General features: G+C 72.1%; 44 protein-coding genes (2 of these 44 running past the window's edge). 19 read left to right on the top strand and 25 right to left on the bottom strand.

What is annotated here, in order from left to right; all coding sequences use genetic code 11:
- Positions 1-798, top strand: the 3' portion of a protein-coding gene (locus V6R91_RS04980; protein ID WP_336394475.1) for a LacI family DNA-binding transcriptional regulator. The gene continues 210 nt to the left of window position 1, outside the view; only the last 798 of its 1,008 coding nucleotides appear in the window; the start codon falls outside the window, past its left edge; its stop codon occupies positions 796-798.
- Between the two features lie 10 nt (positions 799-808).
- Here the strand turns inward: V6R91_RS04980 and V6R91_RS04985 are convergent, their stop codons facing one another.
- Entirely contained in the window at positions 809-3,664 is a 2,856-nt protein-coding gene (locus V6R91_RS04985; RefSeq protein WP_336394476.1) for an FAD-binding and (Fe-S)-binding domain-containing protein, read from the bottom strand.
- 62 nt (positions 3,665-3,726) lie between these two features.
- Here V6R91_RS04985 and V6R91_RS04990 point away from each other — a divergent pair, with 62 nt between their 5' ends.
- On the top strand, positions 3,727-6,882 hold the full coding sequence (locus tag V6R91_RS04990; RefSeq protein WP_336394477.1) for a glycoside hydrolase family 2 TIM barrel-domain containing protein: 3,156 nt from the start codon (positions 3,727-3,729) through the stop codon (positions 6,880-6,882).
- Positions 6,883-6,942: 60 nt separating this feature from the next.
- Here the strand turns inward: V6R91_RS04990 and V6R91_RS04995 are convergent, their stop codons facing one another.
- From V6R91_RS04995 to V6R91_RS05010, 4 genes are all read right to left on the bottom strand, one after another.
- A complete protein-coding gene (locus tag V6R91_RS04995; protein ID WP_336394478.1) occupies positions 6,943-9,243 on the bottom strand; it encodes a transglycosylase domain-containing protein in 2,301 nt (766 codons plus the stop codon).
- Positions 9,244-9,404: 161 nt separating this feature from the next.
- Positions 9,405-10,667 (bottom strand): four-carbon acid sugar kinase family protein, encoded by a 1,263-nt coding sequence (locus tag V6R91_RS05000; RefSeq protein ID WP_336394479.1) that lies wholly within the window; start codon positions 10,665-10,667, stop codon positions 9,405-9,407.
- The gene (locus V6R91_RS05005; RefSeq protein ID WP_336394480.1) at positions 10,660-11,931 is read right to left on the bottom strand and encodes a RuBisCO large subunit C-terminal-like domain-containing protein; all 1,272 of its coding nucleotides are present in this window, start codon (positions 11,929-11,931) and stop codon (positions 10,660-10,662) included. Before V6R91_RS05005 ends, V6R91_RS05000 begins: the two co-directional genes overlap by 8 nt.
- Positions 11,932-11,936: 5 nt before the next feature.
- Positions 11,937-13,928, bottom strand: coding sequence for a glycoside hydrolase family 127 protein (locus V6R91_RS05010; protein ID WP_336394481.1), 1,992 nt, complete (start codon positions 13,926-13,928; stop codon positions 11,937-11,939).
- Between the two features lie 244 nt (positions 13,929-14,172).
- Between V6R91_RS05010 and V6R91_RS05015 the strand changes: the two genes are divergently transcribed.
- The 4 genes from V6R91_RS05015 to V6R91_RS05030 all read left to right on the top strand — a co-directional run bounded on the left by V6R91_RS05015 (position 14,173) and on the right by V6R91_RS05030 (position 18,059).
- Complete coding sequence (locus tag V6R91_RS05015) at positions 14,173-15,516, top strand: ABC transporter substrate-binding protein (protein ID WP_336394482.1); 1,344 nt, start codon at positions 14,173-14,175, stop codon at positions 15,514-15,516.
- A 65-nt stretch (positions 15,517-15,581) separates the two neighbouring features.
- Complete coding sequence (locus V6R91_RS05020) at positions 15,582-16,463, top strand: carbohydrate ABC transporter permease (RefSeq protein WP_336394483.1); 882 nt, start codon at positions 15,582-15,584, stop codon at positions 16,461-16,463.
- Between the two features lies 1 nt (position 16,464).
- On the top strand, positions 16,465-17,379 hold the full coding sequence (locus tag V6R91_RS05025; protein WP_336394484.1) for a carbohydrate ABC transporter permease: 915 nt from the start codon (positions 16,465-16,467) through the stop codon (positions 17,377-17,379).
- Positions 17,380-17,399: 20 nt separating this feature from the next.
- Positions 17,400-18,059 carry an aspartate/glutamate racemase family protein gene (locus V6R91_RS05030; RefSeq protein ID WP_336394485.1) on the top strand — a complete coding sequence of 220 codons (660 nt, stop codon included), beginning with the start codon at positions 17,400-17,402 and terminating at the stop codon, positions 18,057-18,059.
- Between the two features lie 179 nt (positions 18,060-18,238).
- Here the strand turns inward: V6R91_RS05030 and V6R91_RS05035 are convergent, their stop codons facing one another.
- On the bottom strand, positions 18,239-19,219 hold the full coding sequence (locus tag V6R91_RS05035) for a sugar-binding transcriptional regulator (protein ID WP_336394486.1): 981 nt from the start codon (positions 19,217-19,219) through the stop codon (positions 18,239-18,241).
- Positions 19,220-19,339: 120 nt separating this feature from the next.
- The gene (locus tag V6R91_RS05040; RefSeq protein ID WP_336394487.1) at positions 19,340-21,934 is read right to left on the bottom strand and encodes a family 78 glycoside hydrolase catalytic domain; all 2,595 of its coding nucleotides are present in this window, start codon (positions 21,932-21,934) and stop codon (positions 19,340-19,342) included.
- Between the two features lie 117 nt (positions 21,935-22,051).
- Here V6R91_RS05040 and V6R91_RS05045 point away from each other — a divergent pair, with 117 nt between their 5' ends.
- The 4 genes from V6R91_RS05045 to V6R91_RS05060 are packed head-to-tail and all read left to right on the top strand — an operon-like array spanning position 22,052 to position 27,644.
- Positions 22,052-22,882: an NAD-dependent epimerase/dehydratase family protein gene (locus tag V6R91_RS05045; protein WP_336394488.1), complete on the top strand. Its 831-nt coding sequence runs from the start codon at positions 22,052-22,054 to the stop codon at positions 22,880-22,882.
- 1 nt (position 22,883) lies between these two features.
- Entirely contained in the window at positions 22,884-23,912 is a 1,029-nt protein-coding gene (locus V6R91_RS05050) for a LacI family DNA-binding transcriptional regulator (protein WP_336394489.1), read from the top strand.
- 39 nt (positions 23,913-23,951) lie between these two features.
- A complete protein-coding gene (locus V6R91_RS05055) occupies positions 23,952-25,469 on the top strand; it encodes an apiosidase-like domain-containing protein (RefSeq protein WP_336394490.1) in 1,518 nt (505 codons plus the stop codon).
- Positions 25,470-25,472: 3 nt separating this feature from the next.
- Positions 25,473-27,644 (top strand): beta-galactosidase, encoded by a 2,172-nt coding sequence (locus V6R91_RS05060; RefSeq protein WP_336394491.1) that lies wholly within the window; start codon positions 25,473-25,475, stop codon positions 27,642-27,644.
- 25 nt (positions 27,645-27,669) lie between these two features.
- Here the strand turns inward: V6R91_RS05060 and V6R91_RS05065 are convergent, their stop codons facing one another.
- Entirely contained in the window at positions 27,670-28,539 is an 870-nt protein-coding gene (locus V6R91_RS05065; protein ID WP_336394492.1) for a helix-turn-helix transcriptional regulator, read from the bottom strand.
- Between V6R91_RS05065 and V6R91_RS05070 the strand changes: the two genes are divergently transcribed.
- From V6R91_RS05070 to V6R91_RS05080, 3 genes are read left to right on the top strand one after another with little or no spacing between them, the layout of a single operon-like run.
- Positions 28,538-28,810: a ferredoxin gene (locus V6R91_RS05070; protein ID WP_336394493.1), complete on the top strand. Its 273-nt coding sequence runs from the start codon at positions 28,538-28,540 to the stop codon at positions 28,808-28,810. The genes V6R91_RS05065 and V6R91_RS05070 overlap by 2 nt on opposite strands.
- On the top strand, positions 28,807-29,937 hold the full coding sequence (locus V6R91_RS05075) for an NAD(P)/FAD-dependent oxidoreductase (RefSeq protein ID WP_336394494.1): 1,131 nt from the start codon (positions 28,807-28,809) through the stop codon (positions 29,935-29,937). Before V6R91_RS05070 ends, V6R91_RS05075 begins: the two co-directional genes overlap by 4 nt.
- Entirely contained in the window at positions 29,934-31,118 is a 1,185-nt protein-coding gene (locus tag V6R91_RS05080; protein WP_336394495.1) for a cytochrome P450, read from the top strand. Before V6R91_RS05075 ends, V6R91_RS05080 begins: the two co-directional genes overlap by 4 nt.
- A 57-nt stretch (positions 31,119-31,175) precedes the next feature.
- Here the strand turns inward: V6R91_RS05080 and V6R91_RS05085 are convergent, their stop codons facing one another.
- The 10 genes from V6R91_RS05085 to V6R91_RS05130 all read right to left on the bottom strand — a co-directional run bounded on the left by V6R91_RS05085 (position 31,176) and on the right by V6R91_RS05130 (position 43,016).
- Positions 31,176-32,993, bottom strand: coding sequence for a hypothetical protein (locus tag V6R91_RS05085; RefSeq protein WP_336394496.1), 1,818 nt, complete (start codon positions 32,991-32,993; stop codon positions 31,176-31,178).
- 35 nt (positions 32,994-33,028) lie between these two features.
- Positions 33,029-33,784, bottom strand: a complete 756-nt coding sequence (locus tag V6R91_RS05090; protein ID WP_336394497.1) for an SDR family NAD(P)-dependent oxidoreductase — start codon at positions 33,782-33,784, stop codon at positions 33,029-33,031.
- A 1-nt stretch (position 33,785) separates the two neighbouring features.
- Positions 33,786-34,664, bottom strand: a complete 879-nt coding sequence (locus V6R91_RS05095; protein ID WP_336394498.1) for a phosphogluconate dehydrogenase C-terminal domain-containing protein — start codon at positions 34,662-34,664, stop codon at positions 33,786-33,788.
- Complete coding sequence (locus V6R91_RS05100) at positions 34,661-35,455, bottom strand: sugar phosphate isomerase/epimerase family protein (RefSeq protein ID WP_336394499.1); 795 nt, start codon at positions 35,453-35,455, stop codon at positions 34,661-34,663. The genes V6R91_RS05095 and V6R91_RS05100 overlap by 4 nt, the downstream gene beginning before the upstream one ends.
- Positions 35,452-36,234, bottom strand: a complete 783-nt coding sequence (locus tag V6R91_RS05105) for a triose-phosphate isomerase family protein (RefSeq protein WP_336394500.1) — start codon at positions 36,232-36,234, stop codon at positions 35,452-35,454. Before V6R91_RS05105 ends, V6R91_RS05100 begins: the two co-directional genes overlap by 4 nt.
- Positions 36,234-36,704: a ribose-5-phosphate isomerase gene (locus V6R91_RS05110; RefSeq protein ID WP_336394501.1), complete on the bottom strand. Its 471-nt coding sequence runs from the start codon at positions 36,702-36,704 to the stop codon at positions 36,234-36,236. The genes V6R91_RS05105 and V6R91_RS05110 overlap by 1 nt, the downstream gene beginning before the upstream one ends.
- Positions 36,697-38,442 carry a dihydroxyacetone kinase family protein gene (locus tag V6R91_RS05115; RefSeq protein WP_336394502.1) on the bottom strand — a complete coding sequence of 582 codons (1,746 nt, stop codon included), beginning with the start codon at positions 38,440-38,442 and terminating at the stop codon, positions 36,697-36,699. Before V6R91_RS05115 ends, V6R91_RS05110 begins: the two co-directional genes overlap by 8 nt.
- Positions 38,439-39,851: an MFS transporter gene (locus V6R91_RS05120; RefSeq protein ID WP_336394503.1), complete on the bottom strand. Its 1,413-nt coding sequence runs from the start codon at positions 39,849-39,851 to the stop codon at positions 38,439-38,441. The genes V6R91_RS05115 and V6R91_RS05120 overlap by 4 nt, the downstream gene beginning before the upstream one ends.
- Positions 39,852-39,941: 90 nt before the next feature.
- Positions 39,942-41,624 carry a hypothetical protein gene (locus tag V6R91_RS05125; RefSeq protein ID WP_336394504.1) on the bottom strand — a complete coding sequence of 561 codons (1,683 nt, stop codon included), beginning with the start codon at positions 41,622-41,624 and terminating at the stop codon, positions 39,942-39,944.
- A gap of 75 nt (positions 41,625-41,699) precedes the next feature.
- Positions 41,700-43,016 (bottom strand): ABC transporter substrate-binding protein, encoded by a 1,317-nt coding sequence (locus V6R91_RS05130; protein ID WP_336394505.1) that lies wholly within the window; start codon positions 43,014-43,016, stop codon positions 41,700-41,702.
- Positions 43,017-43,162: 146 nt separating this feature from the next.
- Here V6R91_RS05130 and V6R91_RS05135 point away from each other — a divergent pair, with 146 nt between their 5' ends.
- The 6 genes from V6R91_RS05135 (at position 43,163) to V6R91_RS05160 (ending at position 48,336) form a co-directional block, all read left to right on the top strand.
- The gene (locus V6R91_RS05135) at positions 43,163-43,900 is read left to right on the top strand and encodes a FadR/GntR family transcriptional regulator (protein WP_336394506.1); all 738 of its coding nucleotides are present in this window, start codon (positions 43,163-43,165) and stop codon (positions 43,898-43,900) included.
- Between the two features lie 77 nt (positions 43,901-43,977).
- Positions 43,978-44,949: a formylglycine-generating enzyme family protein gene (locus V6R91_RS05140; RefSeq protein WP_336394507.1), complete on the top strand. Its 972-nt coding sequence runs from the start codon at positions 43,978-43,980 to the stop codon at positions 44,947-44,949.
- Entirely contained in the window at positions 44,946-45,311 is a 366-nt protein-coding gene (locus V6R91_RS05145) for a YidH family protein (protein ID WP_336394508.1), read from the top strand. The genes V6R91_RS05140 and V6R91_RS05145 overlap by 4 nt, the downstream gene beginning before the upstream one ends.
- On the top strand, positions 45,308-45,661 hold the full coding sequence (locus V6R91_RS05150) for a DUF202 domain-containing protein (protein ID WP_336394509.1): 354 nt from the start codon (positions 45,308-45,310) through the stop codon (positions 45,659-45,661). The genes V6R91_RS05145 and V6R91_RS05150 overlap by 4 nt, the downstream gene beginning before the upstream one ends.
- 123 nt (positions 45,662-45,784) lie before the next feature.
- Positions 45,785-46,849, top strand: coding sequence for a nucleoside hydrolase (locus tag V6R91_RS05155; RefSeq protein WP_336394510.1), 1,065 nt, complete (start codon positions 45,785-45,787; stop codon positions 46,847-46,849).
- The gene (locus V6R91_RS05160; RefSeq protein ID WP_336394511.1) at positions 46,846-48,336 is read left to right on the top strand and encodes a DUF1593 domain-containing protein; all 1,491 of its coding nucleotides are present in this window, start codon (positions 46,846-46,848) and stop codon (positions 48,334-48,336) included. Before V6R91_RS05155 ends, V6R91_RS05160 begins: the two co-directional genes overlap by 4 nt.
- Before the next feature lie 23 nt (positions 48,337-48,359).
- Here V6R91_RS05160 and V6R91_RS05165 read toward each other — a convergent pair whose 3' ends face one another.
- From V6R91_RS05165 to V6R91_RS05195, 7 genes are all read right to left on the bottom strand, one after another.
- The gene (locus V6R91_RS05165; RefSeq protein WP_336394512.1) at positions 48,360-49,913 is read right to left on the bottom strand and encodes a glycoside hydrolase family 43 protein; all 1,554 of its coding nucleotides are present in this window, start codon (positions 49,911-49,913) and stop codon (positions 48,360-48,362) included.
- A gap of 22 nt (positions 49,914-49,935) precedes the next feature.
- Positions 49,936-51,072, bottom strand: coding sequence for a serine hydrolase domain-containing protein (locus V6R91_RS05170; RefSeq protein WP_336394513.1), 1,137 nt, complete (start codon positions 51,070-51,072; stop codon positions 49,936-49,938).
- Entirely contained in the window at positions 51,069-53,504 is a 2,436-nt protein-coding gene (locus tag V6R91_RS05175) for a beta-glucosidase (RefSeq protein ID WP_336394514.1), read from the bottom strand. Before V6R91_RS05175 ends, V6R91_RS05170 begins: the two co-directional genes overlap by 4 nt.
- Before the next feature lie 89 nt (positions 53,505-53,593).
- On the bottom strand, positions 53,594-54,469 hold the full coding sequence (locus V6R91_RS05180; protein WP_336394515.1) for an ATP-binding cassette domain-containing protein: 876 nt from the start codon (positions 54,467-54,469) through the stop codon (positions 53,594-53,596).
- The gene (locus V6R91_RS05185; protein ID WP_336394516.1) at positions 54,466-56,328 is read right to left on the bottom strand and encodes a dipeptide/oligopeptide/nickel ABC transporter permease/ATP-binding protein; all 1,863 of its coding nucleotides are present in this window, start codon (positions 56,326-56,328) and stop codon (positions 54,466-54,468) included. Before V6R91_RS05185 ends, V6R91_RS05180 begins: the two co-directional genes overlap by 4 nt.
- The gene (locus V6R91_RS05190) at positions 56,325-57,266 is read right to left on the bottom strand and encodes an ABC transporter permease (protein ID WP_336394517.1); all 942 of its coding nucleotides are present in this window, start codon (positions 57,264-57,266) and stop codon (positions 56,325-56,327) included. Before V6R91_RS05190 ends, V6R91_RS05185 begins: the two co-directional genes overlap by 4 nt.
- A 61-nt stretch (positions 57,267-57,327) precedes the next feature.
- On the bottom strand, positions 57,328-57,671 hold the 3' end of the coding sequence (locus V6R91_RS05195) for an ABC transporter substrate-binding protein (RefSeq protein WP_336394518.1). 1,186 nt of this gene lie beyond the right edge of the window; only the last 344 of its 1,530 coding nucleotides appear in the window; its start codon lies beyond the right edge, outside the window — the gene reads right to left on this strand; it ends in the stop codon at positions 57,328-57,330.

Below are 57,671 nucleotides of genomic sequence, written 5' to 3' on the forward strand. Positions count from 1 at the left end.
GGCAACCCGTTCTTCGCCGAGGTGGCCCGCGGCGCCGAGGACCGCGCGGCGGAGTCCGGCATGAGCGTGCTGCTGGGCAACAGCGACGAGCGCCCCGACCGCGAGGACGCCTATCTCGAGCTGTTCCGCGAGCAGCGGGTCAACGGCGTGCTCCTGACGCCGGTGCACGGTGACCTCGACCGCCTCGACCGGCTCCGCAGCGGCGGCGTCCCCGTCGTGCTCGTCGACCACGAGGATGCCGAGCGCGGGTTCGCCTCGGTGTCGGTGGACGACGTCGAGGGGGGCTACCTCGCCGTCTCGCACCTGCTGTCGACCGGACGGCGACGCGTCGCGTACATCGCCGGTCCCCTCACCATCCGTCAGGTCGCCGACCGCCTCGAGGGCGCCCGCCGGGCCATCGCCGAGGTCGAGGGCGCGACGCTGGAAGTGGTCGAGATGTCGGCGCTGACCGTCCTGCAGGGACGCGAGGCGGGTGAGCTGCTCCGCGCGCGGCCGGCCGAGGAGCGGCCGGACGCCGTCTTCACCGCGAACGACCTGCTCGCCGTCGGCGCGCTGCAGGCCTTCTCGCTGATGTCCGACCTCCAGGTGCCGCGCGACATCGCCCTCATCGGCTACGACGACATCGACTTCGCCTCGGCCACGGTCGTGCCGTTGAGCTCGGTGCGCCAGCCCGCCCACCTGATCGGCTACACCGCGGTGGACCTGCTCCTGAAGGAGCAGGAGGATGCCGGCGGCGCGCACGAGCGCACGGTGCGCTTCCAGCCCGAGCTCGTGGTCAGGGAGTCGACGGCGGGCTAGGTTCGCCTCGTCATCCCGCCGTCGGGCGGGTGGCCTCCTCGAGCAGTTCGAGCACGTGCCGGTAGTCCGCTCCGGTCGCGCGCGTGAGGCCCAGCTCGCACGTGCGGTTGCACGACGCGTGCGCGTCGGCGCCCAGCGCGCGCACTTCGGCGGCCTCGGCGGCGGTGGCCGACGCGGTGAGCTCGGGGTGCACCATCCCGCGGTCGCCCGCGAACCCGCAGCACCCCCACGCGTCGGGGACGACGACCTCGGCGGCCACGGCCTCGGCCACCCGGCGCAGCGACGGGTCGAGGCCGAGCTGCGCCGAGGAGCAGGTCGGATGAAGCGCCAGCGTCCCGACCCGCGGCGTCACCGGGCCCAGGCGCGGGAGCAGCACCCGCTCGGTGAACGACACGGCGTCCTCCACGACGCCCGCGACGCCCGCGTCGGCGAGCAGGTGCACGAAGCCCTCGGTGCAGCTGGAGGCATCCGTCACGATCGTCAGCTCGCCGTCCCGGGAGGTCGCAGCGAGCTCCGTCACCACGCGCTCGGCGATCACCGCGCGACCGCCGGCGTAGCCCTTCGAGGTCCACGGAGTGCTGCAGCACAACGAGTCGACGCGGTCGGGCACCACCAGCCGCACGCCGGCGCGTTCCGCGAGGCGACGGAAGGCCTCGGTCACGCCGATGCCGTCCCCGGCCGGCCCGAACATGGTGTTGACGCAGGCCGGGAGGAAGACCGCGACCGGGGCCGCGTCCGGCGCGCCGATCGAGGACCCGAGCCGGGAGCGGGGCGAGCCGCCCGGCGGCAGGTCGTCGGTGTACCGCGGAACGGCGTCGGCGCCGAGCACAGCGCGCGCGACGTCGGTGGCCGCGGTGACCAGTCCGCCGGGGAGCCTGTCCGCGAGGGTCAGGCCCGCGCTCGCGGCCCGCGTGGCTGCGCCCCAGGAGCGGGCGGCGCCCGACCATGCCGTGCTCGCGACGCGCCCGGCGTTCTCCCGCCGCAGCCGCTTGACGAGCGATCCCGTGTTGATGAGCACGGGGCACGCAGTCTGGCACATGCCGTCCACCGCGCAGGTGTCGACCCCCGCGTAGTCGTAGTCGCGTTCCAGCTCCCGCACGAGGGCGTCGTCGCCGGATGCCTCGGCTCGGGCGATAGCTCGCCGCGTGACGATCCGCTGGCGCGGGGTGAGCGTCAGGTCCTTGCTCGGACACACCGGCTCGCAGTAGCCGCACTCGACGCAGCGATCGGCCTCGGGCTCGATCGGATCGGCCAGCTTGATGTTCTTCAGGTGCGCGTCGGGGTCGTCGTCGATGATGACACCCGGGTTGAGGATGCCGGCCGGGTCGCACAGCCGCTTCAGCTCGCGCATGACCTCGTACAGCTCGTCGCCGTACTGCCGCCGCACGTACGGCGCCATCACGCGCCCGGTGCCGTGCTCTGCCTTGAGGTTGCCGCCCGCCTCGAGCACGAGGTCGACCATGTCCTCGGTGAAGGCGGTGTAGCGCGACAGCTGCTCGGACGACTCGAAGCGGTCGGTGAGGAGGAAGTGGATGTTGCCGTCCTTCGCGTGCCCGAAGATGACGCTGTCGCGGTAGTCGTAGCGGTCGAAGAGCGTCTGCAGGCTCTCGCATGCGGCGGCGAGGCGCTCGACGGGCACCACCACGTCCTCCAGGAGTGCCGTGGTCCCGCTCGGCCGGGCGCCGGCCACCGAGGCGTACAGGCCCTTGCGGAGCTTCCAGGCGGCCGTGCGCTCCGCGGCGTCGGACGAGAAGGCGGCCGCGGCCTCGAGCGGCTGCGCCGCGAGCGCCCGCCCGCCGCGGGCGACGAGGTCGGCGAGCTCCTCGCCGTCATCCGCCTGATACTCGATCAGCAGTGCGGCCTGGTCGCGGACGGAGAGTCCCTGGATCTGCCGGGGGGCACCCGCGAGCGACTGGCCGACGCGCAGGGAGGTGGCATCCATCAGCTCGAGGGTCACGGCCCCGGTGGCGACGAGGTCGGGGAGGGCGCGCGTGGCCGCGTCGAGATCGGGGAACACGGTCAGGGCCGTCGCGATCTGCGGGCGCAGCGGCACCGTGCGGTACGTCGCCTCGGCGACGAACGCGAGCGTCCCCTCGCTGCCCACGACGAGGTGGGCGAGCAGCTGCGCGGGGGTCTCGAAGTCGAGGAAGGCGTTGACGCCGTATCCCATCGTGTTCTTCATCGCGAACTGCCTGCGGATGATCTCGACCGAGCGCGGGTTCGACACCACGCGCTCCCGCAGCCGGAGCAGCCCGTCGACGAGCGCGGGCTCCGCCGCGCGCAGCGCGGTGTCGGCGTCGGCGGCGGCGGAGTCGACCACCGTTCCCGAAGGCAGGACGAAGACGAGGGACTCGAGCGTGCGGTAGGTGTTCTCGGTGATGCCGCACGCCATGCCGCTGGAGTTGTTGTTGACCACCCCGCCGATCGTGCACGCCAGCTCGCTGGCCGGGTCGGGCCCGAGCCGGTGGCCGTGGCGCGCGAGGCGCGCGTTGACCTGGCGCACCGTCGCGCCCGGCTGCACCCGCACGCGCCGGCCGTCGTCGAGCACGTCGATCCGCCGGAAGCGCTGCCGCACGTCGACGAGGAGCCCGTCCGTCGAGGCCTGCCCCGAGAGGCTGGTGCCGCCGGAACGGAAGGTCAGCCGCGAGCCGCTCGCGCTCGCCGCGCGCATGACGGCGCCCACCTCGGCGGCGTCGGCGGCGATGAGGACGGCCTGCGGTGTGAGGAGGAAGTGCGAGGCGTCGCTCGCGTAGGCGACGCGGTCGATGGCGCGCCGGCGGATGCGTGAGGCATCCGTCACGGCGCGTATGACGGCGTCGGGCACATGGGCGCGCGGAAGCGTCGACGGGGCCGCCGTCCTTGCCATGGGAACTCCTTGCTGGACTAGACTGCAATCACATTCATGAAAGAATGGATATGCAAGCTCCGATGCACATGCAGAATAGCGGATCTTCGACGGCTGTCTCCGGCGGTCACGACGCGGCGACGGGTGCCGACGTCGGGGAGCGGTACTGGGAGAGTACGGCACCCGGGTCGGGCAGGCGCCGGCCCCGCGCCGATGCCCTGACCGACGCGCGCGTGCTCCGCCTGAACGGGACGTGGCGCTTCCGGCTCTCGCCCACGGCCGAGGGCACCGGCGACGCCTTCCTCGACACGGACTTCGACGACTCGGCCTGGGACGGCATGCGGGTCCCCGCCCACTGGGTGCTCGAGGAGTTCACGCCGCTCGCGGGCGGACCCGCCCGTCGCATGCTCGGCACCGAGGAGGGACCGCTCTACACGAACACGGCTTATCCCATCCCGCTCGATCCGCCGCGCATGCCGGCCGAGAACCCGACGGGCGACTACCGCGTGACGTTCGACGTGCCCGAGCACTTCGGCCGCGCGGTGCTGCGGTTCCAGGGCGTGGACTCGTGCGCGAAGGTGTGGCTCAACGGCCGGGAGCTGGGGTGGTCGACCGGCAGCCGTCTGCCGTTCGAGTTCGAGGCGCCGGTGCGCGCGGGACGCAACGTGCTGTGCGTGCGAGTTCATCGCTGGTCGGCGGGCACGTACCTGGAAGACCAGGACATGTGGTGGCTGCCCGGCATCTTCCGCGACGTCGAGCTCCTCTCTCGTCCCGATGACGCGATCGACGACCACTTCGTGCACGCCGACTACGACGCGTCGACAGGCCTCGGCACGCTGCGGGTGGATGCCACGACCGCGGCGGTGGTCGAGATCCCCGAGCTCGGCATCCGCATGCCGGCCGGTGAGACCGCGACCGTCGCCGTCGAGCCGTGGAGCGCGGACCGCCCCCGGCTGTATCGCGGCACGCTCCGCTCGGCCGGCGAGACGGTCGGGCTCGCCATCGGATTCCGGCGCGTCGAGATCGTCGACGGCGTCCTCACCGCCAACGGGCGTCCGGTGACGTTCCGCGGTGTGAACCGGCACGAGCATCACCCTCTCACCGGCCGCGCGCTGGACCGCGATGCGATGGTCCAGGACATCGTCATGATGAAGCGGGCGAACATCGACGCGGTCCGCACCAGCCACTACCCGCCGCACCCGGAGTTCCTCCGGCTGTGCGACGAATACGGGCTGTGGGTCGTCGTCGAGGTCGACCTCGAGACGCACGGCTTCATCTACGAGGGGTGGGCCCGCAACCCGCCCGCGCTCCCCGAGTGGCGTGAGGCGCTCATGGACCGCCTCCGGCGGACCGTCGAGCGCGACAAGAACCGTCCCAGCGTGGTGGTGTGGTCGCTGGCGAACGAGAGCATGACCGGCGCCGCCTTCGCCGACATGCGGCGCTGGCTCGACGAGCGGGATCCGTCGCGTCCGGTGCTGTACGAGCGGGACCCGAGCTACCGCGACTCGGACCTCTACTCGCTGATGTACCCGTCGCTGGAGCTTCTCGAGCAGATCGGGCGGCGCGAGGAGCCGCGCGGCGGACGGCTCAGCATGCACGGGATGGTGCTGGGGGAGCAGGGTGCGGCGTCCCCGCTCCCTGACGGCGTCACGGAGGCGGACGAGGCGCGGCGCCGGAGGCTGCCGTTCCTCCTCGTCGAGTACGCGCACGCGATGGGGAACGGACCCGGGTCGCTGCAGGACTACTGGCGGATCATCCGTGCGCACGACCGCCTGTGCGGTGCGTTCGTGTGGGAGTGGATCGACCACGGGTTCCACGCGACGACCGATGACGGCATCCCGTTCGTGATGCACGGCGACGACGTGGACTACGAGCCGCGAGGCGGCCGCTTCAGCCTGCACGGGCTGGTGTTCAGCGACCGCACGCCCACGCCGGGCCTCGTCGAGCTGGCCAAGGCCCACGAACCCGTCGAGATCCGGGTGGGGGAGCGCTCGGTGAGCCTCCTCAACCGGCGTCACGCGGTCGACACCTCGGACCTCGTCTTCCGCTGGAGCGTCGAGGCCGACGGCGTCGTCGCCGCGGCGGGGGAGCTGCCCGTCCCGTTCGTGGCGGCCGGCGAGGCCGTCGAGATCGCGATTCCGGATGCCTCAGGCCGCGCGCCCCGACCGCCGGAGCGGAGCGCGGCGGCGGGCGGGGCATCCGTCGCCGACGTCGTCCTGACGGTCGAGGCCGCGCTCGCCGCAGACGAGCTGTGGGCGCCGGCCGGCCACGTCGTCGCGTGGGGTCAGCGGGTGCTCGACGCGGAGGAGCCCCACGCCGGCCCGGCGTCGACCGATCACGCCGATTCGGCGTCGACCGCTGCCGCCGCCGACCGTCCCCGGCGTGGTCCCTCCCGCGCGACCGCGGGGCTGGTCGAGGTCGGGGCCGGCGTCTTCGACGCGACGACGGGGCGGCTGACGCGGCTCGGCGACCTCGACATCGACGGCCCGGTCCTCGACCTGCATCGCGCGCCGACCGAGAACGACCATGGCCAGGGCGAGCTCAACAACCTGGCCGCGGTGTGGCGCAAGACGCAGCTGCACCGGCTGCTGCACCGCGTGGACGAGGTCGTCGCCGCCGACGGCCGACTGCAGGTGCGGGGGCGCACGGCGCCGCGCACGCACCCGCACGGCGTCGAATGGACGATGACGTGGGCAGCGGAGGGCGACGCCCTGGTGCTCACGGCCGACGTCGACTTCGTCGGTCCGTGGGCGGACACCCCCTACATGCACCGCGACATCCCGGTGCCGCGGCTGGGGCTCCTGTTCGCTCTGCCCCCCGAGGCGCAGCGCGCGACGTGGTTCGGGAGGGGGCCGGGTGAGACCTACGCGGATTCGTTCGAGGGCTCGCGCGTCGGCCGTCACTCCCGCAGCATCGACGACCTGCAGGTGCCGTACCCCGTGCCGCAGGAGAACGGCAACCACGTGCAGACCCGCTGGCTCGAGATCGGCGGGGACGGGATGCCGTCGCTCGTGGTGACCGGACGGCCGCAGTTCGACTTCACCGCCCGCCGCTGGGACTCGCACGCACTGCAGCGCGCGGACAAGCCGCACCAGCTCGTGGACTCGGGACGGGTGTGGCTCAACATCGATCACGCGCAGCAGGGCCTCGGCTCGGCATCCGTGGGTCCCGCGCTGCCGGCGCGGTATCGCGTCCCGCGCGAGCGCACGTCCTGGAGCGTGCGGCTCCACGCGCGGTGAGCCGCCGGCTCCCAGGCGCCGGCGGCGTCCTCGGCCGGATCGGCGCGTGACCGTCCGCGGTCAGTCGTCCCCGCCCCCGCCCCGCGCCGGCGGCCGTCCGATCAGCTGCCCGGGCGGCGGGGCGAAGCCGGCACCCGGATACAGCTGATTCGCGGTGGCCTGGATGTCGCGCGCGAGGGGCAGGCGGGCCTGCGACAGCGGGCGTCCGTCGTGCCACACCCGGAACACGTCGCCCTCCCCGATCGCGTTGCCGACCCAGACCGCGGTCGTGACGCGGGTGCTGGACTCGACGAGCCACGTCTGGATCTGCTCGTGCGTGCCCGTCTTGCCCAGCAGTGGCGTGCCGTCGTTGGGGTTTCCGCCCGAACCGGTCCCGCCGGGCACCATCACGCCCTGCAGCGCGAACGCCGTCGCCGCCGCCACCTCCGGGCTGATGGCCTGCGAGCAGCGGTCGCCGGGCACGGGCAGCTCGGTGCCCTCGGCGTTGACCACCCGTTCGATGACCCGCGGGACGCAGTAGACGCCGTTGTTGGCCACCGTGGCGAAGGCGCCCGCCAGCGCGACCGGCGCGATGTTGTTGGTCCCGATGATCGACGCGGCGCCGTCGAGATCCACCGGGTCGCCGGTGCCGCGGGTGACGCCCATCCGTGCGGCGACCTGCTCGATGTCGCAGAGGTCGAGCTTCTCGGCCATGCCGAGGAAGCCGCTGTTCAGCGACTGCGCCGTGAACTGCATCGGGGTCCCGGTGTAGCCGCGCACGCCGCCGAAGTTGCGCACGACGTGGTTCTCGCGGTTGATCCAGGTGCCTTCGCAGCGGTCCCGGAGGCGCGGGATCGCGCGCAGCGTGCCGTTGACGGGCTCGAACAGCGAGTGGCCCTGCTCGAGCCAGTCGACGAGGGTGAAGAGCTTGAACGTCGACCCGGTCGGGAAGCCGTCCGAGACGCCGTGCACCGCGTCACCGGCGTACACGAGGGATGTGTAGACCGGATCGGTCGCGGCCAGGTCCGCGTCCTCGGTGAACCGGTTGTTCTGGCTGATAGCGAGGATCCGGCCGGAGGGCGCGTCGATGCTGACCGATGCGGCGCCGAACGCCATGCCCGGCACCGCCTCCGGCGCGTACCGGCGCATCGCGTCCTGAGACGCGTTCTGCAGCTGCCAGTCCAGCGTCGTGTAGATGTGGAGTCCTTCGCGGGTGAGCGACTGCTGGCGCTGCAGCGCCGTCTCGCCGAACGCCTCCGCATAGTCGGGGTCGAAGCGCAGCGTGTTGACGACGTACTGGCAGAAGAAGGGCGCCGACGTCGCCGCGCACCCGGTGAGTGCGGGCTGGACCGCGGGCGCGATCGGCTCGATCGCGGCGGCGACGTACTGCTCGTCGGTGATGCGGCCGTCCTCGCGCATCCGGTCGAGCACGTAGAGCTGCCGCCCCTTGGTCGCGCTGTAGGCGTCACCGGCCGCGAGGTGCTGCTCCGGCGTGATCGTCCCCGCCGCCAGCAGCGAGTCCAAGCCCGCGAGCGTGCCGGGGGTGACGTCGGCGATCGCGCCGTCGGCGGCCTTGTTGTATGTGGTGCCGTCGGACCCGATGATCGAGCCCCCCGGCCGGTCGATGCGGAACGTGTTCGGGTTCTGCACGATGCCGGCGAGGGTCGCCGCCTGACCGAGCGGGAGCCGCGCCGCCGTGGTGCTGAAGTAGTAGCGGGCCGCGGCCTCGATGCCGTACGTCGTGCCGCCGAAGTTCGCGATGTTGAGGTAGCCGAGCAGGATGTCGTTCTTGGAGTACTCCTGCTCGAGCTGGACGGCGTAGCGGATCTCCTGGAGCTTGCGCTCGTAGCCCTCGACTCCGCTGGCCCGCGTGGCGTCGAGCCAGCACGTCCGCAGCACCTCGTCGCGGGTCTGCCGGTCGGTGGCGACCGCGTCGCGCTCGCACCGCTGCACGAGGACGTTCTTGACGTACTGCTGGCTGATCGATGATCCGCCCTGGATGCTGCCGCCCTGGGCGTTCCTGATCAGCGCGCGGGTGGTGCCGATCAGATCGATGCCGCCGTGCTCGTAGAACCTGGGATCCTCCGACGCCAGGATCGCGTCGTACATGACGGGTGCGACCTCGTCGAAGCGGACCGGAACGCGGTTCTGGTCGTAGAACGAGGTCAGCTCCACGTCCTTCCCGCTCTGGGGATCGCGGGCGTAGATCGTGGTCGGCAGCATGAGCCGGTCGATGGCGAGGTAGCTCGGCATGCCGTCGAAGAGCGACACCGCCCGGCTGGCCGCGTGCCCCGAGAGCGCGAGCACCGGCGTGATCGGAGCGACCGCCAGCAGGCCCGCGATCACGCTGAGGGCGACGAGCCCGACCAGACCGCCGAGCACCCCCGCGACCGTGCGTCGGTAGGGCCCTAGGGGCGCTAGCGGAGAAACCTCTTGTGACGGCTTCACGACAGCTTCCAATCGCGGTGGGAGAAAGCATGACAGACCGTCCGGCATTCCGATACGGCTACCGTCCGCGACCCCTCCGCCTCGGGTCCGGCGTGCTATCGGCGGCCGAGCGCCGCCACGTCGATGAAGAGCGAGTCCGACCCGACCTGGCCGCCCTTGAGCAGCAGCTCGAGCCCGTCGATCGCGGGCTCCCCGGCGTGGGCGCGCAGCAGCACGACGTTCCCCCAGGGGTTCGCGGCGATCGACAGGGACTCGACGCCGAGCAGGCGCGTCACGCGGCTCGACGTGTCGCCGCCGCACACGATCACGCGACGGGACGCGCCGTCGTGCGCGACGGCCGAGATGACGGATGCCGCGGCCTCCGCGATCGCCGGCAGCAGCGGCGCTCCCCCCGCGGCGTCCGTGTCGGCGTCGTCGGAGGTCAGCACGACGCCACGGCCGGAGCCGAGTGCCCGGAGGATCTCGGGCAGCGCTGTGGCGACGCCTGCAGCGTCGAGGGGGAGAGGCCGCACGAGCCACCCCGCGGCGGCTGCGGCATCCGCCTGCCGGCGCGTCTGCGCCGAGCGGCTGCCCGACACGACGAGGACCGGCCCCGAGGCCGTCGACGACGCTTCAAGCTCCGGCGCATCGCCGGGGGCGGCCGCCGCGACGCCGTGCGAGAGCCCGCCCGAGCCGATCGCGAACACCGGCGCGGGCAGCGTGCCGAGCGCCGCGCCGATCGTGACGAGGTGCTCGTCGGTGAGGGCGTCGAGGACGACGGCCGCGGCGGGCGTCCGCCGCAGGAGCGCATCCAGGTCGCCGTACGCGACCAGCGGGATCGAGCCGACCGGAAGGTCCGTCTGCCGCCCGATGTGCGCGGCGAGGTCGGCCTCCGTCATCGGCGTCGAGGGGTGCTGCGACATCGTGGGCTGCCGGTCGAGCCGATAGACGACGCCGCGCTCCGCCGCGAAGTGCTGGCCGAACAGGGTGTAGCGCCCGAAGTCGGGCTGGGCGAACAGCATCGGCACCGGGCGCTCGCCGAATGCCTCTCGGGCGAGCTCGATCACCCGGCCGAGGCTGCCGACGTGCGGCGCCGAGTCCGCGGTCGAGCACGCCTTGTACTGCACGACGTCCGGCTCGAGCTCGGCGAACGCCGCGAACACGGGCCGGAGCTCGTCGTCCATCTCCGCCGGCGCAAGGGAGCGCGAGATGCCGGCCACGCCGATCACGTCGACGTCGCCCGCCGCCGCGCGCAGGGTCGCGGCATCCGGCAGCCGCGTGAACAGGCGACCGGTCCAGCCGCGCCGCGCGAACTGCAGCAGCGCGTCGACGCTGCCGGTGAAGTCGTCGCCGTAGAAGGCGACGCGGGCTCTAGGCACGGACGGGCCCGAAGAGCTCCGCGGCGCGGCGCAGCGCGGGGGAGCTCTCGTACGCGTCGTCGGCGCTCTCGCCGCGTGCGGCCGACGCCCACGCATCGCGCATGCTCGCGACGCCGGCGGCCGCGCCGTCGGGATGACCGTGGATGCCGCCGCCGGCGAGCACGAGGAGGTCGGTGGTGCCCACCGCGGCGTACGTCGCGTGCGCGAGTCCGCCCCACTGCCCCGACGACAGCACGGGCACCGTCGGGGTGAGCCCCAGGAGGGGCTCACGCACGGCGGCGATCGAGTCGAGCACCTGGTCGTCCGTCTCGTAGAACTTGTTGCTGATGCCGTTGGTGTGCAGGTGGTCGGCGCCGGCCAGGCGCGCGAGCTTCTGCCATGCACGGAACCCTATCCCGACCTGCTCCGAGCGTCCGAAGGCGCCGAACATGGCCCGGTGCCCGTGGATCGGCACGCCGCTGTGGCGGCGCAGGAACTCCAGTCCCGGAAGGCCGATGAGGTTGATGCACGCCATCACGCACGTGCCCCCGGCGGCAACGACGAGGTCGTGATTGGCCTCGAGGCGGCCGATGTCATCGGTGATGTTGAACGCGTACATGGGCTTGCGGCCGTGGCGGTCGGCGTAGCGCTCCAGCACGGGCATGACCGCGGCGACGCGCTCGGCCAGCGGGGCGCTCGGGCCGTTGCCCTGCAGCTCGTCGTCCTTGATGAAGTCGATGCCCGACTCGGCGAGCTCCGCCACGACCTCGGCGAGCTCCGCCGGGGCCAGACCGATGCTGGGCTTCACGATCGTGCCGATCATCGCGCCCTCGGGGCGGCCGACGAGCCGCCGGGTGCCCTCGACGCCGAACGCCGGGCCGGGGTAGCGCTCCGCGAAGGCCTGCGGCAGCTCGAGGTCGACCAGGCGGATCGCCGCCAGCTCCTTGATCTCGAACAGGTTGCCCGCGACGGCCGCGAGGAGGTTCGGCAGCGACGGCCCGAAGTTGTCGAGCGGGAACCGCAGCCGCAGCCGCGCCCGCCGGCGCAGCGCCGGATCGCCGACCGCGCCGGGAAGGGGGGAGGCGCCGGTGAGCGGCAGCTCCTCGATGCCGACGACCTGGGCGGCGAACCGGGCGCGCAGGTCGTCGGACTCGCGCTCCACGCGCACGAAGGTGCCCGTGGACTGCTCGCCCGCGAGCACTTCGGCCGCGTGCTGGAGCGGGAGGGAGGTCTCGATGACGTACGTCGCGACGACGGACGCCCCGACGGGGTGCTGGGAGTTCATGCGCGTCACCAGACCAGCGGGAGCCAGACCGACATCTCGCCGGCGCCGCGGTTGCCCCACGCGTAGTACGGGATGAGTCGCACCGTCGCCTGCTGCAGGGCGGTGTCGGCGAGGTCGTCGTACAGGGCGTCGTCGTCGGAGCCCGGAAGGATGACGGCCTCGGTGTCGAGCGCGACGACGCGCCGACCCGTGATCTCGGTCTCGACCGGCTCGAACGTCGCCCCGCGGCGCAGGGCCACCTGCTCGAGGACGACGCCCTCGGGGAGGTCGGCGGACTCGACGCAGTACACGACGGGTCCGCGCCGCACCGCCACCTGGTTCGTGGCCTCCTCCGCCAGCCGGTGGGCGCGCAGCACCCGCACCGGCATCGGCAGGGTCAGCTCGACGACGTCGCCCTTCTGCCAGACGCGCTCGACGGGCGTGTAGGTGCCGGGGTCCGACACGGTGACCTGTTCGCCGTTCACGCTGAGCGTCGCGCCCGATGACCAGCCGGGGATGCGCAGGCGGAGCGGGATGCCGCCGGCCGCGGCATCCGTCACCGTGAACGTCAGCCGCTCCGACCAGGGGTAGTCGCTGTCCTCCCGCAGCGCCAGGCGGCGCCCGTCGCCGGTCGTGACATCGACGACACCGCCGCCGTAGAGGTGGACGTACAGGCCGTCGTCACCGAGCGACGCGGCGCGCTCGTGGAAGCGGGCGAGGGTGCGCGCGATGTTCGGAGGGCAGCAGAAGCACGACAGGTAGGGCTCGCGCAGGCGCTCGTCCGACGGCGGCGGGGGCGGCGTGGGGTGGATGGCGGTGTCGCCGGGCCGGCGCAGCGGGTAGGGGAGGTCCCGCACCTGGCGCAGCGGGTTCGTGTAGAAGTACTCCGAGCCGGCGAGGCTGATGCTGGAGAGCAGGCTGTTGAAGGCCACCTGCTCGATCACGTCGGCGTACTGCGCGTCGGCCGTGAGCGACAGCATCCGCTCGCCCCAGAGGATCAGCCCGATGTTCGCGCACGACTCGTTGTGCGCCGTCGTGTGCGGAAGCTGGTAGGCGCGGCCGTAGGCCTGGTGCACGCGGCTGATCTGGTTCTGCCACGGCGAGCCGTCGGGGGAGGCGCCGTCGTAGAGCGCGCCCGCACCGCCCGTGATGTAGAGCTTCGTGTCGACGACGTCGCGCCACAGTCGCTCGAGCACAGCCTCGAGCTCGTCGTCGCCCGTCTCGGCGACCAGATCCGCCAGGCCCGCGTACAGGTAGTTCGCCCGAACGGCATGCCCGGCGACCACGGTCTGCTCGCGCACCGGGAGGCGGTCCTGGTTGTCGTCGCCGCCCTCGAAGTCGTCGCGCACGCGGATGAACGCCTCGGAGAGCCGCAGGTACTGCTCGTCGCCCGTGGCCCGGTAGAGGTCGACCACCGCCATGTAGTGGGACGGGCAGATCGCACTGCGGGCGAGCTCGAGCGGCTTGTTCGTCGCGAGGTCCTCGAGGAACGAGGCCGCCTTGCGGGCGGCGTCCAGCAGCGTGGTCGACCCGGTCACCTCGTAGTGGCGCACCCCGGCCGTGATGAGGTGGCCGAGGTTGTACGTCTCGAAGTTGAAGCGGTCGGCGAGGGCGATGACGTCCTCGTGGTTGCGGGACGAGATGACCGTGGGGGTGTGGAGGTAGCCGTCCTCGCGCTGCACCGACGCGATGAGCGCGGCGATCTCCTCGATGCGGGCGGCGAGCTCGGGATCGGGGTCCGTCTCGAGGCGCGAGACGGCGGCCTCGAGCCACTTGTAGAAGTCGCCGTCCATGAACGGCGGGCCGGAGTGCTCCCCGGACTCGAGGCCGGCCGCGATGCGGAAGTTCGCGAGGCCGGGGCTGACGGCCGGATCGCTCAGGGAGGACCAGATCTGCGGGATGGTCACGTCGCGCGTGCGATCGTGGACGTCGCCCCAGAAGCCGCTCGCCCACCGTGCGCTCCCGGCGCCGAGGGGTCGCAGCCGGGCGTGGGCCCTGGTCGCGGTCGTGGCGGTCATGGCGGTTCCTTCCGAAATGGCGTCTCAGTCTCGTGCTCGTCGCCGCATCGCGGCAAGCGCGGGCCGATGCGGGTCAGACTAGGCGGCGCTGAAAGTTCTCGCAACGCTGCATGGAAATGCAGTCTAGCGGGTGAATCGTCTCAAAGTGAATAGAATTTCAGTACTGACTGTTGACACACATCGAAATCGTCCCTACTGTCGTGTCGTACCTTTCACCCGCATGGCCGTCGTCAAGGAGGACGCTATGAACACACGCAGCAACCGTCGCCGCACCGCGGTGCTCGGCATCGCACTGGCAGCGGTGCTGCCGCTGGCCGCCTGCGCCGGAGGCAGCGGCGACGCCGACTCCGGATCGTCGGAGGGCGGCAGCGGCGCCGGGGGGACCGACCCCGACACCTTCACCGTCATGACCGCCAATGAGAACCCGGTCCTCGAGGAGCAGCTGACCGCCCTTTCGGAGGGCGCGTGCGAGGCCGAGAACGAGGCGCTCCCGCTCGAGCACCAGAAGGTCGCGCAGGCCGACACCGTGCAGAAGGTCACCCTGCTGGCCAGCCAGGGCGCGCTCCCGGCTCACACGATCGCGGGCACCGCGCTCATCCGTCCTGACGGCGACCTCAACGCCGCCGGCCTCGTGGGCGACCTGAAGGCCGCGCTCGAGGGCGCCGACGCGTGGGACAACGTCCTCCCCGCCGCCGCCTCGACCGTCGAGCAGGTGTACGGCGGCATGTTCTCGATGCCGTACCAGTACAACATCGAGGGGATCTTCTACAACAAGGAGATCCTCGCCGACAACGGCATCGAAGAGCCGCAGACGTGGGACGAGCTGGTCGACGCGGCCGACGTCCTGGCCGACGCCGGCGTCGTGCCGATGACCGAGGCGGGTGCGAACGGCTGGCCGCTCACGCGCATCATGGGCATGTACATCTTCCGCAACGTCGGCCCCGAGGCGATGGCCGCCGTGCGCGACGGCGAGGCGAAGCTCACCGAGCCCGAGTACGTCGAGGGTGCGCAGGCACTCGCGGACTTCGCCGCGGCCGGCTACTTCGGCGAGGGCTTCTCGACCCGCGACGGCGACACCTCGTCGAACATGTTCCTCACCGGCCAGGCCGCGATGACGTACGACGGATCGTGGCTGCTGAGCGCCATCAACGACCCGGAGCGCAACCAGATCGGCGGCGAGAACGTCGGCTTCATGCCGTTCCCCGAGATCGAGGGCGGCAACGGCTCGATCGACCAGTACGCCGCGAACGCCGGCGCCCCGATGATCATCAACGCCGAGCAGTTCGGCCCCAAGGTGGTCGACTGGGTGAGCTGCATCGCCGAGAACTACGGCCAGCAGGCGCTGCAGGACGCGGGCGTCATCTCGGGCTTCAAGGTCAACGGCGAGGTCACCGACCTGTCGGCCAACACCGCCGAGATGCAGGAGCGCATCGCGGGCATCGACGAGACCGTACTGTGGTTCGAGGCTCTCATGGACTCGAAGAGCAACTCGCTCGCATCGACGAACGTGACGCTGCTCACGACCGGGCAGATGAGCGCCGAGGACTACATGGCCGAGCTCCAGGCGAGCATCGACGCCAACGGCTGACCTCCCGCACCGGCTCCCCGGGCGGTCGCTCGGGGAGCCGGTTCCACACAGAAAGCAGTTCGCAGATGAACTCGATCTTCGGAGATCGGAAGACGATCTTCATCCTGCTGGCACCGGCCCTGGTGCTGTACACCCTGCTGAAGGTGGTGCCGGTCGGCTGGTCCCTCGGCCTGTCGTTCTTCGAGGGCAACTCGCTGCGCGGCTTCGACTGGGTCGGACTGCAGAACTTCACCACGTTCTTCACCGACCCGGCGGCGCTGCAGTCGATGTGGGTCAGCATCTTCTTCGCGGTGGTCGCCACCGCCCTGCAGGTGGCGCTCGGCTACGCGCTGGCCCTCCTCTACGTCTTCGTCCTGCGCAAGGGCTCCACCCTCGTGCGCACGCTGGTCTTCTTCCCGACCGTCCTGCCCACGGTGGCCGTGGCGCTGCTGTTCCGCAGCTTCGTGGCCGTGGGTGAGAACCAGGGCCCGGTCAACGACATCATCAACTTCTTCGGCGGTGAGAGCGTCGAGGTGCTGGCCTCGACGGTCGGCACCATGACCACCGCCATCGTGATGACGCTGTGGAGCTCGATGGGCTTCTACGCCGTGCTCCTGTACGCAGGGCTCCTCGACATCCCCGAGGAGGTCATCGAGTCGGCACGGCTCGACGGCGCGAACGGCCTCAAGCTGGTCCGCCACATCGTGGTGCCGCTGTCGCTGCCCATCCTGCTCTCCTCGATCATCTTCAGCCTCAACGCCACGCTGAAGGTGTTCGACAGCCTCCTCGCCCTCAACGGCGGCGGCCCGGGCACGTCGACCGCGCCGATGACGCTGTACATGTACCGCACCGCGTTCGAGTACGCCGAGTACGGCTACGGCTCCACCATCGCCGTCATCCTCACCGCACTCTGCCTGGTGTTCACCCTCGCGATCTTCCGATCGTCGCGTCGCAAGGCGGAGGCCTGACATGACCCTGACGCAGCCCGAGACCGCATACACGGTCGCCACCCCCACCGTCCGACGGCCGACGCCGAACCGCGCCCGCCGAGGCGTGCTGCGCGCGCTGCGCCGCCTGCCGGTGTGGATCGTCGTGGCGGTGCTGATGATCGTGGTGCTGTACCCGCAGGTCTGGATGGTGCTGGGCTCGTTCAAGACCCAGTCCGAGTTCCTCTCCAACCCCGCCCTCTCGCTCCCCGAGACGTGGCAGTTCGACAACTACATCACCGCTCTCACCAATGGGAACGTCGCCCGCAACTGGCTCAACAGCGTGCTGGTCACGATCCCTTCGGTGCTGCTGATCGTCTTCATCGGCGTCGCGGCGGGGTACGCCCTCGAGGTGATGATCTGGAAGGGCCGCAACGGCGTCCTGCTCTACATCCTCGCCGGCATCATGGTGCCGGGGCAGATGATCCTCGTCCCGCTGTTCATCACGTACTTCCGCATCGGGATCACCGACACGCTGTGGCCGCTCATCATCACCTACACCGTCATGGGGCTGCCGCTGACGACGTTCCTCATGGCGACGTACTTCCGATCGGTGCCCCGCGAGATCTTCGAGGCGGCGACGGTGGACGGCTCGGGCCCGCTCCGGTCGTTCTTCGTGATCGGCATCCCGATGATGAAGAACGCGATCCTCACGATCGGCCTGGTCCAGTTCTTCAGCGTGTGGAACGACCTGCTCATCGCGCTGACGTTCACGACGCGGCCGGACCTCGCGACGATCCAGGTCGGACTGCTGAGCCTCAGCGACGAGTACGGATCGACGCAGTACGGACCGCTGTTCGCGGCGGTGAGCATCAACATCCTCGTGCTGCTCATCCTGTTCCTCACGCTCAACAAGAAGATCATGGCCGGCATGTCCGGCGGCGCCCTCAAGGGCTGAGATCCTGGAAGGCTGACTGCATGACCTCCGCACCGCGCATCGCGTTCCTGCACACCGGCGCCGTCAACATCGCTCCGTTCGGGGCGCTGGCGGCCGAGTTCCTGCCGGGCGCGACGGTCGTGAACTACCTCGACGACCGCATCGTCGCCGATCTCGGCGACGAGGAGCGTGCGGCATCCGTCCCCGAACGGATCGACGACCTCGTGCGTGCGGCGGCGGCTGGGGGAGCGGATGCCGTCATGTTCACCTGCTCCTCGATCTCCGAGCTCGCCTCACCCGCAGCGGCAGCGGCCGGTGTGCCGGTGCTGCGCGTCGACGAGGCGATGGCGGATGCCGCGGTGCGCGCCGGTCGCCGCATCCGGGTCCTCGCCACCCTGCCCACGACGTGCCGTCCCACCCTGGGACTCCTCCAGGAGCGCGCCCGGCTCGCCGGGATGGAGCCGGAGTTCACCTCGGAGGTGATCGAGGGCGCCTTCGCCGCCGTCGCCGGCGGCGACCGCGCGACCCACGACCGTCTGGTCGCCGCGGCGATCGAGCGCGGCGCGGCCGAGGCCGACGTGATCGTGCTGGCACAGGCATCCATGGCCTCCGCGGCCGAGGCGGTGTCGGTCGACGTGCCGGTGCTCACGAGCCCGCGCCTCGGCGTCGAGCGCCTCGCGGCCTCCCTCGCCGCCCGCTGAATCCGGGCCGCAGGAGGTCTCGTCGATCCGGAATTCGGAGTTCGTGACGTTCTCCGGAGCGGCGGTGCGCTGCTGATCCGGAAAGCGGCCGAAAGTCCGGTATTCGGATCCGCGGATGCCGTGGCGAGGCGCGGAGGATCGCGGATGCCGCAGCCCGCGCGCCCGCGGAGCGCCGGGGGTCAGGAGCGGTCGGCGAGGGCCTCGGCCGAGCGGAGGTCGGTGACGAGCGTCGTGACCCAGCTGCCGGCGAGGGCGCCGTGGATCGCCTCCAGCTTGCGCTCGCCGCCGGCGATGCCGACGCGGCGGGGGATGCGCATGAGGTTCTCGACGGTGATGGCGATGATGCGGTCGTCGATCGCGCCGCGCACGAGCGAGCCGTCCGCGCGGAAGATGCGGTGGCAGATGTCACCGACTGCGCCCTCGTCGAGCAGCCCCTGTCGCTCCTCGGGCGGGAACGCGTTGCCGCTGGTGGCGAGCACGTCGGACGGCTCGATGCTGCCGATGCCCATGATGGCCATCGTCAGGTCGTTCCAGTGCCGCGCGACCTCCTGCATCGACGGGTCCTGCAGCAGGCTGTCGCGGATCGCCGGATCGCCCACCACGCCGGGGGCCTGCACGTAGACGGGCTCCGCGCCCAGCGTGCGGGCGAGCTCGCCGAGGATGCGGTTGGAGTGGCTCTGGGCCTCGGGCGCGCCGACCCCGCCGAGCAGCTGCACGACCTCCGTCGCGCCGCGCACCGTGAACGGGCGCATGCGGTCGACCATCGCCAGGATCGTCTGGCTCCACGACGAGACGCCGATCCGGTCGGCGCCCGAGAGGGTCGCCTCGAGATAGCCGGCCGCCCCCGCCCCGAGCGAGGCCAGCAGCTCCTTCTCGTCGGCATCGGGGTCGACGTCGACCACGACGGCCTCGGCGAGGCCGTACTTCTCCTCGAGCTGCTCTTCGAGCTCGGCGTGCACGCCCGGCGCCACCGTCACGATGGTGCGCACGATCCCGACGGACTCCGCACGCTTGAGCAGACGCGACACCTTCGCCTGTGAGATATTGAGCGCGGTCGCGATGTCGGCCTGACGCACGCCGCGCTCGTGGTACATGCGGGCCACCTTGGTGAGCAGGCGCACCTGCCCGTCCGGCTGGCGGGTGTACGGCGTGACGGGCACAGTGACTCCGATCGTGGCGAACCGACTGAGGATTCGCTAACGAAAGGATATTCACTCTCCGCCGTCCGCGCCAGTGCCACGGGAGACCTACGGCGGCGCCCCTCTCGTCAGGCCCTCTCGTCAGGCGACCACGGGCACCGCGCGCGAGTGGATGCCGGCGCGGAGGGTCTCCTCCGCGACGCCGTCCAGGTCGAGCACCGCCTCGGCACCCACCGGCACCGTGACCTCGACGTGCAGCTGCCCGTCCGCGATGCGCCACGAGATCGCCACCTCGCCGTACGCGGTGAGCTGGCGCGCCGAGGCCGAAGTGAGTCCGCCGCCGGGGCGAGGCGCGAAGCGGATGCGCCGGTAGCCCGGGGCCTCCGGTGCGAGGCCGGCGATGACGCGGTGCATCCAGTCGGCGACTGCGCCCAGCGCGTAGTGGTTGAACGACGTCATCTGGCCCGGGTTGACCGTGCCGTCCGGCAGCAGCGAGTCCCACCGCTCCCAGACCGTGGTTGCACCCTGCTCCACCTGGTACAGCCACGAGGGGCATCGGCGCTCGAGGATCAGGTCGTACGCGGTGGCGACCTGGCCGCCCGAGCTGAGGGCGTCCGACACCAGCGGGGTGCCGACGAACCCGGTGGCGATGCGGTTCCCCGCGTCGTGCACGAGCTGTGCGAGCCGTGCGGCCGCGGCATCCCTCCGCTGCGGATCGGTGATGAGGTCGAACCGCAGCCCGAGCGCGTAGGCCGTCTGCGCGTCGCTGGTCATCGTGCCGTCGTCGTGGACGTACGCCCCGCCGAAGGCGGCGACCACCTCGTCGGCGAGGGCGTCGTAGTGCCCCCGCTCGTCCGCGCGCCCCAGCACCTCGGCCATGCGGGCGACGGTGCGGGCGGACTTGGCGAAGTACGCGGTCGCGACGAGGTATCGGTCGGTGCGGGCGTCGGCAGGGTCGTTCGGCGGCGCGGCCGGGTCGAGCCAGTCGCCCAGCTGGAAGCCCGTGTCCCACAGTCGGGAGGGGCCGGCGAGCCGCTCGAGCAGGTCCACCCAGCGGCGCGCGCTGTCGAACTGCGCCTCGAGCACGCCGACGTCGCCGAAGCGCTCGTAGAGGGTCCACGGCAGCAGCGTCGCCACATCGCCCCAGGCGGCGCCCGGTCGCATCGGGGTCCACTTGTCGACGGCGGGGATCACCGGCACGTACCAGGGCACCGTGCCGTCGGGGAGCTGCTCGATCGCGACGTCGCGGAGCCAGCCCGACAGCATGCCCGAGACGTCGAAGAGCGTCGACGCGGTCGGGCCGAACACCTGGATGTCGCCCGTCCAGCCGATGCGCTCGTCGCGCTGCGGGCAGTCCGTCGGGATGTCGACGAAGTTGCCCCGCATACCCCACACGACGTTCTCGTGCAGGCGGTTGAGCGCCGCATCCGAGGACTCGAACCAGCCGGTGCGCTCGAGGTCGGTGTGGTACACGCGGGCGACGAGGGCGCCGGCCGCCGCATCCGCGTCGAGGTCGCCCGGCCATCCCGTGACCTCGACGTAGCGGAAGCCGTGGAAGGTGAACCGGGGCTCCCACTCCTCGACCTCGTGCCCGGCGAGGGTGTAGCTGTCGGCCGAGCGCGCGGCGCGCAGCGGCCGGGTGTAGATCTCGCCGTCCTGCATGACCTCGGCGGTGCGCAGCGTCACGGCGGTGCCCGCCGGCCCTGACACCCGGATGCGCACCCGCCCGACGAGGTTCTGCCCGAAGTCGAGGATGCGCGAGCCGCTCGGCCCGGTCAGCACCTCGACGGGGCGGAGCTCCTGGGTCGCGCGCACCGGGGGAGCGGTGGGCGCGACGAGCGTCGCGGGGTCGCGGTGCCGCTCCTGCACGCCCTCCCACTCCGAGTCGTCGAATCCCGGCGCGGACCACCCGGGCAGCTCCTGGCGGGCGTCGTAGTCCTCGCCGTCGTAGATGCCGCTCTGCAGGATCGGGCTGGGCGCCGACCGCCACGACACGTCGGTGGCGATCACCTCACGGGTGCCGTCGCCGTACGTGAGCTCGAGCTGGCCCAGGAAGGACTGGTCGTATCCGTAGACGTTGCGGAAGCCCCCGCGCCAGCCGAGCCGCCCGCGGTACCAGCCGTCGCCGAGCCACGCACCGATCGCGTTCTCGCCGGGGCGCACCAGCGCGGTCACGTCGTAGGTGTAGTACCGCAGGCGCCGGCCGTACACGGTCCAGCCGGGCGAGAGGGCGTCGTCGCCGACGCGCTCGCCGTTGAGCTCCGCTTCGTAGAGGCCGTGCGCCGTCGCGTACAGCCGCGCCCGCACCAGCCCCTCGCGCGCCTCGAAGCCGCGGCGGACGAGCGAGGGTCGCCGGTCGTCGCTGTTCGGGTTCTCGTTGCGGGTCGCGCCGACCGGCCGGGCGACCCAGTCGGACGGCTCGAGGAGCCCCGCCTCCAGCACGGTGGGCGCGGATGCCTCCGACCACGCGTCGTCCGTTCCGCGCACCGCGATGCGCACCGTGACGCGCTCGCGCGAGCGCAGCGGCTCGCCCGGCCAGGCGACCAGCACCTGGTCGGGGCTCTCGACATCGTGCGAGGTGGTCGCGCCGTGCTGTTCGAGCTCCACGCGGTAGGCGGTCTGCCGCCAGCCCGACGGCGCGCCGGCGATGCGCCACGACAGGCGCGGCATCCGCTCTCCGATGCCGAGCGGCTCGCGGTGGTGTTCGATGCGGGGGGCGTCGACGGTGACGGACATCGGTGTCCTCTCTGGGGAATGTTCGAAACGTTTCATTCCAAACGTGTACAGTGAGTGTCGCACCGATTTCGAAACGTTTCAAGCTGCGTTCCCGGTGCCCGGACGAGGAGGTACGGCATGCGCATCGGTGTGACCGGCAGCGGCGGCAAGCTCGGGCGCGCCACGGTCGAGCGACTGCGTGCCGACGGCCATGACGTCATGGGATTCGACCTCGCCGGAACGCCCGGGCCGGGCTTCACGCGGGTCGACCTCACCGACTTCGGGCAGACGCTCGACGCGTTCCTCTCGGTGACCGCGCGCCACGACGGACTGGACGCCCTCGTGCATCTCGCGGCGATCCCGGTGAACGGCCTGGTTCCGGATGCCGCGACCTTCCACAACAACGTCACGGTGTCGTTCAACGCGCTGTTCGCCGCGCATCGCGCGGGGATCCGCACGATCGTGCTGGCCTCGAGCATCACGGCGATGGGCTTCCCGTTCGACGAGGCCCCGCCGTCGCTCCCGGTCGACGAGACGTACACCAGCGCGAACAACACGTACGGACTCGGCAAGGTGGCCGAGGAGGCGATCGCCGCGCAGCTGGTGCGCTGGGCACCCGGGTCGTCGGTCACCGCGCTGCGCTTCACCAATGTCGTCGCCCCGGACGAGTACGCCACCTTCCAGCGCGCCGCGGAGCCGCACTACCGCCGCGACCTCGTCGGGTCGTGGGTGGACGCGCGCGACGGCGCGCTGGCCGTCTCGCTCGCCCTGGCCGCGGCGCAGCCGGGCTTCGAGGTGTACAACGTGGCCGCCCCGGAATCAGGCAACGCGGCGCCGTCGCGCGAGGTCGCCGCGCGCTGGTTCCCCGGCACGCCGGTGGCCGACGACCTCGGCGAGTTCGAGTCGCTCATGTCGACGCGCAAGATCCGCGAGCGCCTCGGATTCGCCGCCGAGCACGACTGGCGCTGACATGTCGGCGACGGAGGACCGGCCCGGGCATCGGCCCGGCATCCGCCAGGTGGCCGCCCGCGCCGCCGTCGCGGTCGGCACGGTCTCGGCGTACCTCAACCACCCCGACCGCGTGTCGGCGGAACGGGCGCGGCGCATCGCCGAGGCGATCGACGAGCTCGGCTTCGTCCCGTCCAGCGCAGGACGGCAGCTGCGGCTCGGCGTCAGCACCCTCATCGGCTACCTCTCGCCCGACGTCAGCAACCCCCGCTTCAGCGAGATCGCGCAGGAGGTGGAGTACCGCGCCGAGCGGCTCGGCCTCACCGTCTTCTTCGCGCACTCCCACGGCGACCGCGAGCGGGAGGACGCGTACCTCGAGGCGTTCGAGCAGCGGCAGGTGCGGGGGCTGCTGGTGTCGTCGTTCGAGCCGATCGAGAACCGGCTCGCCGCCATGCGCGAGCGCGGCACCCCGTCGGTGCTCGTCGGCCGTCGCGCGCGCGACGAGCGGCAGCCCTCGATCTCGATCGACGACGTCTCCGGGGGCCGGCAGGCCGCCGCGCATCTGCTGGCCGGCGGATGCCGCCGCATCGCGTTCGTCGGCGGCCCGCTGCCGGTCCAGCAGGTCGCGGATCGGCTCGACGGCGCGCGCCAGGCGGTGGCGGGGACCTCCGGCGTCATCGACGTCGAAGAGGTGGCGGAGCGATCGATCGCCGCTGGCCGCGCGGTCGGCGCAGAGCTGGCGGCACGCCCCGCGGCCGACCGGCCCGACGGCGTGTTCGCCGCCAACGACCTGCTCGCCCTCGGCGTGCTGCAGGCGCTCATCGCCGGCGGCGTCTCGGTGCCCCGCGACATCGCGGTCGTCGGGTACGACGACAACGAGTTCGCCGAGGCATCCCTCATCCCCCTCACGAGCGTCCGCGCCCAGCACGCCGACTTCGGCGCGACCGCCGTCGATCTGCTCTTCGAGGCGATCGAGCACGGCACGGTCGTCCAGCGCATCTACGAGCCGGAGCTCATCGTGCGCGAGAGCTCGCGCCGGGTCCCGGCCTGAACCGAACCGCCCACGGATACGACATCGAAGGAGAACCCCGTGTCCCACCCGCAGCCGAGTGAGCTGTACCGACCGATCGAGCTGACGTTCGAGGGCGCCGGCGTCATCCCCGCCGACCGCACGCCGCTGACGCTGCGCGCCCAGCACGGGCCGACCGGGCAGGAGCGCGTCGTTGCCGGGTTCTGGGACGGCGGCACGACCTACCGCGCCCGGTTCGCCCCCGACCTCGTCGGCGAGTGGACGTGGTCGACCGATTCCGACGATGCGGCATTGGCCGGGCGCTCGGGGGCCTTCGACATCGTCGCCGGCGGTGATCACGGGCCCGTCCGCGTCTCCCACCGGTTCCACTTCGCGCACGCCGACGGCACGCCGTTCCGCCCGGTCGGCGCGACCGCGTACAACTGGCTGCACCAGGACGAGCCGCTGTTCTCCTCGACCGTCGACGCGATCGCCGAGGCGGGGTTCAACAAGTTCCGGTTCATGGTCTTCCCGCAGGGCGGCGGCTACATCGAGCACATCCCGGCCCTCATGCCGTTCGAGAAGACGGACGGACGCTGGGACGTCACCCGCCCGGTGCCCGAGTTCTTCCAGCGACTCGACCGGGCCGTCGAGGTGCTGGGGGAGCGCGGCATCCAGGCCGACGTCCTCGTCTACAACGCGTACGACCGCGGCCAGTTCGGGCTGAACGAGCTGACGGAGGAGGAGGATGCCGTCTACCTCCTCTACCTCGTCGCGCGACTGGCCGCCCACCCGCACGTCTGGTGGTCGCTGTGCAACGAGTTCGACCAGCTCGAGCGACCCGCCGACCGCTGGGACCGCACCGGCGCGCTGCTGGCCGAGATCGACCCCTACGACCACCTCCGCTCGATCCACAACTGGATCGAGCTGTACGACAACAACCAGCCCTGGGTCACCCACGCGTCGATCCAGAACGGGTCGGTCACGACCGACTTCGGCCGCGCCAACCTCTACCGCGACGTCTACGGCAAGCCCGTCGTGCTCGATGAGATCAAGTACGAGGGCGACATCCCCGACCGCTGGGGTCACCTCGACGCCGAGCAGCTCGTGCACCAGTTCTGGATCGCCACCGTCGCGGGAACGTACGCCTCCCACGGCGAGAGCTTCGTCACCGAGTCCGGCAGCCTCCATATGGTCGAGGGCGGCCCGCTCAAGGGCGACTCGCCGCCGCGGCTGGCCTTCCTCCGCGGCATCCTCGAAGAGGTCGACGGCCCCGGCCTGGACCCGATCGACAAGTGGGACGACCCTGCGTACGTGGCCGGCATCCCGCGCCGTCTCTACGTCCAGTACCTCGGCCCGTCGGCGCCGGCGGCGTGGGACTTCCGGCTGCCCATCGGCGTGCCGGGCGAGCGACCGGAGGAGGGCGACGTGTTCGAGGTCGACGTGATCGACACCTGGAACATGACGATCACCCCCGTCGGCCGCCGGTTCACGCTCGACGACGTGCAGCGCAACGACGCCTACGCCCGGGCGTCCGCACCGGTCGAGCTGCCCGAGGGCGAGGCGCTGGCCCTGCGCATCACGCGCGTGACGGACTGACGCGTGGTCGCGGCATCCGATCGCCTGAAAGCCTGGCGCGGCGGCCCGCGCCTGGGGACGGCGTACTACAACGAGTACCTGCCCGACCCGTCGCGGCTCGAGACCGACCTTCGGCTGATGACGGATGCCGGGATCACCTGCATCCGCGTCGGAGAGTCGGTGTGGTCGACGTGGGAGCCGCGCGACGGGGAGTTCGACCTCGAGTGGCTGACGCCCGTGCTCGACGCGGCGCACGCGCACGGGATCGACGTCATCCTCGGCACCCCCACCTACGCCGTGCCGCCGTGGCTCGCGCGCGCACACCCCGAGCTCGCGGTGGTGCGCAAGGACGGCGGCTCCGTGCCGTGGGGCGGCCGGCAGGAGGTGGATTACACGTCCGAGCTGTTCCGCGGCTACGCGGAGCGCGTCATCCGCGCCGTGATCGGCAGGCACGGCCGGCACCCGGCGGTCATCGGTGTGCAGCTCGACAACGAGGCGGGCCTCCATCTGATCCACAACGACCAGGTCGTCGGGCGCTTCCGCGACTGGGTCGCCGAGCGCTACGGCGATGTCGGGACGCTCAACCACGCGTGGGGGCTGACGTACTGGTCGCATCGCATCGCCGAGTGGGACGAGCTGTGGGCTCCGTCGGGCAACACCACCCCCGCCTACGACCTCGCCTGGCGGCGCTTCCAGGCCGAGCTCACCGCCGACTTCATCGGCTGGCAGGCGGACCTCGTCCGCCCGCTCGTAGGCGACGACACGTTCCTCACCACCTGCATCGCCTACCAGCGTCCGGCGATGGACGACGTCGCCGTCGGCGCGCGGCTGGACATCGCCAGCGGCAACGCGTACTACCTCGCGCAGGACGCGATGGACCTGGAGCGTGACGGCGCGGGCGGTCAGTGGTACGCCGACGACGTGCCGCAGCTCGTGCTCATGGCCGACCGCATGCGGGCGTCCCGCCAGGGTCCGTTCCTCGTCACCGAGACGGGCGCTGCCTCTATCGGCCCCGCGTGGCTCACCCGTCCGCCGTACGACGGGCAGCTCGCCCAGGCGGCGTGGCTGCTCGTCGCCCGCGGCGCACGGCTCGTGTCGTACTGGCACTGGCACACGCTGCACTCCGGCGCCGAGGTGCACTGGGGCGGCATCCTCGGCCACGACCTCGAACCAGGGCGGATCCACGCCGAGATCGCCGCGATCGGCCGGCAGTTCGGGGCGGCGGCGCCCTGGCTGGCGGATGCCGAACCCGACGCCGACGTCGGCCTGGTGTACGCGCACGACAGCGAGTGGATGATGACGTTCGAGCCGCCGCTCGCGCACGGCGCCGATGCAGACCGGGGATCGTACGCGCGCATCGTGGGCGCGTTCGGACGCGCGGCGGTCGATGCCGGGCTGCAGGTGGGGTTCGTCAACGACCGGCAGCTGCCCGACCCGGCGGAGCTCGTGCGGCGGTACCCGGTGCTCGTCGTCGCGGGCCTGGTCGCGGCATCCGATCCGACGCTCGAGACGCTCGTCGAGTACGCCCGCCTCGGCGGCCGGCTGGTGATCGGCCCCCGCACCGGGTACGGCGACGACGAAGGCCGCATGCGACCCGTGCGGGCGCCCGCGATCGTCGGGCCGGCGGCCGGGGTCGGCTACCGGGAGTTCGCGGCGCTCGCCGAGCCGATCGAGGTGCAGCGCGACGGCGTGGTGGTCGGCACCGCGCACGGGTGGGTCGACGGGCTCGAGCCCGACGGCGCCGACGTCGTCCTCGCGTACCGGCATCCGCTGTTCGGCCGATGGGCCGCCGTCACGCGCCACGAGGTCGGTGCGGGCGCGATCACGGTCGTCGGCACGCTGCTCGACCGGGCGACGCTGGCGGACGTGATGACGGATGCCGTCGCCCGCGGCTCCGCGGGCGACGCGGCGCCCGGTCGGCCGGAGCTCGCGGGCGATGCGGGCACCGCGATCCTCGCCGCGCGGCCGGCGTCGGTCACCGCGCACTCGCTCACGGGTGCGCGGGGTCGCGTGTGGGTGGTGCACAACTGGTCGCCTCACGCCCGCACGGTGCGGGTCGCGGCGGACGCGGCATCCGTCCTCGACGACGTCCTGCACCCGGCGGGCACCGAGGTCGACCTCGCGCCGTGGGACGTGCGGGTCTGGCGCGAGGCGCCCTCCGTCGCGGCGAGCCCGCCGTCCCCGTCCGCCGCGTGAATCGGTTGAACGCAGGGACGTGGGGTCAGGGGGTGCGCCGGTAGTCGCGGGGCGAGACGCCGCGCAGGCGCTTGAACGTGCGGCCGAAGTGGGAGAGGTCGCGGAAGCCCGCGGTGGCGCCGATGTCGGCGATGCTGCGGTCGGTCGTGCGCAGCAGGGTGGCCGCGTAGCCGATCCGCAGGCGTGCGACGTACTCGGAGATGGTCTCCCCGGTCGACGCCGCGAAGGCGCGCGAGAGATAGGTCCGCTCCAGGTGGACCCGTGCCGCCAGGTCGGCGAGGCTCTGGCTCTCGGTGAACGAGCGATCGAGGTGCGCACGCACCTCCTCGACGGCGACGTCCGTGCGGCGGCGGGAGCTGCGGGCGGGGAGGAAGCCGTGGTCCGTGATCGCCCGCGCGCACTCGACCAGCAGCGCCCGCCGCAGGGCGGCGACGGTGTCGCCCGTCCCCGGGCCCGGATGGAGGGTCTCGCGTTCCAGCAGCTCGAGCAGTGCGCGCGTCGGGGCGACGTCGTCGATCGCGACCTGGGGGAGCCGCACCCGGGGCGCGTCGCCGAGCGGCAGGAGGGCGGCCAGCGCGCGGTCCAGCGGCGGCGCGAGCGGCTGGACCGGATGCGCGTCGACGTCGAGGTAGACGTTCACGACCTCGAGCGCATCGCCGTCGGTGATGAGACCGTGACGCTCGCCGGTACGCGTGACCGCGAACGACGGGCCCGTGATGGCGTACTCGGTCTCGTCCAGGACGTGCCGACCGGTGCCGCGCAGCACGAAGGTGAGCAGGACCACGTCCACCCCGTGCAGATCGAGCGTGGGGCTGATGAAGTCCGTGAACCTCTCGGCCGCGACGCCGTGCTGTTCGAGCGTCGCGTGGCGTCCGCGGACGCGGGCGTCAGGCATGACCGTCAACATCCTCCGACATGTCGTCAACATACACGTGGAATACGACGCAGAATCGGCGGATATTGCTCTTATGACGATCTTCGCCGACACCACCGCCTGTGTGGGTGCAGGCCAGTGCGCGCTCGTGGCGGGCACGCTCTTCGATCAGGACGATGACGGGATCGTCGTCGTGCTCGACCCCGACCCGACCGCGGACGACGACGTCGCCGCGGCGCTGCGCGCGGCGTCCCTCTGCCCCGCGCGGGCGATCCGCGTGACGGACCGATGACGCATGTGCTGATCGTCGGCGCCTCGCTCGCGGGGTTGACGACCGCCGAGAGCCTGCGTGCCGAGGGGTTCGACGGGCGCATCACGCTCCTCGGCGCCGAACGCCACGCGCCGTACGGCCGGCCGGCGCTGTCGAAGCAGGTCCTCTCCGGAGAGTGGGATGCCTCACCCCTTCGCGGCCGCGCCGAGCTGGCGGGGCTCGACGCGACCTTGAGCCTCGGCCGCGCCGCCACGGGGCTGGACCCGCGGCGACGCGAGGTCGCGGTCGGTCGCGAACGGGTCGGGTACGACGAGCTGGTGATCGCCACCGGCGCGGCGGCGCGGCATCCGTTTCCCGGGTCGCAGACGCTGCGGACGATCGAGGACGCGCACCATCTGCGCGAGCGGCTCGTGCGCGGCGACCGGATCGCCATCGTCGGGGCGGGCGTGCTCGGCTGCGAGCTGGCCGCCGCGGCGCGCACCGCGGGGTGTGCGGTGACCCTGATCGCCCGCGGCGAGGGGGTCTCGCTGGGCGCCCTCGGCCCGCGCCTGTCGGCGCGCATCGCCGGTCTGCTGTGCGAGAACGGGGTCGAGCTGCGCACGCGTGCGCACGTCGTCGCCGTGGATGGCGCCGGAGTGCACCTCGCCGACGGCACGATCGCCGGCGCGTCGACGGTCGTGAGCTCCGTCGGCTGCGCGCCGTCGGTCGAATGGCTGCGCGGCTCCGGACTCGAGGTCGCCGACGGGGTGGTCTGCGATGCGAACGGCCGCGCGGCCGACGGCATCCACGCGGTCGGGGACGTCGCGGCCTGGACCGATCCGGCGGACGGGCGTCCCCGGCGCACGGAGCACCAGCAGACGGCGATCCTGCAGGCGCAGGCGGTGGCCCGTCGTATCGCGACGGGTGAGGCATCCCCGCCCATCGAGCCGTTCTTCTGGACGACGCTGTTCGGCACGCGGATCCTCGTCCACGGCCGGGTGCGGCCCGACGCCGAGCTGCGCGTGATCGCGGGCGACGCCGACGGCGACCGCTTCGTGGTCGCCGCGCGGCGTCAGGGGCGCATCGAGGCGCTCGTCGGATGGAACATGGCGCGCGAGTTCCGGATCGCCCGCGCCGACCTGCTCCGCGCCGAAGGGAGTCTCGTATGACCGGATGCCCCTACCCCGAGCGTGTCCTGCCCACCGACGGCACGCCTCTCGAGCCCTCGCCGGCGCTGGCGATGTGGCGCGGCGAAGCGCCCGCGACGCCGCTGCGCTATCCCGACGGGCCGGACGGACTCATCGTGACCCGGCATGCGCTCGCGCGCGACGTGCTGGCGGACCCACGGTTCACCGTCGCGGTCCACCGCTTTCCTGGGCCCCAGGAGGGGACGGACCGCGACGACCTCGACGAGTCCGGGCGCGCCGCGCTCGCCGCCTCCAACCTGCTCGCGCTCGACGGCGAGCAGCACCTCCGCATGCGGAGGGCGATCCTGTCGCAGTTCTCGATGCGCGCCGTCCGGGCCCGCGAGGAGGCGGTGGCCGGGATCGTGGCCTCGCAGCTCGCCGACTTCCTCGCCCGGGAGCAGCCCGCCGACCTCTTCGCCGACTACGCGACGCCGATCTCGATGCGCACGCACTGCCTGGTGCTGGGCGTGCCCGACGCGTTGACGCCGCGGTTCGGCGAGCTGTTCGTGACCGGCACGTCGACGACGCAGGAGAAGTTCGACTACATCCGCGACGTCCTCGCCGCGAGGGAGGGCGCGCCGGGCGACGACGTCATCACCCACCTGCTGCAGGGCGAATGGACGCGCGCCGAGGTCGAGGGCATCCTGCTCGTGCTGATGACCTCCGGCCGTGATTCGGTGGCGTACCTCATCTCCACGGCGATGGTGGCGCTGCTCACGCACCCCGACCAGCTCGCCGTCCTGCGGGACGATCCTTCGACGCTGCCGGGCGCGATCGAGGAGTTCATGCGGGTCGGGGCGATGTTCGTCACGCTGTTCCCTCGCACCGCGCGGGAGGACGTCGAGCTGCACGGCGTCGTCATCCCCGCCGGCACCACCGTGTCCGTCTCGCCCGTGGCCGCGAACCACGACGAGCGGCAGTACGACGATCCCAACAGGTTCGACGTCACCCGCGACGCCTTCGGCCATCTCGGCTTCGGTCACGGACCGCATGGCTGCGTCGGCCAGCAGCTCGCGCGCCTCGAGATCCGCGAGGCCGTCGGACAGCTGCTCGCCGCGGCCCCCGGCATCCGTCTGGTGCACGCCGAGCAGCTCTCACCGCTGCCGTTCGCGCACCCCGTCGCGACGTACGAGGCCGGCGCCGTCGAGGTGGACTGGCGCTGACCCTCGTCGTGAACAGTAGTGAACGGGGGCCGGGGGCGGGCGGTGGGGCCGGCGGGGTCAGAGCGTGAGGAACGACGTGGGAGGGACGTCGGCGGTGCGGGTCGCGCCGTCGGGGAGAGTCACCTCGACCCGTCGCGGACGATCGTCGAGGTTGGCGACGAGGACGGTGACGCCGTCGCGGCCCGCCGCGCCGCCCGCCTCCGCGCCGTCGGCGCCGGTGCGGGCGCCGAGGGCCCAGACGAGGCCGTCGGGGGAGTCGCCGCGCAGCCCGGGCGTCCCCGCCAGTGCGGCGAGCGCCGAGACCGCGGCGAACGCGGGGAGCGCGGTGCCGTCGGCCGTGCGGACGCCGCGCGGCCCCCACTCCTCGAAGTACGCGAGCGTCGCCACGCCAGGGACGGCGAGGGCGGCGGCGCTGGCCACCGTCCACGCGGCGAGCTCCGGGGCGGACTGCCGCGGGTCCGCCGCGTCGATCAGCGCCGAGCCGTAGCCGTCGCGCAGGTCGTCGTGCTCGGGTGTCGGCGGGGGCGTCGTGGCGACGTCGTTGAAGTGCGGGCGCAGCGAGATCGGCCCGATGTGCACCGGCGGTCCGCCCGCCAGCTCGACGGCCTGGGTCGCCACGAGCCGCTGCATCGGCACGGACTCCACCAGCTGGGCCGTGCTCAGGCTGTGGAAGAGCGGGGTGCTGCTGAACACGACGCCGTCCAGCCGCCTCGGCAGGCGGTGGTGCTCGCGATTGAGCTCGGTGAAGTGCGAGCGGACGCCGCCGACGATCGGCGCATCCACGCCGGCCTCGGTGAGGGCGTGCCGCAGCAGCCCGATCGCCTCGAGGTCCGAGACGTGCCGGGCGGGCCCGGTGGGCCAGAACGCGGTGACACGTGCCACCGGCAGGTCGTGCAGCGCGAAGACGGCCTCGTCGATGCTGGTCGGGTCGTCCTCGGCGAGCACGAACCGCACATCGAGGGGGAGAGCGGATGCCGCGGCCCGGCCGAGCGCGGCCTGCCAGGTTCGGGTGGCGAGGTCGAGCTCCACCAGCACCGCGGCGGGCCACGCGCCGGCCCCCGGCGAGCCGTCCGGCCCGGACGGCGCGGCGTCGGGCGACACCGCAAGCCCGGACGGCGCCGGGTCGGGCGCCGTGGCGGCGGACACCGCGATGGCGGGCATCGCCGGGCCGTCCTCCAGGCGGATGCGGGCGACCTCGTCACCGGCTCCGGCGGTGGGCGTCCCCGACACCGAGACGTCGACGGTCTGGACGATCCGCTCGCCGGCGGCCAGTTCGTAGGGGAAGGGGAGCGCGAGCGGACGGCTGTACGTCTTGTACGAGGCATCCGTCCAGTTGCGCTGATCCTCCATCTCGAACACGTCGCCGGTGAATCGCAGGTCGACGTCGAGGCCCTCGTGCGACCACGCCAGCCCCGCGATGTCGAACGCCGGCTGGTGCGGGCTGATGGCGACGGGGTAGCGGGAGTGCTCCACCGTCCCCCCGGAGTGGCGCACCTCGAGCGCGGCGCCGGCCAGCCCCGGTGGGTGCAGCACCACCAGTCCGGTGCGGTTCGTGGCGAAGGCGGTAGCCGACTCCAGGTCCGTCAGCAGCCGCAGCCTGCCCGGTCCGCGGATCTCGGCCCGCACGATGCCGCGCAGGTCGGACCCGAGCCCCTCCGAGTGCACGTGCAGCGTGAGGGCGATGCCGGACTCGTCGACGCGGTCGACGACGAGCCCCGCGGTGTCCCAGTTGCGGTCCCGGACGACCGCGCGCACCGACCGCAGCACCACGACGCCGTCGCAGGCGATGTCGGCGAACTCGTCGTCGCGCAGCTCCAGCGACCACCGGCCGCTCCGCCATGACCGTGCCGGCTCACCCTTCCACACATCTGCCATGCGCCCCATCTTCGTCGCGATCCCGCTTCCGCGGGTCAGATCGTGGTCATCCCGCCGTCGACGGAGAAGAGCGCACCCGTGGCGAACGCGCCGTCGTCGCTCGCGAGGTACACCATGATGCCCGCGACGTCGTCGGGCGTGCCGGCCCGGCCGAGCGGGATGCGGCCGATGATCGCCGCCCGCGACGCGGGGTCCTCGCTGATGGCGGCGACCAGCGGCGTCTCGGTGTACGCCGGCTGCACCGTGTTCACGCGGATGCCGCGGTCGGCGTACGCGGCGGCGACCGTGCGGCCGAGACCGTGGATGCCCGCCTTCGACGCGCTGTAGGCGGTGAAGTCCTTGCCCTCGCCGTTCACGCCGGTGGGGCTCCCGGTCAGGATGATCGACCCGCCGCCGCGCGGCAGCATCGAGCGCACCGCGTGCTTGACCGTCAGGAACGTCCCGGTCAGGTTGATGTCGATCGTGCGGCGCCACACGTCCAGGTCGAGCTCGGCCGCCTGCGCGTCCTGCCCGAACAGCTGCACGCCGGCGTTGGCCACGACGACGTCGGGCGCCCAGCCGGCCGCCTCGACCTCGGCGAACGCCGCGGCGACGGCATCCTCGTCCGAGATGTCCATCGTGACCGCCCGGGCGTGCTCGCCGATCTCGGCGGCCGCGGCCGCGGCCCCGTCGCCGTTGCGATCGGCGAGGACGACCCGCGCGCCCTCACGGGCGAACCGGGTCGCGACGGCGAGGCCGATGCCGAGCGCCGCGCCGGTGATCAGTGCGGTCTTGCCTTCGAGCTGCCCCACGTCAGCGCTCGATGTGGTCGAGGTGGAGCATGCGCGCGAGGTTCTTGTCGAGCTCGTCGTCGCGGAAGATCTTCTTCCAGTCCTCCTTGATGATCGACTCGCGGCCGTAGTCCATGGCGATGAGGCAGGCGTCCGAGAACGGGTTGTCGCCGCGCAGGCCGTTGGCGAGGGCCACCTGGGTGTGGCCGTACAGGATGCTGCGGGCGGCGGCCTCGGGAACCCCCATGGTGTTGATCGCCTCGTCGAGGGCCTCGTTGAGGAGCGAGCCGATCATGCAGGCGACGGTCTCGACGAGGGTGGGCTCGAGCTGCGCGAGCTGCTTGACGGTGACGAAGTGGACGTCGATGACGGGGGCGTAGATCGCGCGCACGGTGGCCTCGACGATCTCCTTGTGCGCGGGGTCGTCGCTCTCGACGGCGGCGATCGCATCCTGCGGGGCGGCGATGCCGCCGAACGTGTCGGCCCATTCCTCCTTGGTGGTGCGCTCGAGGAACACCGACGGGTGGCAGGGGTGCGCGACGGCCTGGACGACGTCGTCGCGGGTGGTGAGAAGGCCCGCGTACGCGGCGGCGGGGTCGAGCGTCAGCACGATCGCGCCGGACTTCAGCTGCGGCACGAGGTCGGCGGTGACTGGGCCCAGGGCGAGGTCCGGCACGGCCAGCACGACGATGTCGGCGTCGGCGACGGCGGTGGCGGCATCCGTCAACTCCCGTCCGGCGTCCAGCGTGCGCTGGCGACCGGCGGGCGAGTTCTCGACGTACCAGACGGTGTGGTCGGTCTTGACGAGGTTGTTGGACACGCGCATGCCCATCTTCCCGCCGGCTCCGACGACGGCGATCTTGTAGGTGGCGGTGCTGGTGTTCGCAGCGGTCGTGCTCATGACGTGCTCCTCAGGTGTTCGATGGTTCGGCGGGTCCATTCCCGCTCGATCCGGATGGTGGTCTCGGCGTCCGTCTGCCAGGACAGCCAGTGCTCGACGATCTCGTTGACGCCGCGCTCTCGCGGGCGGACGGTCTCGAGCAGGTGGGGGTAGTCGTGCAGCCCCTCGCCCATGGGCGCGCCGCCGTAGGTGAAGCCGACCCAGCCGGGCTGGCGGGCGAACGCGAAGTCCTTCACGTGCACGTTCTTGACGTGCGCCGCCGTCCGCTCGACGCAGTCGCGCGGCAGCTCGAGGCGCGCGACGACGTTGGCCGGGTCGAGGCAGATCCCGAGCCGTTCGCTGCCGATGCCGGCGACGAGACCCACCAGGTCGGCGGTCGAGACCTGCTCGTACGTCTCGAGGGCGAGATCGACGGCGGATGCCTCGTACGCCGGCAGTGCCGCACGCAGCCACTCCTCGGCCTGGGGCAGGGTCGGGCGGGTGTCGGGCGAGTAGAGCATGCTGCGTACGAGGCGGGCGTCGAAGACGCCGGCGAGGTCGAGGAAGCGGGCGAGCCGGTCGGGCTCGATGCCCTTCGTGCCGAGCTCGATCGCGATGCCGAGGTCGCGGGCGGCGGCTGCGGCATCCGTCAGCTCCGCGTCGTCCATCTGCTCCAGCGGCGCGTAGTCGCAGATCTGGAACAGGCCGACGCCGAGCTGTCTGGTCGCCTCGAACGCGCCGACGAGCGACAGCGGGCGGGGCACCCGGTCGGAGTGCTGCCAGAAGAACGCGTACGTGCCCAGCCCGATCACGCGTCGCCCTCCGACCGCGACCGCGAGGCGGCGAGGGCGGATGCCTCGTCGAGCACCGCGACGAGCGCGTCGGGGTCATGCGCGAAGCGGCCGAGGAACAGGCCGTCGACGCTGCCCGCGAGGCGGGTGAGCAGGCCGGGACCGGCGGAGCCGCCGTAGATGACGACGCTGCCCGCCCGGGCGGGATCGGCGTCGAGCGCGCCGCGGAGGGCGCGGGTGACGGTGGCGATGTGCTCGTCGGGCGCTGGCTCCGCAGCCCCGATCGCCCACACCGGCTCGTAGGCCACGATGACGGGTCCGGCGGGCACGTCCTCGAGGTTCGCGGCGAGCTGTTCGACGTTCGCGAGCGCGGCGGCGGGGCTGCCCAGGCGCTCGGCCTCTCCGATGCACAGCACCGGGGTGATGCCGTGGCTGAGCGCGGCGGCGGCCTTGGCGGCCGTGACGGTGTCGGTCTCGTCGAACAGCCGGCGCCGTTCGGCGTGACCGATCTCGGCGACGGCCACGCCGACCTCGGCGAGCTCGGCGGCGGTCACCTCGCCGGTGTAGGGGCCGGACGGGAACTCCGAGACGTCCTGTGCGCCCACCAGCACCGGGGTGTCGGAGAACGCGGCGAGGGCGGCGGGGATCTGCACGTAGGTCGGGATGACGAAGAACCGCACGTCGCCCGCGGCCACGGCGGGGTGGGCGGCCGCGCGCTGCGCCACGTCGGCGAACCACGCGCGCGCCCGCTCGTGCCCGAAGTACGTCTTCAGGCTCACCCCGACCGTGACCTGCGGCATCAGCAGGAGCCCGTGGTCTCGAACCGATCGATGACGGCCACCTTGTCGGCCGAGGCCGACGTGGTGTCGAAGCGGTAGGTCAGCCATTCGCGCACCAGGCGGCGGGCGAGCTCGATGCCGACGACCCGCTGGCCCATGGTGAGCACCTGCGCGTTGTTGGACAGCACGCCCCGCTCGACCGAGTACGAGTCGTGGGCGGTGACGGCCCGGATGCCCGGCACCTTGTTCGCGGCGATCGCGACGCCCAGGCCCGTGCCGCAGATCAGCAGCGCGCGGTCGGCGTCGCCGTTCGCGACCTGCTGGGCGGCCTCGATGGCGACCGTCGGGTAGGGCGTGTGCCCGTCGGCGTCCACGCCCACATCGGTCACCAGGGCGACGCCGGGGTTGTCCTCGAGGTCCTTCTTGAGGATCTCCTTGTAGTCGTAACCGGCGTCGTCGCAGCCGATCACGATGCGCAGGGGCTCAGCCATTGGCGTTCTCCTTCACTGAGTTCTGGTCCGCGAGCATTTCGCCCACGGCGGTCACGATGAGCGCGAGCGAGATCGCGCCCGGGTCGGGGGTTCCCACGCTGTTCTGGCCGTGCGTGCGAGCGCGGCCCATGCGGGGGAGGAGGTCCGCCGTCGCCTGCGCGGCGCGGGTCGCGGCATCCGCTGCCGTCCGCCACGCGTCGGTCAGGGAGGCGCCGGCGTCGACGGCCTGGCTCAGCGTCGAGCTGAAGGGCACGAGCGCGTCGACGAGCGTCTTGTCGCCGACCTCGGCCTTGCCGTAGTCGGTGACCCCGCGCGAGCCGGCGGCCACACCGGCGGCGATCGCGGCGGGGTCAGGCCGGCCCTGGTCGCCGAGCGCCCGGGCGACCGCGTTGAGGATGAGGCCCCACAGCGCGCCGGAGGTGCCTCCGGCCCGATCGGACCATGCGTCGGCGGCGTGGGCGAGGGTCGTCTGCGCGCCGGCGCCGGCCTCGACCGCGGCGGTCGCTGCAGCAAGCGCGGCGTGCGAGCCGCGCTGCATGCCGATGCCGTGGTCGCCGTCGCCGGCGATCGCGTCGAGGCGGCCGAGCTCGTCGACGTGCGCGTCGACGGTCTGGGCGATGGTGCGCACCGCGGCCAGCACCGTCCGGGCGACGGCGCGCGACGGCTCGTCGGCGTCGGGGATCTCGGCGGCGTCGGCCGCGGCATCCGTCACCGCTGCCCGCTCCTGCGGGGCGACGGAGCCGCGACGGTACGCGGGCGTGTCCACCGCGGTCTCCCACAGCTGCGCCAGCTCGTCGTCCAGCCAGAACAGGGTCAGCGACGTGCCCGCCATGTCGAAGCTCGTGCAGTACTCGCCGACGTGCGGGTCGACCAGCTCCAGGCCGGCACCCTCGAGCAGCTGGGCGACGCGCCGGTAGACGACGAACATCTCCTCGTACTTCAGCGACCCCAGGCCGTTGAGGATCGGCACCACGCGGGCGCCGTCGACCTCGACGCCGTCGGGCACCTCGGCCAGCAGCTTCTCGACCAGGAGCTCTGCCAGGCCGTCGGCGGTGGGGATGTCGGTCTCGTCGATGCCCGGCTCGCCGTGGATGCCCAGGCCGACCGCCATCCGCCCCTCCGGGACGGTGAACAGCGGCTGCTCGGCGCCGGGCAGCGTGCAGCCGGTGAACGCGACGCCGAACGAGCGCGTGCGCTCATTGGCCAGCCGGGCCAGCCGCGTCACCTCGGCGAGGTCCGCGCCCGCCTCGGCCGCCGCCGCCGCGATGCGGAACACGGTCAGGTCGCCCGCGATGCCGCGCCTCTTGTGCTTCTCGTCGGGCGTCGCGCTGAAGATGTCGTCGGTGACGGTGACCGTCTCGCATGCGATGCCCTCCGAGCGCAGCCGCTCCTGGGCGGCGTCGAAGTTCAGCACGTCTCCGGCGTAGTTGCCGTAGCTGAAGAGCACGCCGCCGCCGGCCTCGGCGGCCTTGGCCACCGCGTACACCTGCTGCGTCGAGGGCGAGGCGAACAGGTTGCCCATCGCCGCGCCATGCGCGAGCCCCGGACCGACGAGCCCCCCGAACGCGGGGTAGTGGCCCGAGCCGCCGCCGACGACGACCGCGACCTGGCCGGCCGGCGACGTCGTGCTGCGCACCACTCCGCCGGGCACGCGGCGCACGTGGCGGCCGTTGGCCGCGACGAAGCCGTCGATCATCTCGTCGGCGAAGTCCGCCGGCTCGTTCCACAGACGCGTCATCGCACGTCGCCCTTCGCGGTCCCGGCGACGCCGACGGTGTCGGCGCCGGAGACGGTGTCGTCCTCGTCGTCCACCGTGGCCGGGGTGATGCGGTTGCTGCGGGAGAGCAGCACCATGAGCACGGCCGACACGAGCATGACGAAGCCCACGATGAACATCGGGACCTCGTAGCCGCCGGTCCAGTCGCGCACGGCACCGGTGACGAACGGCGCCGAGAAGCCGGCCAGGTTGCCGATCGTGTTGATGAGGGCGACGCCGGCAGCGGCCGCGGCGCCGGTGAGGAAGCGCGTCGGCAGGGTCCAGAAGTTGGGGAGGGCGGCGAAGATCGCGCACGCGGTGACGGTGATGACCGCGATCGTGGCAGCGGGCGAGCCGGCGAACAGGGCGAGCGGGATGCTGACCGCACCGGCGATCGCGGGACCGGCGATGTGCCAGGTCTTCAGGCCGCGCCGCGAGGCGTCCCGCGACCAGAAGTACATGACGATCGCGGCCGGCAGGTACGGGATGGCGGTGATGAGGCCCTTCTGGAGCGTGTCGAAGGTCTGGCCGGTCTGCGCCTGGAAGCCCTCGATGATCGTGGGCAGGAAGAAGGCCAGCGCGTACAGGCCGTAGATGAACCCGAAGTAGATGAACGACAGCACCCACACGCGACCGCTCTTGAAGGCGAAGCGCGCCGACACGTGGCCGTGCTCCTTCTTCTGGGTCGCGGCCTTCTCGCGGTCGAGTGCGTCGGTGAGCCAGACCTGCTCCTCACGGGTCAGCCACTTCGCGTCGGCCGGCTTGTCCTTGAGGTAGAACCACGCGATGACGCCGACCACGATCGCCGGGATCGCAACGCCGAAGAACATGAAGCGCCAGCCCTCGAGCCCGAAGAAGACCTCGTGCTGCTGGATGAGCCAGCCGGCGAGCGGGGCGCCGATCACCGTGGTCAGCGGCTGGGCCAGGTAGAAGAGCATGAGGACGCGGCCGCGGTACTGCGCGGGCACCCACAGGCTGAGGAAGAGGATAGCGCCCGGGAAGAATCCCGCCTCGGCGACACCCAGCAGGAACCGCAGCACCACGAGCTGCTCGAAGTTCTGCACCCACGTGAACAGCAGCGCGACGATGCCCCAGCTCACCATGATGCGCGAGAGCCAGCGGCGGGCGCCGAACCTGTGCAGCGCCAGGTTCGAGGGCACCTCGAGCAGGATGTAGCCGATGAAGAAGACGCCCGACGCGAAGCCGAACTGCGCGGCGCTGAGCGCGAGGTCCTCGTTCATGCCGTTGGGGGCGGCGAAGCCGATGGCGGTGCGGTCGAGGTAGTTGATGAAGAACATCAGCGCCACGAACGGCACGAGGCGCATCGACACCTTGCGGATGGCTGACCGCGCCACCGGTGGCGCGCCGGTGGTGGTCTGGTTCTGGTCCACAGTGACTCCTGCTATCGACGATGATCGAGGTTACTCGGCGTCCATTGTGGCAAACCGGTTGACCAATTGCAAACGGCGGATGCCACGACGTCAGGACCGGCCGGCTCCGGCGTCCGCGATCTCGAACTCGAGCGTCTCGCCGTCGGGGCTCCCGGGACGGATCCGCAGCTCGATGTCGGCGAAGCGCTGCGTCCACAGGTCCGGCGGCCCGGCATGCGCCGCGATGGCCGCCTGGGCGGCGGGGTCGTCCAGGGCGTCGTAGACGAGCCACTGCCCGTCGCCCATCCGCATCGAGCCGGACCGCGCGGGATCGCACAGCCAGGCGGCGATGAGCACCGTCGCGCCGGCCCGCGCCCGGACCGAAAGCGCGTCGAGCGTGGCGCCGGGCAGGCGGCTCCCCGCGACCACCACGAGCCGCGCGTCGGCGAGCTGGTCCGCGCGGACGTTCTCGTCGAACACGAGGACGCCGCGCGCCGCCTGGAAGAGGCCGTGCATGTGCGTCTGCTCGGGCGCGCCGCTGGGGAGGGGGAACTCCGATCGCGGGATGCCGTTCAGCCGGTGGCGGGGAAAGTCGTAGCCGGGGATGTGGAGGCAGCTGCCGTGGTCGGGGATCTGCCCATGACTGAGCGCATGCCATGCGGCGAAGACGCTGCGCGAGGTCGCCGGCGCGGTGGCCGCGCGATTGCCGAAGGGTCGCTCGCCGCGCCCGAAGTCGCTGTCGTCGGCGTGCACGAGGGCGATGTCGGCGCGGGCGTCGCGGTGGCTCCAGCGCAGCGGATGCCGCGGCACGAAGTCGCGCACGAACTCGCGCCACACCTCGCCGTGCGCGGTCCGCTCGAAGCGGCCGCCGCCCCGGTGCCGCACGAGCACGTCGATGTTCTCCACGAACAGCCTCGTCGGGGCGAAGAAGTAGGCCAGTCGCAGCGCGGACGCGAACTCCGCGGGTGAATGGCCGGGGAAGCCGGGGGCGCGCGTGGGCCAGGGGCCGACGTCCGGCCCCCACAGGTCGGCGCACACCCACAGGTCGCGGCCGTACTGCAGGGCCGCTCCGAGGGCGGTTCCGAGCTGGAGCGGCTGGAACGATTCCTTCATCACCTTCGGGGCCGGCGTCATCCCGGCCCGGGCGAGCGTGTGGAACATCACCGGGAAGACCTGCTCGGCGAGGACCGGCACCGCACGGCCGCCGGACTCCGAGGCCTCCCGGACGTCGCGCACCAGCCCGCGCACGGTGCGGTCGATCACCGCGACCGACTCCTCCGCGGTGAGCCCGTCGGTCCGGCCGAAGTGGGGGAGGTGGTCGTCCCGGCGGTACTGGTCCGCGTGGATCTGGAGGTGCTCCGGCTCGTCGTACAGCACGCCGGCCAGCCGACCGGTCTCGGCCGCCGCGCGGATCACCGCCGCCGGCACGTCGTAGCGGTTCGTGCCCTCGGCGTACGGACCGTTGATGTTGCCGTACTCGTTGCCGAGCACGATATCGATCCCGGCCGCCGCGAGATCGCCGAACAGCGCGTCGTGGTCGTGCTTCGTCGGGATGACGTGATGCACGTAGAACTCCGCGCCGAGGTCCTCGAGCGCCGACACGAACTCCTGCGGTGTCGGAGGGGGATCCTGCGACGGGATCGGGATGCCGGTCCCGGTGCGCATGATCTCGTCGGAGGCCGGCCCCGCCCACGGGTCGTGGAAGGCGACGACCGGACCCTGGATGCCGAGGCTCGGGCGGGCGTCGGAGCGGCCGGGATCGGCCGTTCCGCTCTGCGGTGAGGTTGAGGACATGGGCGGGAGCTCCTCCGGTGGACGGTGCGGACAGGACGGCGGGCCGGCGACCGAGGTCGCCGGCCCGCACGCGTGCTACTGGCCCAGCACGACGTCCATCTCGGCGAAGAACTGGTCGACGGCCTGGTCGACCGTCAGCGTGCCGAAGTTCAGCTCCTCGGTCAGCTCGCGGAACTTCTCGTGCAGCGAGCCGTAGCCGACGATCGGCGCCGGCGGGGCGTCGCCGAGGCGGTCGGCGATCGACGCCTCGTAGTCCACGATGTCCTGGCTGACCGGGTCGAGCTCGGCGGCTTCGCGTGCCGTCGCCGAGGCCGGCAGGCCTCGGTTGGTGCCGAAGATCTCGCCCGACTCCGGCGAGTTGATGAGGAAGTCGATGAGCGTGGCGGCTGCGGCGGGGTGCTCGGAGTTCGCGGCGATCGAGTACATCTGCGATGCCTTGAGGTAGAGGTCCTTCGCGCCCTCGACCGACAGCGGCGGAGCCTGCAAGGTCACCTCGTTGCCCTCACCGAGGTTTGCGAGGTAGCCGGCGAGGAAGTTGTCGGTCTGCGTGTCGCTCGCGCTCAGACCGCTGTCGAACGCGGTCATCGGCTGCACCTCGGCGATCCGCTGCTGCGGGACGAACTGGCCGTTGTCGCGCACCTCGGCCCCCTCTTCCCAGTACTCCGTGAGCCGCTCCTCGTCGAAGCCCGGGTTGCCCTCGTCGTCGAAGAGGTCCTCGCCCTCGGCGCGCAGCTGCATCTCGAAGTTCACGAAGCGCGAGCTCGGGTCCACGCCGCCCCACACGTCCTCCACGCCGGCCGCCTTCGCCGCGTCGCTCACCTCGGCGACCCATTCGTAGTACTCGCCCCACGTGCCGCCGGCGAACGGGTCGACGCCGATCTCGTCGAGGACCGTCGTGTTCATGAACATCGACCAGGCGTTCGTCGAGATCGGCACGGCGGTGGTGACCCCGTCGACCACCCCGGCGCCGAGCACGGACGGCTCGATCGGGTCGGTCTGGATGATGGTGCCGAGGTACGGCTCGAGGTCGAGCAGCGAGCCGCCCTGCGAGTACTGGCGGATGTAGGCGAGATCCATCGTCACCACGTCGGGGAGCCCGTTGCCGCTGGCCTCGATCTGGCGCTTCTCCCAGTAGTCGTTCGGCGAGAGGAAAAGGATCTGGACGTCGATGTTGGGGTGCTGGTCCTCGAACACCTCGATCGCCTCGTTGTAGAGCTCGGCGCGGACGTCGTTGCCCCAGAAGGTGAACGAGATCGACACCTCCTCGTCGGGGTCGAGGGTGGGGTCGGCGCTGGAGGGCGCCGCCGAGGACGCACACCCCGTCAGTCCGATCAGGGCGGCCAGCCCCACTCCCGCCGTTGCCGCCGCCAGCTTCCTGTTCCGGAACTCCATCGTCATAGCCTCTCGTCGTCGAGCATTCAGGAAACGTTTTCTCACGTGGTCGCGAGAAGGGCGACCTGCGTCGCCCGGGGCTAGTCTGGCAAACCGGTTGACCGAATGCAATGTCGGACCTGCGCGGACTGCCGTAAGTTGTTCGCATGCCCGCGTACCCCGACGACCGCTCCGCGGAGATCACCGCCGCGCTCGGCGCGCTTCCGAGCGGCACGCCGGTGTCGGAGGTGGCGCGGCGTCTGATGGACCTCTTCACCACCGGCGACCTCGAGGCCGGCACCCGCCTTCCTCCGGAGCGCCAGCTCGCTGCGACCCTGGGGGTGGGGAGGTCGGCGGTGCGCGAGGCGCTGGCCGCTCTGGAGATCCTCGGCATCGTCGACGTCCGCCCGGGCTCCGGGACCTACCTGCGCGGCACCGCGAGCGAACTCCTGCCGCAGACGCTGCGCTGGGGGCTCCTCATCGGCCGCAAGAACACCGCCGAGCTGCTGGAGCTGCGCTCCGGGCTGGAGATCTACGTCGCCCGGCTCGCGGCCGGCAGAGCCGCGGCATCCGATCTGCGCGCGCTGTCGGGCTCACTGGAGCGCATGCAGCGCGGCACCGGCGATCTCAAGGCCTTCGCCCGCGCCGACCTGGAGTTCCACAACGCGCTGGCCACCGCGGCGGGCAACGACACGCTCGTGGACCTGCTGCACGTCGTGCGGTCGCTGCTCCAGGTCTACGCCGACCGGGCGGTGCACGACGAGGCCGAGGCCCGCGCGGCCATCGACGAGCACGGCGCCGTGTTCCGCGCCATCGAAGCGGGCGACGAGGATGCCGCGGCCTCGGCCATGGCGACCCATATGGCGACCGCCTCCCAGCGGCTCGCCGCCGAAGCCTCGCCCTGACGTTCCGGTTCGGCGATGAGCCGCCCCGACGCGAGCGGGTGAGGCGGGTCTTCGCCCGCTGACGGAAGAATGGGGACATGGAAGGCGATCAGGGCGACTGCGGACCGTCGTGCGCGTGCGGGGCTCCGGCGCGCGCCCAGTTCGTGCAGATCGGGCGGACGGATGCCGCGCCCGCGGCGGCCGTGAACCCGGCACGTCACGCCGTCGAACAGGTCGCCGTCCCGGCGGGAGAGTTCACGATGGGCGACTCGTCGGGGGATCGCAACCCCGGTGACGGCGAGGTGCCGCTCCATCGCGTCGCGCTGCGCGCGTTCGCGATCGACGCCACGACCGTCACCAACGACGACTTCGCGCGGTTCGTCGACGACACCGGGTACCGCACCGAGGCGGAGACGTTCGGGTTCAGTGCGGTGTTCCACCTCGCCGTGCAGGCACCGGCGTCGGACGTGATGGGGTCGGCGGCAGGCACGCCGTGGTGGCTCGGCGTGCGCGGGGCCGACTGGGCGCATCCGGGCGGCAGCGGCTCGACGCTCGACGGCCTCGGCGATCACCCCGTCGTGCACGTCAGCTGGAACGACGCGCAGGCGTACTGCGCCTGGGCGGGACGCAGGCTGCCGACCGAGGCGGAGTGGGAGTACGCGGCCCGCGGCGGCCTCGACGGCGCGAAGTATCCGTGGGGGGACGAGGAGGTCGACGCGGGCGGCTGGCGCGCGAACATCTGGCAGGGCGAGTTCCCCAGGGTCAACACCCTGGACGACGGCTACCTCGCGACGGCGCCCGCGAAGACCTTCGATCGCAACGGATACGGGCTGTGGCAGCCGGTGGGCAACGTGTGGGAGTGGTGCGCCGACTGGTTCTCGCCGCGCACGTACACCGAGGCCGCGGCAGTCGATCCGCGCGGCCCCGACCGCGGCGGCGCGCGGGTGCTCCGCGGCGGCAGCTACCTGTGCCACATCTCGTACTGCAACCGCTACCGCAACTCGGCACGCTCGCAGAACACCCCCGACTCCTCGATGGGCAATGCCGGCTTCCGGACGGTCGCCGCATGAGCGGGGAGCGCCGGTTCCCGGCATCCGTCTTCGGGCAGGGATCCGAGCCGGACGCCCGGTTCACCCTCGCCAACGAGCGCACCTTCCTGGCGTGGATCCGCACGGCTCTCGCGCTGATCGCGGGCGGCGTCGCCCTCGAGCTGCTCGGGCTGGAGCTGCACCCCGGGCTGCGCCTGGCGGCGTCGCTCGTGCTCGTGGTCGCGGGAGTGCTCACGCCCGCGCTGGCGTGGGTGGGATGGTCTCGCGCCGAGCGGGCGCTGCGGACGGGTCGTCCGCTTCCCAGCTCGCTGCTGGGCGTCGTGCTGGCCATCGCGGTGACCGCCGCCGGCCTCCTCGTGCTGCTGGCCATCCTGCTGCGATGACGGGACTCTTCGACCCCGGTCTGCAGCCGGAGCGCACCGAGCTCGCCTGGCGGCGGACGGCCCTCGCGGTCGGCGTGGGGTCGCTCGTGGCGATGCGGCTGCTTCCCGTGGCGTTCTCCGACCCGTGGTGGATCCTGGTGGGCGCAGCCGGCCTCGTCTTCGCGGGGGCCCTCTGGGTCGTGTCGCGGCGGCGGGGCCGGCGAACGGTCCAGCTGCTCCTCGCCCGAGGCGACCGCGCCCCGCTGCCGGGGGGCGGACTCCTGGCGTTCCTGGCTGTCTTCGTCGGCCTCAGCGGGTGCGTCGCGCTCGCCGTCGTGGTGACCGCCGCCGCCACCGGCGGGCTGGGTTGACCTCGTTCGCCGTCGCCGCAGGGCCGATATCCCGTGCAGCCATGATGACGGCCGCGGAACAAGGAAATTGGTCAACCGGTGGTACGATTTCGCCGTTCCCGCGCCCGCGATGAGGAGTCGACGATGACGAAGGTGCCGACAACGGCCGACACCGAGGCCGCCCGTGCGGGCCTCTCCTGGCGCCTCGGCGAGACGCCGTGGCAGGCGATCCCTCCGCTCGGCGCGCCGCGCGCGAGGGTGATCCTCGACAACGATTTCTCGGGGGACCCCGACGACCTCTACCAGCTCGTGCACCACCTGCTGTCGCCGAGCGCCGAGGTCCGCCTCGTCGTGGCGTCGCACCTGCGGCCGGACGATCCGTTCGACCCCAGCGCCGAGCAGGCCCGCAACGCCGTGGCCGTGGCACGCGACGTCTTCGCGCGCATGGGACTGGAATCCGTCGACGTCATCGTCCAGGGTTCGAACGTGCCGCTGACCGACGGCGGCACGCCGCAGCCCGCTCCCGCGGTCGATGCGATCATCGCCGAGGCGCTGCGCGAGGACGTCGACTCGCCGCTGTTCTATCTCGCCGGCGGCGGCCTCACCGACCTCGCCTCGGCGTGGCTGCGCGAACCGCGGATCGCCGATCGGCTGACCCTCGTGTGGATCGGCGGCGCCGAGCACGACGGCCTCGCCGTGCCGCCCCCGGGCGCGATGCCGATCGAGTACAACCTGCTCATCGACGTGACCGCGGCGCAGGTCGTGTTCGGCGACTCCGGGATCCCGGTCTGGCAGGTGCCGCGCGACGTGTACCGCCAGTGCCTGGTGTCCGACGCCGAGCTGCGGCTGCGCGTCGCGGCGACCGGACCGCTCGGCCGCCACCTCTACGACGAGGTCGCCCACGTGATGCGCATGGTGGGCTCGTTCGCGGGCGGCGCCGCCGAGACGTACGCCCTGGGGGACTCGCCGCTCGTGCTGCTGAGCGCGCTGCAGTCCGTCTTCGAACCCGACCCCGCGTCGAGCCGGTACGTCGCACGGCCCACGCCGCGGATCGGCGACGACGGCGCGTATATCGACGTGCCCGGCGCGCGTCCCATGCGCGTGTACACGTGGGTGGACACGCGACTGATGTTCGAGGACTTCTTCCTCAAGCTCGCGGAGTTCAGCCGGTGGCAGGCGGGGTCGGATGCCGCGGAGGTGACCGCATGACCGCCCTCGAGCCGGTCGTCTCGACCATCCCGCGCCCGCGCACCATCGTCACGGCCGATCCCGAACTCGACGATCTCAACTCGATGATCCGCTTCCTGCTGTACAGCAACGAGGTGGAGGTCGAGGGACTCGTCTACGCCTCCAGCCGCTTCCACTGGCGAGGAGACGGGCGGGGGACCGAGTTCTTCCTCCCCGATCGGGAGTACGACCAGCCGCAGACGTCCTGGCGCTGGGCGCCCGGCGAGCGCTTCATCGACGATGCCGTCGACGCCTACGCCGAGGTGTACGAGAACCTGCGACAGCACGATCCGCGCTACCCCGCACCCGAGGCGCTGCGCGCGGTGATCCGCGACGGGAACATCGACTTCGAGGGGGACACGTCGGCCGAAACGCCGGGGTCGCAGTTGATCGCCGACGTTCTGCTGGACGACCGGCCGGGCCCGGTGTATCTGCAGCTGTGGGCGGGGCCGAGCACCGTCGCGCGGGCCCTCATGTCGATCGAGGAGCGGTTCCGCGGCACCGATGAGTGGGAGGCCGTGCATGCGGCCGTCTCGGCCAAGGCCGTCATCACGAAGTTCGCGTCGCAGGACGGAACCTACGACGAGTACATCGCGCCCGTGTGGCCAGGCATCCGGGTGATCGAGGTGGCGACGCTGGCGTGGGGCTACATGGCCCGCAAGACCATCCGCCCCGACGACCAGCGCCTGCTAAGCGCCGAGTGGATGCGCGAGAACGTCGCCGGCGTCGGCCCGCTCGGCGGGCTCTACCGCGTGTGGGGCGACGGTCGGCAGATGGTGCCCGGCGACATGACCGACTATTTCCACCTCTCGGGGCTGTCGGCCGACGAGCTGCGCGCTCAGGGATACCAGGTGTGGATGGAGCCGCAGGCGGCCGGGGAGTGGATCTCCGAGGGCGACACCACGAACATGCTGAACCTCCTCGTCCCGGGCCTGCGGGCGCACGAGCATCCGTCGTACGGCGGGTGGGGCGGTCGATATGTCCGCACCGGCGAGGGAACCGACACCTGGGGCCTGGTGGATGCCGCGTTCACGCCGGGATCCGGAGACTGGGCGTCGAGCGGCCCCTCGGGAGACGAGGGGTCGGTGGTGCGCTGGTTCGCCGACGCCCAGGCCGACTTCGCCGCCCGGCTGCGGTGGACCGTCTCGACCTACGACGAGGCGAACCATCACCCTCGACTGTCGGTCGACGGCGGGATCGACCGTGACGTCGCGCCCGGGGAGCAGCTGACGCTCACGGCATCCGTCGCGGACCCCGACGGGGACGGCGTGACCGTGCGGTGGTGGGTCTACGACGAGGTCGGGACCTGCGACCACGAGGCGGCGGTCGCCCCGCGGGGGGCGACCGCAGAGGTGTCGATCCCGGCCGACGCGCGACCCGGCGACACCATCCACGTCATCGCCGAAGCGGTCGACGACGCCCCGGCGCCGCTGAAGGCCTTCCAGCGGGTGATCCTCACCGTCCGCTGATCACTCCGCGCAGGTGCGTGCGATCAGTCGTCGTGTCCCTCGGCGGTCCAGCTCGACACGGCCACGACGCCGTCGACGGCATAGACGCCGACGACCCTGCCCGTGAACGACTCCGTCGTCTCCGACGACAGGAAGCGCCCGTCGACCTCGGCCAGCTGCACGCGCTCGCCGTCGATGGTCGCCCCGAGATGGATGACATCGCTCGTGCGGGGCAGACCGCCGCCCGCCTCGTCGCCGAGCAGCTGCTCCGTCTGCCCGGGTGCGTGGGTGGGCGGAAGCGAGTCCAGATGCAGCTCGACGACACCGCCGGAGTAGGGGTGCACCCACGTCTGGACCAGCCCGCCGACGACCGCGCGCGCCGTGATGGTGTCGGATGCCGCCTCGAGCTCGACATGGAACCGTTCGTCGTAGCGCACCGCGAGTCCGCCCACGCCGGATGAGGCGTCCATCCGGACCGTGATCGTGCTGGTGAGGTGCTCCTGGCGGCGTCCGATGAACACCGGGCGAGGGTCGTCGAGCGTCGAGCCGTCGCCGCGAAGAGTGAGCCAGCCGGGGCGGGACCGGAGATCGCCGTGGTCGGAGGGCAGCGCCCGCACCGCGATCCACTCGCCGTCGAGCTCGGCGCCCGGCGAGAACGTCACCTCCGTGCGTGTGCCGGGACGGGGGTTCAGCAGCACCGGGTCGATCGCCGGCCAGCCGTCGGACTCCCACCGCACCGGCGTGACGAACGTCTCGCGGCCCAGGGCCGAGAACGCCCGCGTCATGCTCCGGGGGCGTACGCCGAGCAGCACGCACAGCCACTGCCCGCCGGGGCCCACGACCAGGTCGCCGTGGCCGGTGTTCTGGATCGGCCTAGTGGTGGAGCGCGCCGACACGAGCGGGTTCTGCGGCGCCGCCTCGAACGGGCCTTCCGGCGAGTCGCCCCGCGCGATCGAGATGCCGTGACCGCGCTCGGTGCCGCCCTCGGCGATCATGAGGTACCAGCGCCCGCCGACCTCGTAGAGATGGGGTGCCTCCGGGAATCCGCCACCGGTACCCGACCAGAGCGACCGCGGCTCCTCGAGTCCACGGTGGGTGCCGAGGTCGACTCTCACCTGCTGGATGCCGAGGTGCGTCCCGATCTCCGCGCCGCTCAGGAGGAGCCCTGAGTACGTGATGTACGCGCTGCCGTCGGCATCCCACGCGATGTCGGGGTCGATGCCGTCGAGGCTCGCCGAGCCGTCGGCCTTCCGCAGCAGGTCCCCGTCGCTCCACGGACCTGCGGCGTCGGGTGCGGTGAAGTGCAGCATCCCGCGTCCCATCGCGTCGGTGATCACGAGGTGGAACACGCCGTCGCGGTGCCGGATCGTGGGTGCCCACGCACCGCCGGCGGTCGGCACCTCCTCGACGTCGAGCTGCCCGCGACGAGTGGCGACATGACCGATGAGCTCCCACGTCTCGAAGTCGGTGGAGCGGTGGATGGGAATGCCCGGCAGATACTCCAACGTCGAGGTCGCCAGGTAGTAGACGCCGTCGACCTCGACGACCGACGGGTCGGGGTGGAAGCCGTTGATCAGGGGGTTGTACAGCGTGGTCACGAAGGTCTTTCGGGTGCGGGGTTCAGGACGAGAGCAGGATGCCGAGCTCGCGGGCCAGCGCGACGGCGCGAGGGTCCGCGCCGCCGGGCCACGGCCCGCGGGCGATCGTCCACGCGAAGGCGAGGCCGGTGTCGGGGTCGACGCACGCCAGGGCGCCCGCGGCGCCGTCGTGGCCGAATGAGCGCGGGCCGCCGAAGGCGAGCTGCTGCGACGGCTTCTGGAACACGATCGCGTGAGCGCGGTCATGCTGATGCAGCACCTCGTCGTAGCCGCGGATCTGCTGCTGCCCGATCTGCTCGACGGTGTCGGCGCCGAGGAACGGCGGCAGGCCGTCGACGCCCGTGACCGAGGCGGCCATGAGTCGGGCGAGGCCCCGGGCGGTGCCGGCGCCCGAGCCCGCCGGGTGCCCGTAGCGCCAGCTGCGCGGCGAGTTGCCGAGGTCGACGTCGCCCCCCATCGCGCCGAACACGACCGGACCGAGCGCCGAGTACTCGCGGGCGGTCCTGTCGGAGACCGGCTGGATCATCGGCAGCACGGGTGCGCGGCGGTGCTCCTGGTCGGCCGGAAGCCCGAGGAAGAAGTCGATGCCGTGCGGGCGGCGGATCTCCCGCTCGTAGAAGTCGTGGAGGGTGAGCCCCGTCACCCGGAACACCAGCTCGTCTCCGAGGTTGCCGATCGTGACGGCGTGATAGCCGAAGGCGCCGCCGGGATGCCAGAAGGGCCGGCTCGCGGCGAGGCGCTCGGCCGCCGCGTGGTGGTCGAGCAGCTCGTCCCACGAGAGCGCCGGCGTGGCCTGCGGAAGACCGGCCTGGTGCGAGAGCAGCTGGCGTACGGTGACACCGGCCTTGCCCTTCGCGGCGAACTCCGGCCAGTAGTGCGCGACGCGCTCGTCGAGGTCGAGCTCGCCGCGCTCGACCAGGAGGCCGACCGCCAGCCCGATGGTGTTCTTCGTCACCGAGTACGGCACGATGACGGAGTCCTCGGCGAGATGCGGTCCGCCCCACGCATCGAGCACCGGTGCGCCGTCATGGAACGCCGCGACCTGGAACGACAGATCGGGATCGGCCGCCAGGAAGCCGTCGAGGCGCTCGACGATCTCGGCGAGCCGCGGGTCCGCCGCACCCTCGAGGGAGTCCGCGGTCAGCGGCGCCAGGCTCATGCCAGCCCTCCCTCGGCCGGCCACTCCAGCGCGAGCGGGAGGTCGGCGACGGATGCGCCTGCGCGCAACGTGAACGCGCCGGGCTCGACGACCCACTCGCCCGCCCAGTGGGCGAGGCGTCGCGGCGGCACAGCGATCGTCGCGGTCACGGTCTCGCCGGGAGCGGCGTGCACCGTCGCGAAGCCCACGAGCCAGCGCTCGGGACGCTCGACCGACGAGTCCGCCCGCTCGGCGTAGACCTGCACGACCTGCTTCCCGGCGCGGTCGCCCGTGTTGGCGAGCGTGATCTCGAGGGCGTCGCCGACGCGCTGAGCGGCACCCCACGACCAGGTCGTGTAGCCCAGGCCGTGCCCGAACGGGAATGCCGGCGCGGCATCCGCCCGCAGCCAGGCGCGGTAGCCGATGTGGATGCCCTCGCGGTACTCGAGTCGCCCGTCCGTCGGGACGACCTCGGTCACCGGCACGTCGGCGAGGGCCCGGGGCCAGGTGGTGGGGAGGCGACCGCCGGGCTCGGCGGCGCCGGTGAGCACGTCGGCGACCGCGTGGCCGAACTCCTGTCCGCCGAAGTACCCCTGCACGATGGCCCCGACCTCACCTGCCCACGGCATCACGACGGGGGAGCCGGCGTTCACGACGACGACGGTGGGCGTGCCGGTCGCCGCCACCGCGCGGACGAGGTCGTCCTGGCGGCCGGGCAGCTCGAGGCTGGTGCGGTCGTAGCCCTCCGACTCGACCTTCGAGTTGGTGCCGACGACGACGACGGCGACATCGGATGCCTCGGCCTCGGCGACGGCGCGGGCGATGAGGTCATCGGCGTCGGTCCGCTCCGGCGCGATGCCGAGCGTCGCGCTCATGGCGCCCGAGAGCGGGCCGCCGGGCGCGCGGCTGAACTCGACGCGGATCGCAGTCTCGCGCCCGGCCGTCACGGCGACGGTGGACGTGAGCGAGGGCGGGTTGAGGAATGCGGCGCCGAGATCGGTGCCTTCGATGACGGGGGCGTCGTCGAGCACCAGGTGGCCGTCCACGAAGAGCCTGCCGGGATTCGCGCCGGCGAAGCCCAGCTCGATGTCGCCGCTGTGCTCGGGGGTGTACAGCGTCTCCAGCACCACGGTGGCGCTCGCCGCGATCGGCGCATCGCCGCCGAACCACACCAGCGACGTGGAGCGGCGGTTCTCGGCGAACAGCTCCGTGCCGTCGGCGTCGAAGAAGGCGACGCGCAGCCCGGGCTCGCTCGTGGCGGGGTTCCGCAGCTGCGCGAGCGGGATCTCGGCGACGCCCTCCTGGACGACGGCGCCGATCTCGTACCGCACCTCGGCCCCGGGCGCTGCGGCGCGGATGGCGTCGAGCGGCGACACGACCCGCTCCGGGATCACGGTCGCGCTGCCGCCGCCCTGCGTGCGGGCGTCCCGCGCGTTCTGCCCGATGACCGCGATGCGGCCGAGGGTGGCGGCATCCCACGGCAGCACGCCCTCGTTGCGCAGCAGCACGGTGCCGGAGATCGCCGCCTGCCGGGCGAACGCCGGCCCGTCCACGGGTGCGGGCTCGACCGGCGTCGCGTCGCCCAGCGCCCCGACCCGCTCGGCGAGCAGGAGCAGGCGCAGCACCTTGCGGTCGAGGTCGGCCTCCGCCACGCGCCCGTCGCGGACCGCCTCGACGAGATCGGCCCAGGCGGGGGCCGGGCCGGGCATGGCCAGGTCCTGCGCCGCCGGCACCGCGTCGAGCGATCGCACCGCGGTCCAGTCGCTGATGACGACCCCGTCGAAGCCCCACTCCGAGTTCAGCGGCGTCTCGAGCAGGTCGTTCTCGGTCATCGTGACGCCGTCGACGGCGTTGTAGGAGCTCATGATCGCCCACGCGCCCGCTTCGACGGCGCGCTCGAACGGGGCGAGGTAGAGCTCGCGCAGTGCGCGCTCGCCGACGCGGACGTCGACCGTGAAGCGGTCGGTCTCGGAGTCGTTCGCCACGTAGTGCTTGGGGGTGGCGGCCACCCCGTTGTCCTGCAGGCCCCGCACGTACGCGGCCGCGAGCTCGGCCGACAGCTCCGGGTCCTCGCTGAAGCACTCGAAGTGCCGGCCGCCCAGGGGCGAGCGGTGCAGGTTGATCGTCGGGCCGAGCACGACGTCGACGCCCTTGCGGCGGGCTTCGGATGCCGCGGCCGCGCCGTACCGGTACGCCAGATCGACGTCCCACGCGGCGGCCAGTGCCGAACCCGACGGGAGGTTGAGCGACGGCTCGCGCTCGTCCCAGCGGGGACCGCGGACGCCGGCCGGGCCGTCCGACAGGGTCATCGCGCGCAACCCGATCTCGGGGACGGCGACGGTGGTCCAGAAGTCCGCGCCCTGCACGAGCGCGGCCTTCTGCTCGAGCGTGAGCCTCTCCAGAAGCGGCTGGAGGTGCGCCACGGAGGCAGGGCGGAGGGCGGTGTCAGTCATGGGGAGGGTGCTTTCTCGAAGGGAGGATCAGGGATCGGATGCCGCGGCCCGCCACCCACGGGACGGGCCGGGCCGCGGCATCCGGGTCATCAGGCGGCGCCGGCGGCCGCCTCCGCGTCCAGGAGAGCGCGCCGCGCGATGCGGCGCTCCTGCTGCCTGTCGGGATCGGGCACCGGCGCGGCCATGAACAGGCGCTGCGTGTAGGGGTGCTCGGGGTGCGAGGTGACGCGGTCTCCGTCGCCGGTCTCGACGATCTCGCCGCGATACATCACGGCGACGCGGTGCGAGATGTGCCGCACCACCGCCAGGTCGTGCGTCACGAACAGGTAGGCGACGCCCGTGCGGTCCTGGATCTCGATGAAGAGGTCGAGCACGCGTGCCTGCGTCGACAGGTCGAGTGCCGAGACCGGCTCGTCGCACACGATGAGCCGGGGCTGCAGCGCGAGCGCCCGCGCGATCGCGACGCGCTGCCGCTGACCGCCCGAGAACTCGCGGGGCAGGCGCCCTCGCGCGTCGGACGGGAGGCCCACCTGGTCGAGCAGATCCCGCACGCGGCTCTTGGCCTCGGCCGTCGCGACCCCGGCCGCGGTCAGCGGCTCGATCAGGATCTGCTCGATCGTCATCGACGGGTTCAGCGACGAGTACGGGTCCTGGAAGACGACCTGGATCTCGGAGCTCAGCGCCCGGCGCTCCTGGCGCCCGAGATGCGAGATGTCCTTGCCGTCGTACGTGATCGACCCCTCGGTCACCGGTGCGAGCCCCAGCGCGGCGCGTCCGAGCGTGGTCTTCCCGGACCCCGACTCGCCGACGAGGCCCACCGTCTCACCGGGAAGGATGTCGAGCGACACGCCCTTGAGGGCCCGGAACGGCTGCGCACGGAACCCCTTGCCGGGGTACTCGACGACGAGGTCCTTGACATCCAGCAGCGGCGTCTCCCGCGGCGGGGCGGTCAGCGGAGTGGTCATGCTCGCGCTCCCTTCAGGACGAGCGGCGGGCGGGCGGGACCCTCGTCGAGGATCGCGTCCAGCAGCGCCTTCGTGTACGGATGCTGCGCGTCGTTGAAGATCGCGCGCACGGGGCCCTGTTCGACGAAGCGACCGCTCTGCATCACCGAGACCCGGTCGCAGAGGTCGGCCACGACGCCGAAGTTGTGGGTCACGAGGAGCATGGCCATGTTCCGCTCGGCCTGGAGGTCCCGCAGCAGATCCAGCACCTCGGCCTGCACCGTCACGTCGAGAGCCGTCGTCGGCTCGTCGGCGATGATGAGGTCGGGGTCGGTCGAGACGGCCCCTGCGATGAGCACGCGCTGCGCCATGCCGCCCGACACCTCGAACGGATACGCGTCGAACGTGCGCTTCGGGTTGGGGATGCCGACCCGGGCGAGCAGCTCGAGCGACCGCTCGGTCGCCGCCTTCTTCGACAGCCCGAGGTTCTTGCGCAACGGCTCGACCAGCTGGCCGCCGATCGTGAACGAGGGGTCGAGGTTCGACATCGGCTCCTGCGGGATGTAGCCGATGCGCTTGCCCCGCAGCCCCGCGTAGGAGCGGTCGTCGCCGCCCGCGAGCTCGGTGCCCTCGTACAGGATCGAGCCGGCCGTGACGTGCCCGCCGCGGGGGAGGAGCCCCAGCACGGCGAATGCGGTCTGCGTCTTGCCCGAGCCGGACTCGCCGATGAGGCCGTGGACTTCGCCCCGGCGGATGTCGAGCGAGACGCCGTGGACGACCTCGATGTGCGAGCCGTCGGGCTGGTCGTACCCGACGCGGAGGTCGCGGACCTCCAGCACCTTCTCCGAGGCCTTGCTGCGCACGTCGTCCTTGTGCGTGATGACGCCCGCGCTCTCGAAGATCGGCGGCTCGTCGAGGTCGACGACGTCGCCGCCGCTCAGCCCGACGGACGTCGTCACCGCGGCCACCGATCCGGTCGCGGTCGCCACCGCGCGGCGGCGCTTGCGGCGCACCGAGACCGTGCGCTCCAGCTCGTCGCGCATGACGTTGGCCAGCAGCGTCAGCGCGATGCACGTGAGCGCGATCGCGAGCGACGGCCACAGCATGAGCAGCGGCTCCTTGTAGATGTTCTTGAAGCCGTCGTTGAGCATCTGGCCCCACGTGGGGACCGCCACGTCGCCGAGTCCGAGGAACTCCAGCCCCGACTGGATCGCGATCGCGATGCCGGCGATGATCGCCGCCTGGATGATGATGGGCGCCCGCACGACCGACAGCACGTGGCGTGCGATGATGCGCGAGTCGCTGAGGCCCGAGACGCGGGCCGCGTCGACGTACAGCTCCGAGCGCACCGCGGTGACCGACGCGTACACGAGGCGGTAGAACGCCGGTGCGAGCAGGATGCCGAAGATGAACATCGAGATCCACACCGAGGGTCCGAGCACCGCCCGCGCCGCGAGCAGCACGACGATGCCGGGCAGGGCCATGTTCAGCTCGGTCACCCAGGTGGCCGTGCTGTTGAACCACCCCTGGTAGTAGCCGGCGATGAGGCCGCTGATGACACCGAGGATCAGCGCGACGGCGAGGGCGAGGAGCGCGGCGGCGACGGTCGTCTGGGTGGCTGCGAGCAGGCGCGACAGCACGTCGCGTCCACTGCCGTCGGTGCCCAGGATGTGCTCGGCGCTGGGCGGTGCGAGCACGTTGCGGATGTCGGCGTAGTTGGGGTCCTGCGGGGCGATGGCCGGGCCGATGATCGCGATGACGCCCAGCAGCACCAGGAAGATCAGCGAGGCGAGACCGAGCGGACGGCGCAGCAGGCGCCGCCGGAGCGAGACGCGTACCGGCGCGACCGGTACGTCGAGGGGGACGTCGATGGCGGTCATGAGAGTCGCACCTTCGGGTTCAGCGCCGCCTGGGCGAGGTCGATGAGGAGGTTCACGATGACGACGATGACCGCGAATGCGATCACCACGCCCATGACGACGGGGATGTCGCCGAGCGTCGTCGCGCGGACGGTGAGCTGGCCCATGCCGGGGATGGCGAAGACCTGCTCCACGATCACGGCCCCGCCGAGGAGCCCGATGAACTGCACCGCGAGGACGGCGAGCGCCGGGCCTCCGGCGTTGCGGAGGACGTGACGGTAGACGACGGCATTGGTGGCGAGGCCGCGGGCGCGCAGCGTGCGGACGTAGTCGCGCGACATGGCGTCGATGACCGACCCGCGCACCTGCTGGGCGACGACGGCGATGGCGCCGATCGACAGGGCGATGATCGGCAGCGTCACCGACGACAGCCATCCGACGAACGAGGTGGTCACCGGGATGTAGCCGGTGGCCTTGAACCAGCCGAGGTTGATCGCGAAGACGAGCACAAGGCCGAGCGCGATGAGGAAGCCCGGGATCGCGAAGCCCACGAGCGAGACGACCTGGACGCTTCCGTCGATCCACCCGCCGCGACGGGCGGCGAGGACGCCGAGGACCACCGCGACCACGGCCGAGAGGAGCGTCGCGCCGATCACGATCGACAGGGTGACGGCGAGGCGGTTGCCGACGCTGGTCGAGACCAGCTCGCCGGTGAACCAGCTGCGGCCGAGGCTGCCGGTGAGGGCACCCGTGACCCACTCCCCGTACTGGGCGAGCAGCGGCTGGTTCAGGCCCAGCTCCTCGGTCTTCTTGGCGACGGTCTCGGCGGTGGCGTTCTCGCCGAGGATGCGGCGGGCGATGTCGCCGCCTCCCGCGAAGAGGAGGACGAACGCGAGGAACGAGATCACCGCGATCAGGATGACGCCCGACAGCAGGCGCCGGAGGATGAATGCAAGCATGAGGTCTTCCCGTGGGTGGTGTCGCCCCGCCCGCGCGTGACCGCGCGGGCGGGGCGAGGCTTCAGCTCTTCGGCGAGAACCCGAAGATCGACGGGTAGGCGTTGGTGGGCCAGAACTCGAGGTTCGTGTTCGCGTCCACCGCGTAGGTCCCCTGGACCCGGAAGAACGGCGCGAACCAGGCCTGCTCGACGATGTACGCGTTGAGGTCCTTCGTGGCCTGCTCGGCGTCGTCGCCGCCCATCTGGATGGTGGCGATGTACTCGTCGACCTGCGGGTCCTGCGAGCGGAACGGGTTGAAGGTCGCCTGGGGGGCGATCATGAAGTTGATCAGCTGCCAGTCGGGGTTCTGCTCCAGCGCCATCCATGTCGCCGGGTACTTCGGCGCGAGCATGTCGGTGATGAAGT

The organism is Microbacterium sp. CCNWLW41 (assembly GCF_037083505.1).

What these genes read in the sequence shown, in the direction of transcription:
- V6R91_RS04985 (WP_336394476.1), bottom strand. Translation starts at nt 3,664, where the DNA reads ATGGCAAGGACGGCGGCCCCGTCGACGCTTCCGCGCGCCCATGTGCCC.
- V6R91_RS04990 (WP_336394477.1), top strand. Translation starts at nt 3,727, where the DNA reads ATGCACATGCAGAATAGCGGATCTTCGACGGCTGTCTCCGGCGGTCAC.
- V6R91_RS05005 (WP_336394480.1), bottom strand. Translation starts at nt 11,931, where the DNA reads ATGAACTCCCAGCACCCCGTCGGGGCGTCCGTCGTCGCGACGTACGTC.
- V6R91_RS05010 (WP_336394481.1), bottom strand. Translation starts at nt 13,928, where the DNA reads ATGACCGCCACGACCGCGACCAGGGCCCACGCCCGGCTGCGACCCCTC.
- V6R91_RS05015 (WP_336394482.1), top strand. Translation starts at nt 14,173, where the DNA reads ATGAACACACGCAGCAACCGTCGCCGCACCGCGGTGCTCGGCATCGCA.
- V6R91_RS05020 (WP_336394483.1), top strand. Translation starts at nt 15,582, where the DNA reads ATGAACTCGATCTTCGGAGATCGGAAGACGATCTTCATCCTGCTGGCA.
- V6R91_RS05025 (WP_336394484.1), top strand. Translation starts at nt 16,465, where the DNA reads ATGACCCTGACGCAGCCCGAGACCGCATACACGGTCGCCACCCCCACC.
- V6R91_RS05030 (WP_336394485.1), top strand. Translation starts at nt 17,400, where the DNA reads ATGACCTCCGCACCGCGCATCGCGTTCCTGCACACCGGCGCCGTCAAC.
- V6R91_RS05040 (WP_336394487.1), bottom strand. Translation starts at nt 21,934, where the DNA reads ATGTCCGTCACCGTCGACGCCCCCCGCATCGAACACCACCGCGAGCCG.
- V6R91_RS05045 (WP_336394488.1), top strand. Translation starts at nt 22,052, where the DNA reads ATGCGCATCGGTGTGACCGGCAGCGGCGGCAAGCTCGGGCGCGCCACG.
- V6R91_RS05050 (WP_336394489.1), top strand. Translation starts at nt 22,884, where the DNA reads ATGTCGGCGACGGAGGACCGGCCCGGGCATCGGCCCGGCATCCGCCAG.
- V6R91_RS05070 (WP_336394493.1), top strand. Translation starts at nt 28,538, where the DNA reads ATGACCGTCAACATCCTCCGACATGTCGTCAACATACACGTGGAATAC.
- V6R91_RS05065 (WP_336394492.1), bottom strand. Translation starts at nt 28,539, where the DNA reads ATGCCTGACGCCCGCGTCCGCGGACGCCACGCGACGCTCGAACAGCAC.
- V6R91_RS05075 (WP_336394494.1), top strand. Translation starts at nt 28,807, where the DNA reads ATGACGCATGTGCTGATCGTCGGCGCCTCGCTCGCGGGGTTGACGACC.
- V6R91_RS05080 (WP_336394495.1), top strand. Translation starts at nt 29,934, where the DNA reads ATGACCGGATGCCCCTACCCCGAGCGTGTCCTGCCCACCGACGGCACG.
- V6R91_RS05085 (WP_336394496.1), bottom strand. Translation starts at nt 32,993, where the DNA reads ATGGCAGATGTGTGGAAGGGTGAGCCGGCACGGTCATGGCGGAGCGGC.
- V6R91_RS05095 (WP_336394498.1), bottom strand. Translation starts at nt 34,664, where the DNA reads ATGAGCACGACCGCTGCGAACACCAGCACCGCCACCTACAAGATCGCC.
- V6R91_RS05105 (WP_336394500.1), bottom strand. Translation starts at nt 36,234, where the DNA reads ATGCCGCAGGTCACGGTCGGGGTGAGCCTGAAGACGTACTTCGGGCAC.
- V6R91_RS05110 (WP_336394501.1), bottom strand. Translation starts at nt 36,704, where the DNA reads ATGGCTGAGCCCCTGCGCATCGTGATCGGCTGCGACGACGCCGGTTAC.
- V6R91_RS05115 (WP_336394502.1), bottom strand. Translation starts at nt 38,442, where the DNA reads ATGACGCGTCTGTGGAACGAGCCGGCGGACTTCGCCGACGAGATGATC.
- V6R91_RS05125 (WP_336394504.1), bottom strand. Translation starts at nt 41,624, where the DNA reads ATGTCCTCAACCTCACCGCAGAGCGGAACGGCCGATCCCGGCCGCTCC.
- V6R91_RS05130 (WP_336394505.1), bottom strand. Translation starts at nt 43,016, where the DNA reads ATGGAGTTCCGGAACAGGAAGCTGGCGGCGGCAACGGCGGGAGTGGGG.
- V6R91_RS05135 (WP_336394506.1), top strand. Translation starts at nt 43,163, where the DNA reads ATGCCCGCGTACCCCGACGACCGCTCCGCGGAGATCACCGCCGCGCTC.
- V6R91_RS05140 (WP_336394507.1), top strand. Translation starts at nt 43,978, where the DNA reads ATGGAAGGCGATCAGGGCGACTGCGGACCGTCGTGCGCGTGCGGGGCT.
- V6R91_RS05145 (WP_336394508.1), top strand. Translation starts at nt 44,946, where the DNA reads ATGAGCGGGGAGCGCCGGTTCCCGGCATCCGTCTTCGGGCAGGGATCC.
- V6R91_RS05150 (WP_336394509.1), top strand. Translation starts at nt 45,308, where the DNA reads ATGACGGGACTCTTCGACCCCGGTCTGCAGCCGGAGCGCACCGAGCTC.
- V6R91_RS05155 (WP_336394510.1), top strand. Translation starts at nt 45,785, where the DNA reads ATGACGAAGGTGCCGACAACGGCCGACACCGAGGCCGCCCGTGCGGGC.
- V6R91_RS05160 (WP_336394511.1), top strand. Translation starts at nt 46,846, where the DNA reads ATGACCGCCCTCGAGCCGGTCGTCTCGACCATCCCGCGCCCGCGCACC.
- V6R91_RS05170 (WP_336394513.1), bottom strand. Translation starts at nt 51,072, where the DNA reads ATGAGCCTGGCGCCGCTGACCGCGGACTCCCTCGAGGGTGCGGCGGAC.
- V6R91_RS05175 (WP_336394514.1), bottom strand. Translation starts at nt 53,504, where the DNA reads ATGACTGACACCGCCCTCCGCCCTGCCTCCGTGGCGCACCTCCAGCCG.
- V6R91_RS05180 (WP_336394515.1), bottom strand. Translation starts at nt 54,469, where the DNA reads ATGACCACTCCGCTGACCGCCCCGCCGCGGGAGACGCCGCTGCTGGAT.
- V6R91_RS05185 (WP_336394516.1), bottom strand. Translation starts at nt 56,328, where the DNA reads ATGACCGCCATCGACGTCCCCCTCGACGTACCGGTCGCGCCGGTACGC.
- V6R91_RS05190 (WP_336394517.1), bottom strand. Translation starts at nt 57,266, where the DNA reads ATGCTTGCATTCATCCTCCGGCGCCTGCTGTCGGGCGTCATCCTGATC.